Source organism: Streptomyces stoeckheimensis (assembly GCF_045822005.1).
Taxonomy (GTDB): domain Bacteria; phylum Actinomycetota; class Actinomycetes; order Streptomycetales; family Streptomycetaceae; genus Streptomyces; species Streptomyces stoeckheimensis.
Map to the genome: position 1 here is coordinate 111,196 of NZ_CP169552.1, position 55,637 is coordinate 166,832.

Annotated in this window: 55 protein-coding genes (2 of these 55 only partly in view); 37 read left to right on the forward strand and 18 right to left on the reverse strand. The window is 72.5% G+C overall.

The window, feature by feature from the left end; translation table 11 throughout:
- The 3 genes in view from ACE1OC_RS42145 to ACE1OC_RS42155 are tightly spaced (at most 47 nt apart) and all read right to left on the reverse strand, a layout consistent with a single transcriptional unit that may run on beyond the window.
- Positions 1-165, reverse strand: the start of a protein-coding gene (locus ACE1OC_RS42145; RefSeq protein ID WP_407842054.1) for a beta-ketoacyl-[acyl-carrier-protein] synthase family protein. The gene continues 966 nt to the left of window position 1, outside the view; the window shows 165 of its 1,131 coding nt (coding positions 1-165); its start codon is at positions 163-165; the stop codon falls past the left edge of the window.
- Positions 166-212: 47 nt separating this feature from the next.
- Positions 213-470 (reverse strand): acyl carrier protein, encoded by a 258-nt coding sequence (locus ACE1OC_RS42150; RefSeq protein ID WP_407841960.1) that lies wholly within the window; start codon positions 468-470, stop codon positions 213-215.
- Positions 467-739, reverse strand: coding sequence for an acyl carrier protein (locus tag ACE1OC_RS42155; RefSeq protein ID WP_407841961.1), 273 nt, complete (start codon positions 737-739; stop codon positions 467-469). Before ACE1OC_RS42155 ends, ACE1OC_RS42150 begins: the two co-directional genes overlap by 4 nt.
- An 81-nt stretch (positions 740-820) precedes the next feature.
- Between ACE1OC_RS42155 and ACE1OC_RS42160 the strand changes: the two genes are divergently transcribed.
- Complete coding sequence (locus tag ACE1OC_RS42160) at positions 821-1,468, forward strand: 4'-phosphopantetheinyl transferase family protein (protein ID WP_407841962.1); 648 nt, start codon at positions 821-823, stop codon at positions 1,466-1,468.
- Positions 1,469-1,554: 86 nt separating this feature from the next.
- Here the strand turns inward: ACE1OC_RS42160 and ACE1OC_RS42165 are convergent, their stop codons facing one another.
- The gene (locus ACE1OC_RS42165; RefSeq protein WP_407842055.1) at positions 1,555-3,018 is read right to left on the reverse strand and encodes a class I adenylate-forming enzyme family protein; all 1,464 of its coding nucleotides are present in this window, start codon (positions 3,016-3,018) and stop codon (positions 1,555-1,557) included.
- Positions 3,019-3,479: 461 nt separating this feature from the next.
- On the opposite strand from ACE1OC_RS42165, the gene pabB reads away from it, so the two are divergent.
- Both pabB and ACE1OC_RS42175 read left to right on the forward strand, forming a co-directional pair.
- Positions 3,480-5,645: an aminodeoxychorismate synthase component I gene (pabB, locus tag ACE1OC_RS42170; RefSeq protein WP_407841963.1), complete on the forward strand. Its 2,166-nt coding sequence runs from the start codon at positions 3,480-3,482 to the stop codon at positions 5,643-5,645.
- Positions 5,642-6,496, forward strand: coding sequence for an aminotransferase class IV (locus tag ACE1OC_RS42175; protein WP_407841964.1), 855 nt, complete (start codon positions 5,642-5,644; stop codon positions 6,494-6,496). Before pabB ends, ACE1OC_RS42175 begins: the two co-directional genes overlap by 4 nt.
- Positions 6,497-6,674: 178 nt before the next feature.
- Here the strand turns inward: ACE1OC_RS42175 and ACE1OC_RS42180 are convergent, their stop codons facing one another.
- On the reverse strand, positions 6,675-7,502 hold the full coding sequence (locus ACE1OC_RS42180) for an AfsR/SARP family transcriptional regulator (RefSeq protein ID WP_407841965.1): 828 nt from the start codon (positions 7,500-7,502) through the stop codon (positions 6,675-6,677).
- A 238-nt stretch (positions 7,503-7,740) separates the two neighbouring features.
- On the opposite strand from ACE1OC_RS42180, the gene ACE1OC_RS42185 reads away from it, so the two are divergent.
- The 4 genes from ACE1OC_RS42185 to ACE1OC_RS42200 all read left to right on the forward strand — a co-directional run bounded on the left by ACE1OC_RS42185 (position 7,741) and on the right by ACE1OC_RS42200 (position 12,378).
- Entirely contained in the window at positions 7,741-8,013 is a 273-nt protein-coding gene (locus tag ACE1OC_RS42185) for a hypothetical protein (protein ID WP_407841966.1), read from the forward strand.
- Positions 8,010-10,286 carry a TOMM precursor leader peptide-binding protein gene (locus ACE1OC_RS42190; protein WP_407841967.1) on the forward strand — a complete coding sequence of 759 codons (2,277 nt, stop codon included), beginning with the start codon at positions 8,010-8,012 and terminating at the stop codon, positions 10,284-10,286. Before ACE1OC_RS42185 ends, ACE1OC_RS42190 begins: the two co-directional genes overlap by 4 nt.
- Before the next feature lie 202 nt (positions 10,287-10,488).
- Positions 10,489-11,724 carry a sensor histidine kinase gene (locus ACE1OC_RS42195; RefSeq protein ID WP_407841968.1) on the forward strand — a complete coding sequence of 412 codons (1,236 nt, stop codon included), beginning with the start codon at positions 10,489-10,491 and terminating at the stop codon, positions 11,722-11,724.
- A gap of 45 nt (positions 11,725-11,769) precedes the next feature.
- Positions 11,770-12,378, forward strand: a complete 609-nt coding sequence (locus ACE1OC_RS42200; protein ID WP_250745316.1) for a response regulator transcription factor — start codon at positions 11,770-11,772, stop codon at positions 12,376-12,378.
- A 7-nt stretch (positions 12,379-12,385) separates the two neighbouring features.
- On the opposite strand, the gene ACE1OC_RS42205 is transcribed toward ACE1OC_RS42200, so the two are convergent.
- Positions 12,386-13,018, reverse strand: a complete 633-nt coding sequence (locus ACE1OC_RS42205; protein WP_407841969.1) for a hypothetical protein — start codon at positions 13,016-13,018, stop codon at positions 12,386-12,388.
- Positions 13,019-13,288: 270 nt separating this feature from the next.
- On the opposite strand from ACE1OC_RS42205, the gene ACE1OC_RS42210 reads away from it, so the two are divergent.
- The 4 genes from ACE1OC_RS42210 (at position 13,289) to ACE1OC_RS42225 (ending at position 17,518) form a co-directional block, all read left to right on the forward strand.
- Positions 13,289-14,485, forward strand: coding sequence for a YcaO-like family protein (locus tag ACE1OC_RS42210; RefSeq protein WP_407841970.1), 1,197 nt, complete (start codon positions 13,289-13,291; stop codon positions 14,483-14,485).
- Entirely contained in the window at positions 14,482-15,858 is a 1,377-nt protein-coding gene (locus tag ACE1OC_RS42215; RefSeq protein ID WP_407841971.1) for a TfuA-like protein, read from the forward strand. Before ACE1OC_RS42210 ends, ACE1OC_RS42215 begins: the two co-directional genes overlap by 4 nt.
- A 107-nt stretch (positions 15,859-15,965) precedes the next feature.
- Complete coding sequence (locus tag ACE1OC_RS42220) at positions 15,966-16,742, forward strand: response regulator transcription factor (RefSeq protein ID WP_407841972.1); 777 nt, start codon at positions 15,966-15,968, stop codon at positions 16,740-16,742.
- Complete coding sequence (locus tag ACE1OC_RS42225) at positions 16,739-17,518, forward strand: sensor histidine kinase (protein ID WP_407841973.1); 780 nt, start codon at positions 16,739-16,741, stop codon at positions 17,516-17,518. Before ACE1OC_RS42220 ends, ACE1OC_RS42225 begins: the two co-directional genes overlap by 4 nt.
- A 12-nt stretch (positions 17,519-17,530) precedes the next feature.
- On the opposite strand, the gene ACE1OC_RS42230 is transcribed toward ACE1OC_RS42225, so the two are convergent.
- From ACE1OC_RS42230 to ACE1OC_RS42250, 5 genes are all read right to left on the reverse strand, one after another.
- A complete protein-coding gene (locus tag ACE1OC_RS42230; RefSeq protein WP_407841974.1) occupies positions 17,531-17,782 on the reverse strand; it encodes an acyl-CoA carboxylase subunit epsilon in 252 nt (83 codons plus the stop codon).
- A gap of 13 nt (positions 17,783-17,795) precedes the next feature.
- Positions 17,796-19,376, reverse strand: coding sequence for an acyl-CoA carboxylase subunit beta (locus ACE1OC_RS42235; RefSeq protein ID WP_407841975.1), 1,581 nt, complete (start codon positions 19,374-19,376; stop codon positions 17,796-17,798).
- Between the two features lie 36 nt (positions 19,377-19,412).
- Positions 19,413-20,225 carry a 4'-phosphopantetheinyl transferase family protein gene (locus ACE1OC_RS42240; protein WP_407841976.1) on the reverse strand — a complete coding sequence of 271 codons (813 nt, stop codon included), beginning with the start codon at positions 20,223-20,225 and terminating at the stop codon, positions 19,413-19,415.
- Complete coding sequence (locus tag ACE1OC_RS42245) at positions 20,222-20,590, reverse strand: acyl carrier protein (protein WP_407841977.1); 369 nt, start codon at positions 20,588-20,590, stop codon at positions 20,222-20,224. Before ACE1OC_RS42245 ends, ACE1OC_RS42240 begins: the two co-directional genes overlap by 4 nt.
- Before the next feature lie 298 nt (positions 20,591-20,888).
- The gene (locus ACE1OC_RS42250) at positions 20,889-21,908 is read right to left on the reverse strand and encodes an FAD-dependent monooxygenase (RefSeq protein WP_407841978.1); all 1,020 of its coding nucleotides are present in this window, start codon (positions 21,906-21,908) and stop codon (positions 20,889-20,891) included.
- A gap of 364 nt (positions 21,909-22,272) precedes the next feature.
- Here ACE1OC_RS42250 and ACE1OC_RS42255 point away from each other — a divergent pair, with 364 nt between their 5' ends.
- Positions 22,273-22,641, forward strand: a complete 369-nt coding sequence (locus ACE1OC_RS42255; protein WP_407841979.1) for a hypothetical protein — start codon at positions 22,273-22,275, stop codon at positions 22,639-22,641.
- Complete coding sequence (locus ACE1OC_RS42260; protein WP_407841980.1) at positions 22,638-23,315, forward strand: nucleotidyl transferase AbiEii/AbiGii toxin family protein; 678 nt, start codon at positions 22,638-22,640, stop codon at positions 23,313-23,315. Before ACE1OC_RS42255 ends, ACE1OC_RS42260 begins: the two co-directional genes overlap by 4 nt.
- Here ACE1OC_RS42260 and ACE1OC_RS42265 read toward each other — a convergent pair.
- Positions 23,312-24,049 (reverse strand): GbsR/MarR family transcriptional regulator, encoded by a 738-nt coding sequence (locus ACE1OC_RS42265; protein WP_407841981.1) that lies wholly within the window; start codon positions 24,047-24,049, stop codon positions 23,312-23,314. The two genes, ACE1OC_RS42260 and ACE1OC_RS42265, sit on opposite strands and share 4 nt — an antisense overlap.
- A gap of 235 nt (positions 24,050-24,284) precedes the next feature.
- Between ACE1OC_RS42265 and ACE1OC_RS42270 the strand changes: the two genes are divergently transcribed.
- Together ACE1OC_RS42270 and ACE1OC_RS42275 are read left to right on the forward strand one after the other, a co-directional pair.
- A complete protein-coding gene (locus ACE1OC_RS42270) occupies positions 24,285-24,953 on the forward strand; it encodes a DUF4097 family beta strand repeat-containing protein (protein ID WP_407841982.1) in 669 nt (222 codons plus the stop codon).
- A 91-nt stretch (positions 24,954-25,044) separates the two neighbouring features.
- On the forward strand, positions 25,045-27,330 hold the full coding sequence (locus tag ACE1OC_RS42275) for a S9 family peptidase (RefSeq protein WP_407841983.1): 2,286 nt from the start codon (positions 25,045-25,047) through the stop codon (positions 27,328-27,330).
- A gap of 95 nt (positions 27,331-27,425) precedes the next feature.
- Here ACE1OC_RS42275 and ACE1OC_RS42280 read toward each other — a convergent pair whose 3' ends face one another.
- Together ACE1OC_RS42280 and ACE1OC_RS42285 are read right to left on the reverse strand one after the other, a co-directional pair.
- A complete protein-coding gene (locus ACE1OC_RS42280; protein ID WP_407841984.1) occupies positions 27,426-28,169 on the reverse strand; it encodes a class I SAM-dependent methyltransferase in 744 nt (247 codons plus the stop codon).
- A 199-nt stretch (positions 28,170-28,368) separates the two neighbouring features.
- Positions 28,369-28,842 (reverse strand): DUF1772 domain-containing protein, encoded by a 474-nt coding sequence (locus ACE1OC_RS42285; RefSeq protein ID WP_389690610.1) that lies wholly within the window; start codon positions 28,840-28,842, stop codon positions 28,369-28,371.
- Between the two features lie 195 nt (positions 28,843-29,037).
- Between ACE1OC_RS42285 and ACE1OC_RS42290 the strand changes: the two genes are divergently transcribed.
- From ACE1OC_RS42290 to ACE1OC_RS42385, 20 genes are all read left to right on the forward strand, one after another.
- Positions 29,038-30,267: an FAD-dependent monooxygenase gene (locus tag ACE1OC_RS42290; RefSeq protein ID WP_407841985.1), complete on the forward strand. Its 1,230-nt coding sequence runs from the start codon at positions 29,038-29,040 to the stop codon at positions 30,265-30,267.
- A 140-nt stretch (positions 30,268-30,407) separates the two neighbouring features.
- Positions 30,408-31,379, forward strand: a complete 972-nt coding sequence (gene fabD / locus ACE1OC_RS42295) for an ACP S-malonyltransferase (RefSeq protein ID WP_407841986.1) — start codon at positions 30,408-30,410, stop codon at positions 31,377-31,379.
- A gap of 102 nt (positions 31,380-31,481) precedes the next feature.
- On the forward strand, positions 31,482-31,904 hold the full coding sequence (locus tag ACE1OC_RS42300; RefSeq protein WP_250745298.1) for an acyl carrier protein: 423 nt from the start codon (positions 31,482-31,484) through the stop codon (positions 31,902-31,904).
- A 132-nt stretch (positions 31,905-32,036) separates the two neighbouring features.
- A complete protein-coding gene (locus ACE1OC_RS42305) occupies positions 32,037-32,804 on the forward strand; it encodes an SDR family NAD(P)-dependent oxidoreductase (RefSeq protein ID WP_250745297.1) in 768 nt (255 codons plus the stop codon).
- 34 nt (positions 32,805-32,838) lie between these two features.
- Positions 32,839-33,291, forward strand: a complete 453-nt coding sequence (locus ACE1OC_RS42310; RefSeq protein WP_250745296.1) for a 3-hydroxylacyl-ACP dehydratase — start codon at positions 32,839-32,841, stop codon at positions 33,289-33,291.
- Positions 33,288-34,565: a beta-ketoacyl-[acyl-carrier-protein] synthase family protein gene (locus tag ACE1OC_RS42315; protein ID WP_407841987.1), complete on the forward strand. Its 1,278-nt coding sequence runs from the start codon at positions 33,288-33,290 to the stop codon at positions 34,563-34,565. The genes ACE1OC_RS42310 and ACE1OC_RS42315 overlap by 4 nt, the downstream gene beginning before the upstream one ends.
- Positions 34,562-35,065: a 3-hydroxyacyl-ACP dehydratase FabZ family protein gene (locus tag ACE1OC_RS42320; protein ID WP_407841988.1), complete on the forward strand. Its 504-nt coding sequence runs from the start codon at positions 34,562-34,564 to the stop codon at positions 35,063-35,065. Before ACE1OC_RS42315 ends, ACE1OC_RS42320 begins: the two co-directional genes overlap by 4 nt.
- Complete coding sequence (locus ACE1OC_RS42325) at positions 35,062-36,351, forward strand: beta-ketoacyl-[acyl-carrier-protein] synthase family protein (RefSeq protein ID WP_407841989.1); 1,290 nt, start codon at positions 35,062-35,064, stop codon at positions 36,349-36,351. The genes ACE1OC_RS42320 and ACE1OC_RS42325 overlap by 4 nt, the downstream gene beginning before the upstream one ends.
- 34 nt (positions 36,352-36,385) lie before the next feature.
- Positions 36,386-38,761, forward strand: coding sequence for a beta-ketoacyl synthase N-terminal-like domain-containing protein (locus ACE1OC_RS42330; protein ID WP_407841990.1), 2,376 nt, complete (start codon positions 36,386-36,388; stop codon positions 38,759-38,761).
- A gap of 2 nt (positions 38,762-38,763) precedes the next feature.
- Positions 38,764-39,873, forward strand: coding sequence for a 3-oxoacyl-ACP synthase III family protein (locus tag ACE1OC_RS42335; protein WP_407841991.1), 1,110 nt, complete (start codon positions 38,764-38,766; stop codon positions 39,871-39,873).
- A 9-nt stretch (positions 39,874-39,882) separates the two neighbouring features.
- On the forward strand, positions 39,883-40,761 hold the full coding sequence (locus ACE1OC_RS42340) for an ester cyclase (RefSeq protein ID WP_407841992.1): 879 nt from the start codon (positions 39,883-39,885) through the stop codon (positions 40,759-40,761).
- Between the two features lie 130 nt (positions 40,762-40,891).
- A complete protein-coding gene (locus ACE1OC_RS42345; protein ID WP_407842056.1) occupies positions 40,892-41,884 on the forward strand; it encodes an aldo/keto reductase in 993 nt (330 codons plus the stop codon).
- 44 nt (positions 41,885-41,928) lie between these two features.
- A complete protein-coding gene (locus ACE1OC_RS42350; protein WP_407841993.1) occupies positions 41,929-43,113 on the forward strand; it encodes an FAD-dependent oxidoreductase in 1,185 nt (394 codons plus the stop codon).
- Positions 43,114-43,156: 43 nt separating this feature from the next.
- Positions 43,157-43,810 (forward strand): thermostable hemolysin, encoded by a 654-nt coding sequence (locus tag ACE1OC_RS42355; RefSeq protein WP_407841994.1) that lies wholly within the window; start codon positions 43,157-43,159, stop codon positions 43,808-43,810.
- The gene (locus ACE1OC_RS42360; RefSeq protein WP_407841995.1) at positions 43,800-45,455 is read left to right on the forward strand and encodes an AMP-binding protein; all 1,656 of its coding nucleotides are present in this window, start codon (positions 43,800-43,802) and stop codon (positions 45,453-45,455) included. Before ACE1OC_RS42355 ends, ACE1OC_RS42360 begins: the two co-directional genes overlap by 11 nt.
- Positions 45,452-46,399: a TauD/TfdA family dioxygenase gene (locus ACE1OC_RS42365; protein WP_407841996.1), complete on the forward strand. Its 948-nt coding sequence runs from the start codon at positions 45,452-45,454 to the stop codon at positions 46,397-46,399. Before ACE1OC_RS42360 ends, ACE1OC_RS42365 begins: the two co-directional genes overlap by 4 nt.
- 49 nt (positions 46,400-46,448) lie before the next feature.
- Entirely contained in the window at positions 46,449-47,018 is a 570-nt protein-coding gene (locus tag ACE1OC_RS42370) for a cupin domain-containing protein (protein ID WP_274553382.1), read from the forward strand.
- Between the two features lie 127 nt (positions 47,019-47,145).
- A complete protein-coding gene (locus tag ACE1OC_RS42375; RefSeq protein ID WP_250745285.1) occupies positions 47,146-47,613 on the forward strand; it encodes an ester cyclase in 468 nt (155 codons plus the stop codon).
- Positions 47,614-47,776: 163 nt separating this feature from the next.
- Positions 47,777-49,306 carry a DHA2 family efflux MFS transporter permease subunit gene (locus tag ACE1OC_RS42380; protein ID WP_407841997.1) on the forward strand — a complete coding sequence of 510 codons (1,530 nt, stop codon included), beginning with the start codon at positions 47,777-47,779 and terminating at the stop codon, positions 49,304-49,306.
- 156 nt (positions 49,307-49,462) lie between these two features.
- On the forward strand, positions 49,463-50,077 hold the full coding sequence (locus ACE1OC_RS42385; RefSeq protein ID WP_407841998.1) for a dTDP-4-dehydrorhamnose 3,5-epimerase family protein: 615 nt from the start codon (positions 49,463-49,465) through the stop codon (positions 50,075-50,077).
- A 68-nt stretch (positions 50,078-50,145) separates the two neighbouring features.
- Here ACE1OC_RS42385 and rfbB read toward each other — a convergent pair whose 3' ends face one another.
- Positions 50,146-51,141 (reverse strand): dTDP-glucose 4,6-dehydratase, encoded by a 996-nt coding sequence (rfbB, locus tag ACE1OC_RS42390; protein ID WP_407841999.1) that lies wholly within the window; start codon positions 51,139-51,141, stop codon positions 50,146-50,148.
- A complete protein-coding gene (locus ACE1OC_RS42395) occupies positions 51,138-52,205 on the reverse strand; it encodes a glucose-1-phosphate thymidylyltransferase (RefSeq protein WP_407842000.1) in 1,068 nt (355 codons plus the stop codon). The genes rfbB and ACE1OC_RS42395 overlap by 4 nt, the downstream gene beginning before the upstream one ends.
- A gap of 136 nt (positions 52,206-52,341) precedes the next feature.
- On the opposite strand from ACE1OC_RS42395, the gene ACE1OC_RS42400 reads away from it, so the two are divergent.
- On the forward strand, positions 52,342-52,986 hold the full coding sequence (locus tag ACE1OC_RS42400; protein ID WP_407842001.1) for a dihydrofolate reductase family protein: 645 nt from the start codon (positions 52,342-52,344) through the stop codon (positions 52,984-52,986).
- Positions 52,987-53,093: 107 nt separating this feature from the next.
- Entirely contained in the window at positions 53,094-53,513 is a 420-nt protein-coding gene (locus ACE1OC_RS42405) for an ester cyclase (protein ID WP_250745279.1), read from the forward strand.
- Between the two features lie 98 nt (positions 53,514-53,611).
- Here the strand turns inward: ACE1OC_RS42405 and ACE1OC_RS42410 are convergent, their stop codons facing one another.
- Complete coding sequence (locus ACE1OC_RS42410; protein WP_407842002.1) at positions 53,612-54,601, reverse strand: Gfo/Idh/MocA family protein; 990 nt, start codon at positions 54,599-54,601, stop codon at positions 53,612-53,614.
- Positions 54,598-55,637, reverse strand: the 3' portion of a protein-coding gene (locus tag ACE1OC_RS42415) for an NDP-hexose 2,3-dehydratase family protein (protein WP_407842003.1). Its footprint extends 358 nt past the window's final position; only the last 1,040 of its 1,398 coding nucleotides appear in the window; its start codon lies beyond the right edge, outside the window; it ends in the stop codon at positions 54,598-54,600. Before ACE1OC_RS42415 ends, ACE1OC_RS42410 begins: the two co-directional genes overlap by 4 nt.

A 55,637-nucleotide genomic window follows, 5' to 3' on the forward strand; every position in this document is an offset into this window, starting at 1 on the left:
CGGCAGTACGGCGGCGACACCCGTGCGGTACCGGTCCGTGGCGAACCGCCCGACCGGTCCGAACGCCGCCCGGGAGGCGGCCAGTCCCCGCCCGAGGGCCTCTTCGCCGCGGCCGAAGGCGCTGGTGACGCCGAGCCCGGTGATGACGACCGTCCGGTCCGCCAGGTCGGCCCGGTCCGTCCGGTCGGCCCGGTCCGCCCGGTCCGCCCCGGTCACGAACCGCTCCCGCCCGGCACGGGGGCGGCCAGGGCGCCGGCCAGCACCGCGACGGCGCCGTCGACCGTGTCCATGGCCTCCAGCTCCTCGTCGAGGTCGATCCGGATGCCGTACCGCTCCTCGACCACGTGCACCAGCCAGGCCAGCTGCAGGGAGTCGATCCGGTCGCCCACGTCGCCCGGGGCGCACTCGTCGTGCTGGGCCAGCAGGGCGATCACCTCCGGACGGCCGGGGGCGGGGGACCGGCCGCTCACGCCGAGCCAGCCTGGGCCGTGACCTGGGTCCGGCGCTGCTCGACCTGGGCGACGAACTCGCCGATGGTCAGGGTCTGCAGGGCCTCGACGTCCTCGTCGGAGAACTTGACCCCGTACTCCTCCTCGACCTGCATGACGAGTTCGGCGGTGGTGAGCGACTCCAGCTCCAGGCCGTCGTCGCCGATGGGGGTGGCGTCCGTGACCCCGGCCGTGTCGAGGTTCATGGTTTCGAGGGTGTTCACTACGAAGGCGCGCACAGGGGTGCTCATGAACTGGCTCCTTGTATCAGTGTTCGTATGTGTGTTCAGGACGTGTCTGGGCACCGGGGACGAGTGGGGGTGTCGGTGTCGGTGTCCCGGGTTGAGGTGTGGCTCGCGGTCCCGGTCGGTGACCAGCGCAAGCACGCGCACGCGCTGCTGCGGCGGGCCGCGGCGGCGGTGCTGGGCATCGGGCCCGAGGGCCTGGCCGTGGCCCGGGAACCGGGCGGACGGCCGTACGTGGTGTCACGGCCCGGCGCCGCGGACCGCGGGTCGAGGCCGCCGGTGCGGGTGAACGTGAGCGTGAGCCACACCCGCGGTCTGACCGCGGTCGCGGTCTGCACCGGCGGGGACGTGGGCGTGGACGTGGAGCCGGCCCGCGAGCTTCCGGCGGTGGCCCTCGCCCGGCGCTGGTTCGCCGAGGAGGACGTCCGCTGGATCGAAGGCCATGCACCCGCCCTGCGGGCCCGCGCCCTGCTGTGGGTCTGGACGCACAAGGAGGCACTGGGCAAGGCGGTCGGCACCGGGCTGGCCGGCGGAGGCCGGCTGCGGCCGGTTCCGCTGCCCGCCTCCGGCCTGCCGCCGGAGCCCGCCGGGCGTCCGGTGACCCTGCGGGAGATCTTCCCGGGCGCGGGCCTGACCAGCGCCGTCCCCGGCGGCCCGGAGGGCTACGTGCTGTGCGTGGCGGGCGGCCCGGGCACCGAGGGCGCCCCGGTGTCGGTCACCCAGGTGGACGGCTGAACTCCCGCGCAGCACAACGGTGTTCCCGCGCGGTGCTGCCGAGTCTCTGCGCGGCGCGACGGCGTTCCCGCTCCACATCACCGGGCTCACACCCGTTCCACGGCGGCGGCCGGCACCGCGGCAGACCGCTGCGCGGCGGCCCGCAGCGCGGCCGGATCGCGTACCGGCTTTCCGGTGGTCGTCCGGGGCAGGGCGGTCAGCGCGTGGATGCGGCGCGGCAGCTTGAAGCCGGCCACCCGCTCGGCGAGCAGGCCCTCCACGGCCCGCGCCGTGACCTGCTCGTCGAGGACCGCGTAGGCCTCGATGGCCCCGTCGTGGACCACCACCGCCTCGCGGACGCCGGGCAGTTCGGACAGGGTCCACTCGACCTCGGTGAGGTCGACCTTGAGCCCGCCGACCGACACCTGGGAGTCCAGCCGGCCCACGACGGCGAGCAGCCCGGTCTCCGGGTCGAGCGTCGCGGCGTCGCGGGTGCGCAGCCAGCCGTCCGCCCAGCGGTCCGGACCGGCCGGACCGAGGTACGGGCTGACGGGCCGCCGTACGAGGAGCTCCCCGTCCACCACCTTCGCCTCGATGCCCGGAGCGGTGCGCCCCGTGGCCGGCCGGGAGGCCCCGGACAGGTCGGCCGCGATGACGCCCGTCTCCGTCATCCCGTACACCTCGCCCAGCGGTACGGAGTACCGCGCGGCGAAGGCCTCGGAGACCCCGGGCCGCACCGACTCGCCGGCGGATATCGCCCCGACCAGGTGCGGCAGCGGCGGGGGAGCGGAGACCGAGGCCAGCAGCTGCGCGTGGAACGGCACGCCCGTGATCACGGTCGGCGCGGTCCGCGCGGCCACGGCGGCGAGGATGCCGTCGGCGCTCATCCGCTCCGGCAGCACGATCTCGACGCCCGCGTGCAGGCTGTGCAGCACCCCCGCCATCAACCCCATCGCGTGGATGAGGGAGTTGAGGACCACGATGCGGTCGCCCGGCCCGGGCATACCGGGGATCAGGGTGTAGCGGTGGACCTCGGCGACGAGGTCCGCGGCCGTGCGCCCGATCACCTTGGAGGGGCCGGTGGAACCGGAGCTGAGCTGGACGAGCGCGTGCCCGCTCGCGGCGGGACGCCCCTCGGGGTACGGCTCGGCCACGGCGTCGACCGTGTGGAAGCCGCGCAGCACGCCGAGGCGCACCGGCCCGGCCGGCCGGACGAGGAACTGAGGGGCCGTCCGCTGCAGCGCCCGGTCGCTCTCGTGGGCGGTCAGCCGGTGGTCGAGCAGGATCACCTGGGCCCCGGTCCGCCAGGCGGCCAGCAGGTGGGTGAGCAGCGCGAGCGACGGGGGCAGCTGGAGCGCGACCGATCCGCCGCGGCGCAGTCCGGCCTCCGCCAGCTCGGTGTGGCGGGCCACGACCTCGCGGCGCAGACCGGCGCGATCCAGCCGTTCGCCGATGTGCACCGCAGGCTCGGCGTCGTCGTGGCCGGCGTGCAGGAGCAGCTCGTCGACCCAGCTTCCGTCGTGCTGCTGCGGATCGGTCGTCCCGGGCCCGGGGCCCCCGAAATCGCTGATCACGAACAAACATCTCCCCGTTGCACTGCCCCGTTGTGCTGCTGATTCGCCCTGACTGGCTCAGCAGTTCCGCATAATAGAAACGACCCCTCAGGGACTGTCAAGCGTCATATGCAAAGCGCGACAGCATTCTTGCGGAATTGCGAATTCCTACTGCCGGGTTGCCTTGCGGGGCCGGGTTCGCGGTGCGGGAAATGTTTGACTGAACAGGGACTCCCTGTAGGGTCTGCCCGTGTTGAACGGGGAGATCATTCATTCCCAGATTTCCCTGGCGGGGAATCGGGAGCTCAGGGTCGGGTATCCATTGACCGGCTGTAGCGCCTGCGCGCGGCGCCGGTTTATCCGGGAGGCCATCGAGGCGATCTTTCCCGGGCTGCGTAGTCCGTCCGGAATTCAGTCATCAGATCTTTCTATCGGATCCGGCTGTCGAATCCGTCCCTCCATGACCTCGTGAGGTGAGCATGCGCACTCTCCTGGTGGATAATTACGACTCCTTCACCTTCAATCTGTTCCACCTCCTGGCGGAGGCCAACGGGCAGGAGCCCGTCGTCATCCGCAACGATGAGCCGGGGTGGAGAATCAGCCATCTGGAGGAGTTCGACAACGTCGTCCTGTCTCCCGGACCCGGCACCCCCGAACGCCCGGAGGACTTCGGCGTCTGCACCGAGATCGTCCGCGCGGCGGACCGCCCGGTCCTCGGCGTCTGCCTCGGCCACCAGGGCATAGCCCACCTCGGCGGCGGCACCGTCCGGCGGGCCCCCGAACCCCGGCACGGACGGGTCTCCCCCGTGGAGCACTCCGGGACGGACCTCTTCGCCGGGATCCCCTCGCCCTTCGACGTCGTGCGCTACCACTCCCTCACCGTGGCCGACCTGCCCGAGGACGTCTTCGAGGCCACCGCGTGGGCGCCGGGCGGCATCCTCATGGGCCTGCGCCACCGCGAACGCCCCCTGTGGGGCGTGCAGTTCCACCCGGAATCCATCAGCAGCGAGCACGGACTGCTGATGATGCGCAACTTCCGCGAGCTCACCACCCGCTGGCAGCAGGAGCACCCCGGCGCGCGACCCCTCGCACCGGCCGCACCCGCCGCCGCGCCCGCCCGCCCCGCCCCGAGCCGGCACCTGCGCGTCCTCACCGAGCGGCTGCCCACCGCATGGGACCCGGAGATCGTCTTCGACGAGCTGCTGCGCGGCGGGAACCACGCCTTCTGGCTCGACAGCAGCCGCAGCGACGGCGCCACGGGCCGCTTCTCGATCATGGGCGACGCCTCCGGCGACCTGGCCCGCGTGGCCACGGCCGACGTGGCGGCCGGCACGGTCACCGTCGTGTCCGAGCGGGACGGCGTCCGCAGCGCGCAGGTCGTGCAGCGCCCCTTCTTCGACTGGATCGACGAGGACTTGAAGTCCCTGGAGGTGGACCTGCCCGACCGGGCCGAGAACCCCTGCAACTTCGCCCTCGGCTGGGTCGGGTACCTCGGGTACGAACTGAAGGCGCAGTGCGGGGCCGGCCCGGTCGTCCACCGCTCGAAGCAGCCCGACGCCACGATGGTGTTCGCCGCCCGCGCCCTGGCCTTCGACCACCTGACCGGCACCACGCACCTGCTCGCCCTGGCCCCCGCGGACCCCGGATCCGACGCCGAGGCGCTCGCCCACGACGCCTCCGCCCGCGCGTGGCTGCACACCACCGCCGGACGGCTGCGCGCCCTCGCCGGACGGACCGCGGACGCCGACGTGTCCGCGCAGCCCGTGGACGCCGGCGATCTGAGCCTGCGCCACGACCGGGACGCCTACCTGGACCGCATCCGGCGCAGCCAGGAGGACATCGCCGCCGGCGAGACCTACGAGGTCTGCCTCACCAACGAGCTGCACAGCGAAGCGAAGGTGGACCCCTGGGAGGGGTACCGGTTCCTGCGCCGCACCAGCCCGGCGCCGTTCGCCTCGCTGCTCCTCTTCGAGGACCTCGCCGTCCTCAGCACCTCGCCGGAACGGTTCCTGCGCGTCACCGCCGAGGGGCTGGCCGAGTCCAAGCCGATCAAGGGCACCCGGCCGCGCGGCGCCACCGCGGAGGAGGACGAGGCGCTGCGCGTGGACCTGCGGACCAACGAGAAGGACCGCTCCGAGAACCTGATGATCGTCGACCTGGTCCGCAACGACCTCGGCCGGTGCGCGGAGGTCGGCTCGGTCCACGTGCCCAAGCTGTTCGACGTGGAGACCTTCGCCACGGTGCACCAGCTCGTCAGCACCGTACGGGCCACCATGCGCCCCGGAGTGAGCGCCGTGGAGTGCGTGCGCACCGCGTTCCCGGGCGGTTCGATGACGGGCGCCCCCAAGATCCGCACCATGCAGATCATCGACGAACTGGAGGAGGGCCCGCGCGGCGTGTACTCCGGAGCGATCGGCTACTTCTCCCTGTGCGGCGGCGCCGACCTCAGCATCGTCATCCGCACCGCCGTCGTGACGGAGGAGGGCATCCGCTACGGAGTCGGCGGCGCCATCGTCGCGCTCTCCGACCCCGCCGACGAGTACGAGGAGACCATCACCAAGACGACCCCGCTGCTCCGCCTCCTCGGCAGGGGCTTCCCCGGCCGCGACGCGGCGGCATCCGCAGAGCCCCCGGTGTCCCGTTGACCGGGCCGACCCCGCCCACCGTGCCGGGCCGCGCCGACCGCCTCTTTGCGCTCACCCGTCACGGAGCCCTGCGCGAGGTCCCCGTGACGGACGCCCCGGGCACGCTCCTCGCCGCGGACTCCTGGCTGGTCGACGACGGCCGGGTCCGCGCCCTGGACCGGCACCGCAGCCGCTTCACCGCCACCTGCACCGAGACCGCCGGCGTGCCCGTCGCACTCCTGGACACCTTCTGGACCGCGATGGCGGCCCTGCTGCCCCGGGCGGCCGGCCACTGGTTCCCGCGCGTGGAGCTGGAAACCGTGTCCCCGGACGCGTCCCCGGACACGGTCCTGCCCGGTGGCCACCGGCTGCTGTACCGGCTGCGCCCCGCGCCCGCGCGCACCACGACGGCCAGGGTCTGGGGACTGGCGGTCTGCGACCCGCGCCGGACGCCCCGTCACAAGGGGCCGGACCTGGGCGCCCTGGCCGAAGTCCGCTCCAGGGCCACGGCCGCGGACGCCGACGAGGCGCTCCTGGTCACCGCGGACGCAGTGGTGCTCGAAGCGGCCAACTCCTCGCTCCTGTGGTGGGAGGAGGACGTCCTGTGCCATCCGCCCGCCGAGCTCCCGGTGCTCCCCGGGGTCACCGCCTCGCTGCTGCTCGACCGGGCGGCGCGCACGGGAGTGACCGTACGGCCCGTCCGGCGCAGGCTCTCCGCGCTGGCCGGCCGCGAGGTCTGGGTGGTCAACGCCCTCCACGGCCTGCGCCCCGTCACCGCCTGGACGGGCGGGTCCCTCCCGGCCGGCGATCCGCTGCACGCCGCTGCGTGGCAGAACTGGCTGGACGGACAGCGGACCCCGCTCCCGGCGTGAACCCCGCCACGGCGAACCGCCGCCGCTGCCCGACCAGGGCGGCGGCGGCGGTTTCCGCCGGAGCGCGCACATGCCGGGCGCAGATGCCGGGCGCCATTCCGGGGAAAGGACCGCACCAATCGGTGCGGGCTCCGCATTGCATTTCCACTTGGAGCCGACCGGGAATTCGGTTTCGCCGTTATTCGGCGGCCGCGATCGGCTGGAGCCGGCGCGGGATCGTCGAGCCGGCCGGATCGGTCCGGGCCAGATCGCCGGAGAGCACGGCCTGGTGCAGCTGCTGGAGCGGAGCGGACGGCTCCAGCCCCAGTTCGCGTACGAGCGAGGCCCGCAGCTTCTGGTAGGCCTCCAGCGCGCGCCAGCCCCCGCCCGAGCGGTGCAGGGCGCGCATCAGCTGCCCGCAGAAGCCCTCGTGGAGGGGATGGCGGGCCGCCAGCACCCGCAGTTCGGGGATCACCTCGGCGCAGCGCCCGAGCCGGATGTCGGCCTCGATGCGCCGCTCCAGGGCGGCCGTGCGCTCCTCGTTGAGCTGGAGCACCTCGAGTTCGAGGATCGATCCCGCGCGTACGTCGACCAGCGCCGGCCCCTGCCACAGCGCGAGCGAGCGGCCGAGCAGGTCGGACGCGGCACGGTAGTCGCCGATGTCGTAGGCCGCCCGGCCCTGCCCCGCGAGCCGCTCGAACTCGTGGGCGTCGACCTGGCCCGCGGGAACCTGGAGCAGGTAGCCGCCGAACCGGGTGACGAGGACCTCCTTGGCGTCGAGCGCCGGGTCCCGCTCCAGGGCGGTGCCGATCTTCCGGCGCAGCTGGAGGATGTACGTCTGCAGCGTCGTGGTGGCGCTGCGGGGGATGTCCTCGCCCCAGATCTCCTCCATCAGCGTCGGCACGGTGACGACCCGGCCGGCGTGCAGGGCGAGCAGGGCCAGCAGTTGCCGGGGCTTCGTAGCGGTCGGAACCACCGAGACGCCGCGCTCCTGGGCAGTGAGCGACCCGAGTACTTTGATCTCCATCTGTGCGCTCTCCCTCATCGGGCCGCGGATGCCGGACGGTGTGCGACGACCCCTTTGGAGTCAGGCGAACAGCGTCGCAGCCGAGGCCTCCGGCGGCCCAGTGAGGTGCGCACGAGGTGAATCATGAAAATGTCATACGCGGCCGGTGAACGTGGCACTGCCGGTGCTGTGAGGTCCCCCTCCAGACTCTCGTCCCAACAGGACACCAGTGCAGCACCGTTCGTTTCAGGGGGAAGTCATGAACGTGGCCCAGGAACTTTTCCGTTTCGCGGAACTCGCCGCCCGTACCGCTCTGGAACCGAAGCTCGGACAGCGCTTCGACGCCGACCCGGCCGGGGTTCTGCTGGAGTTCGGACTCGAAGCCCAGGGAGTGGACTGGACGTCCGGCGCGACCCTCTCCATCGACGATCTGAGCGCCGCCGTCACCGGTCCGATGTCGATCTGCCTGCGGTGCAGCACCTGCACCGGCGGCAACCTGACCGACCAGGCCGACCTCCGGGTCGCGGCGTGACGCCCCCGCGGGAGCACCAGGCGGGCCCCTTCGTGGCCTTCAAGCGCCACGTGCGGGCCGAAGCGGTCCCGGGCGAGGCCGCGTTCGTCCTCTCCGACCAGGGCGTGACCGTCCTGCGCGGCGCCGGCATCGAGAGCCTGGTCCCGCTGCTCGACGGCAGCCACACCCTGGACGCCTTACTCAGGGCCGCCTCGGCGACCATGCCGGTCGCCGAGGTGGGCCGGGCGCTGCGGAGCCTCGCGCAGGCCAATCTGGTCGGGTACCGGCACGGCGGCGCCGAACCGGCGGGCGCCGACCCGGCCGGCGGGGACACCGCCCTGGCCCAGGCCTACTGGGACCGGGCGGGCCTCGACGGGTACGAGGCGACGGCCGAGGTCCGCACGGCGCCGGTCGCCGTGATCCCGGTCGGCGGGGTGAACGCCGCCGAGGTCCGCGCCGCCTGCGCCGCCTCCGGGCTCAACGCCGTGGAGGAGGACGCCGACGCCCCGCTGGCCCTGGTGGTGTGCGCGGACTACCTGGACCCCGGGCTGAGGTCCGTCTCCCGGCGGCTGCGCCGCCAGGGCCGGACCTGGCTGCTGGCCAGGCCGTTCGGAGCCGACCCTTGGACCGGCCCGTTCTTCTCGCCGGCCACCGACGGACCCGACGGCCCCGACGGACCCTGCTGGTCCTGCCTGGCCCACCGGCTCTCCGAGCACCGCGCCGGGGAACTCCCCGTACAGCGCGCCCTGGGCCTGGACGGGCCGGCGCCGCGACCCGCCCCGACGCTCTCCGCCGTACGGTCCCTCGGACTGCAGTGCGCCGTACTGGAACTGTCGAAGTGGCTCGCGGGACTGCGCTACCCGGAGCAGCGGTCGGTGTGCGTCCTGGACAGCCTCAACCTGAGCACCGCCCACCACACCGTGCTGCGCCGCCCGCAGTGCCTCGACTGCGGGGACCCCTCGCTGGTCGCCCGCCGGACGGCGCGGCCCCTCGCCCTGGCCTCCCGGCCGAAGGCGGAGGGCACCGGCAGCAACGACCGGGCCGTCTGCGCCGAGGGCATCCTCATCGAGAACCGCCATCTGATCAGCCCGGTCACCGGCATCGTGACGAACGTCCGCCCGGTCCCGGGACTGCCCGACGGACTGCACGCCTACGACTCCGGTCACAACCTAGCCCTGCGCGGGCACTCGCTGGCCGGGGTCCACCAGGTCCTGCGGGCCCGCAGCGGAGGCAAGGGGGCGACCGCCACCGAGGCCCGGGCGAGCGCGCTGTGCGAGGCGGCGGAACGGTACAGCGCCGCCCGCCAGGGAGACGAGCTGGTCATCCGCGAGTCGATGGCCGGGCTGGGCGCCGCGGCCGTCCACCCCAACACGTACCAGCTGTTCGACGAGCGGCAGTACGCCGACCGGGCGCGCTGGAACGCCCTGCAGCCGCCCTTCCACCGGGTGAGCCGCCCCTTCGACCCCGCCGCCGAGACCGAGTGGACCCCCGTGTGGTCGCTCACCGCCGGCGCCCACCGGATGCTGCCCACCTCCACCCTGTACTTCGACACGGGCACGGGCGCCTCCCGGGACGGCCTGTGGGCCGACTCCAACGGCAACGCCGCGGGCGGCAGTCTCGAGGACGCGGTGGTCCAGGGCGTGCTCGAACTCGTCGAGCGGGACGCCGTGGCGCTGTGGTGGTACAACCGGCTGAGCCTGCCAGGCCTCGACCTCGACTCCTTCGACGAACCCTGGCTGGCGGCCACCAGATCGGCGCTCGACCGGGCCGGCCACCAGGTCTGGACCCTCGACCTCACCTCCGACCTCGGAATCCCGGTCGTGGCGGCCGTCTCCCGGCGCACCGGCGGCCCCGGGGAGGAGTTCGTCTACGGGTTCGGAGCCCACCTCGACCCGCGGCTCGCGCTGCGCAGGGCGGTCACCGAGATGGTGCAGATGCTGCCGGCCCCCGGCGGTTCCGGTACGGCCCTGCCCGGACAGCCGCAGCTCTTCGCGGACCCGGGGCAGACCGGGCGGACCCCCGCGTCCTGGCGGTACGCCGGACGCAACGCGGACCTCCTCGACGACGTCACGCACCTGCGTACCCTGCTGGAGTCGCACGGGATGGAGCTGCTGGTCCTCGACCAGACCCGGCCTGACGTGGGCATACCCGTGGTCAAGACGCTCGTGCCCGGACTGCGGCCGTTTTACGCCAGGTTCGCCCCGGGACGCCTTTTCGACGTACCGGTGCGTCTCGGCCAGCGGAATACTCCCACCGCATTCCGTGAACTCAACGGGGTTCCGCTGCCCTTGTAGTTGTACGTGTGGATGCCCTTCCGGATGCCCTTCCGGATCCCCTTGTAGATCAGCTCTCTGCTACCTCTCCGATCTCCGGCGGGCTCGGCATATAGTGCGGACTCGGACCCTCTCGTTTTCCCTACCGAGGAGTGAGCATATGACGGGCCGTTTCCGGACTGCGGACAACGACCTAGCTCAGGGAACCGAGCAAGCGGAAAGCTTGAATCCGGACAAGCGCGGCCGCGTCACCGACGTCCTGGCCCCGCGCCTCGCGCAGGGCATCGTGGTCACCGTCCTGTCCGGGTACGCAGTCGTCACCCTGCTCAACGTCGAATACGCACTGCGCGACCAGCGGCGCGAACTCTTCGTCTGCGCGACGGCGGTCATGCTCCTCTACGGCCTCCAGCTGGTCCTCACCTCGCCCAAGGCCCGGCGCTGGTCCACCGGCCGCAAGTGCGCGGCCCTGGGCGTGCAGTTGTTCCTGACCTTCTTACCCCTGGTCTGGCTGAACGTGCTGTGGGGCAGCGTGGCGGGACCCCTGAGCGCCTCGGTCCTGCTGCTCGCACCGCCCAGGATCGCCTGGCCCTCCTTCGCGGCCATCTCGGGCGTCGTGCTGTGGTGGGCGGTGGGCCAGGGCGGCAACGTGCTGGACCTCGCGTACTCGACCATCTCCACCGCGCTGACCGGACTGGTGGTGTACGGCCTCACCCGGCTGACCGACCTGGTCAACGAAGTGCACCAGACCCGTGCGGAGATGGCGCGGATGGCCGTCATCCAGGAACGCCTGAGGTTCGCCCGGGACCTGCACGACCTCCTGGGCTACAGCCTCTCGGCCATCTCGCTGAAGTGCGAGCTGATCCAGCGGGTCGTCGTCAACAACCCGGAGCGGGCACGCGAAGAGGTCGTCTCCGTCCTCGGGGTGTCCCGCCAGGCCCTCGTCGACGTACGGGCGGTCGCCCGCGGATACCGCGACATGTCGCTGGCGGCGGAGGCCGTCTCGGTGGCCGACGTGATGGCCTCGGCGGGAGTGGAGGCGAAGGTCGACATCGACTGCGGGCGGCTCCACCCGCTGGTGGACACCGTGCTGGCGACCGCCCTTCGCGAGGGCGTCACCAACATGCTCAGGCACAGCAAGGTGCAGTCCTGCACCATCAGGGCGGCGGTCGACGGGGAGACGGTGGAGCTGGTGATGGAGAACGACGGGGTGGTGGCCGTCGGGCTCGCGGACCCCGCGGACCGGGGCAGCGGGCTGGGCAACCTGGACACGAGGCTCACCGCGATCGGCGGGACGCTGACCGCGGGCATCGCACCGCAGGGCCGGTTCCGGGTGACGGCGAGGGCGCCGATGAGACCGGTCGCCCCCGACCCCCCGGACAGCGTCGGCCCACAAGGATGCGGGTACGACGGGAGCGCAGGAAGAGCGTCCGTCGCGGCACTGGAACGTCGAGCCGGCTGAAGCGGCGCGAGCCGACCGGCACGAGGGGTATACGGGGGAACAACCATGCTGTCGCTGCTTCTTGCCGAGGACGTCCACATGGTCCGCGGCGCACTCATCGCATTACTCGAACTGGAACCCGACTTCCAGGTGGTGGCCTCCGTGGACCGCGGTGACCTCATCGTGGCCTCCGCGCTCGAATCGCGCCCCGACGTCGCGATCATCGACATCGACCTGCCCGGGATGGACGGGCTGACCGCGGCCGCCGAACTGCGCGAACGCCTGCCCGCCTGCCGCACGCTGATCCTCACCAGCCTCGGCAGGCCCGGCACCCTGCGCCGGGCGATGGCCGCCCGCGTCTCGGGGTTCCTGCTCAAGGACTCCCCGCCGGCCCGGCTCGCCCAGGCCGTACGGGCCGTGGCCAACGGACAGCGGGTGATCGATCCCGATCTCGCCCTCAGCGCCTGGGAGGCCCTGGACAATCCGATATCCCCGCGCGAGACGCAGGTGCTCCGGCTGGCAGCCCGGGGCGCCGACGCCGGTGAGATCGCCGAGCAGCTCTTCCTGAGCGAGGGCACGGTACGGAACTACCTGACGGCCATCGTGGACAAGCTCAACGCCCGCAACCGGATCGACGCCATCCGCATCGCGGAGGAGGCGGGCTGGATCCCGTAACCACGGCTCAGGCCACGCGCAGGACCCGGGTCGGTTCCTCGCCGACCTCCGCGGCGGCGGACAGCCCCGCCAGCCGGCTGCGGTAGCCGTCGCCGGCGCGCACCCGGGCACAGGCCTCGGCGTCCAGCCACCACAGCACGCCCAGGTAGACCCGGGGATCGGCGGCCGAGCGGAGCAGATCGCTGCCGCCGAAACCGCTGTCCGACACGCACTGCGCGACCAGGGCGCCGAAGTCGAGCTCGAACTGCTTCGGCGGGCCGTCGAGCACGGCCCGGACCAGCACGACGTGGGCGGCGTCCGAGAGCTCGCCCCCGACCGTCATCCGCCCGACGGTGACCATCAGTTCGCTGGTGGAGGTGGTTCCCGGACCGAGCCCGGGGTGCCGTACCGGCGACGGCCCGTCCTCGTGACCGGCCTCGTGCGAGGCCTGGAGCAGCCGGTCCAGGGTGCTCCACTGGTCGAGGTGGACGTAGCTGCCGGGCCGGTCCGGGCAGGCGGCCGTCACGAGCGCCTCGAATCCCTTGGCGGACTCCCGGTGGCGCGCGTAGTCGACGAGTGCCCGCTCGAACGAGGAGGGATCCCCGGTCGTGGTCATCCGCTCGACGACCGTCACCTGCCGGCCGCGCTCTCGCTGGGACATCGGCGGCTCCCCTCCTGCTCCGTGCACGGCATAACCGGTGCATTGTCGGCACACGCCGCTAGAGCGGCGATGGAACCGGCTTCCGCACGGGCCCCCGCCGACCCCCGTCGCCCCCTCGTGCGCCCCGGTGGGAAGGGTTTTCACCGGCCGTGCCGAACTTCTGCCGTTCCCTTGTCCGTCGCCTGGCCGTCGCTCGCGCACGCTGGTGGACAAAGAGCCGGGAACACGGCGACCCGACGGCCTCCGGGACGGGGCAGGGGAGGACGACGCGTGAAGAAGGTGCACTTCGCCGGGACACACCGGGTCCGCCACCCCGAGGAGACCTGGGCCCGCCTCGACGAGCTCCGCGATTCCTTCGGGATCACCCGGATCGCCGATGTCACCGGCCTCGACACCCTCGGCATCCCGGTCGTCGCCGCGATCCGGCCCGCCGCCCGGACCCGACCGCTCGCCTACGGCCGCGGAGCCACCCCCCTGCTCGCCCGGATCTCCGCCGTCATGGAGTCTGTGGAGCTCTGGCACGCCGAGTACGCCTGCCCGCCCGCCGAAGTGCTGCGCACACCCGCGCGCGAACTCGCCCTGCCCTACGACGTACGGGCCCTGCCCCTGCCGCCCGGCAGCCTGCTGAGCGAACACACCCCGCTGGACTGGGTCATCGCCGCCGACCTGGTCACCGGCGCTCCCGTACCCGCCCCCCGGGCCTGTGTCACCGCGGGCGAGGAGACCGGCACCGAGTGGCGGCCCCCGCTGCTGCGCACCACGGCCGGCGGACTGGCCGGCGGCAACAGCTACGAGGAGACCGTGGTCCACGCGCTCTACAAGCTGATCGAGCAGGACTGCGCCGTCGCCCCGGCCGTCGCCCCGGCCCCGGCCTCCCTCGCCCCGGCCGGCCCCGACGCCACCGGTCCCGTCGACCCGGCCGGGGTGGACGACCCGCTCTGCGCCGAGGTGCTCGCCCGCCTCGCCGCCGCCGGAGTCCGGGTCACCCTCACCCGCCGCGCCAACCGCTGGGCGCTGCCCTGCTTCTCGGTGGGCCTGTGGTCGAAGTCCTTCCCCGTGCCCGTCACCGCCGTCGGTGTGCACAGCGCCCCCAGCATCGCCCTCGGCCGCGCGCTGACCGGCGCCGCCCGCGACCGGCTGCGCGCCCTGGTGGGCGACGGCCCGGCCACGGCCGCCCGGGCCCGCGCGACGCCGCCGCGCGCCGCCCGCACCGCCGGGACGCCCGCGGGGCGGGTCCTCGACTGGCGGGAAGCCGCCGCCCACGCCGCCGAGTTCGCCGAGTTCGCCGAGGACACCGACGAGATGCGCTGGCTCGCCGGCCTGGTCACCGCGGTGACCGGCCACCGGCCCGTGGCCGTGGACCTCAGCACCGAAACCGACGTCCGCGTCGTCAAGGTCGTCGCCGCGGGCCTCACCGGCCCCGCCGCCGGCGCCGGCCCCGTACGGCTGCCCGGGGAGCGCCGATGACCACCCACGTGTTCGTCGGAGCCGCCCTCGGCGCCGACGAGGTCCGCACCGCGTACCCCGGGTCGGTCCTCCACCCTCCGGCCCGCCACGGCGACCTGCTCGCCCTCGCCGCCGGGCCCGGGGACACCGTCGTCCTCCTCGACGGCGTCCAGTGCCACGGCACCCCGGTGTCCCACGAGGAGATCCTCGACCTCCTCGCCGACGGCACCCGGGTCGTCGGCGCCGCCGGGTTCGGCGCCCTGCGCGCCGCGGAGTTGTGGCCGTACGGCATGCGCGGCATCGGCCTCGTCTTCGGCATGTTCGTCCAGGGCACCCTGGACGGCGACGCCGAGGTCGCCGCACACCGGCCCACGCACACCCACGGGCACCCCACCGTCGCGCTGGTCACCCTGCGCTGGACGGTCGCCAACGCCGTCACCGACCGGATCCTCGACCCCGCCACCGGCGACACCCTCCTCGACCTCGCCGCCTCGATGCACTCCGCCGAGCGCTGCTGGCCCGCGCTGCTCAGGCTGGCCGGCGAGCACGCGAAGGCGACCGGCGAGGCCGCGGCAGCCCTGCGCGCGTACGCCCGGCGGACCCGCTCCACCACCGATCTGCAGCGCGTGGACTCCCTGCTTGCCCTGTCCTGGCTGGCCCAGGAAGCACCCGCCTCCGCCGCGCCGCCCGCACCGGATCCCCTGCCCGTACCCGCCTGGTTCCTCACGCCCACGAGCCGTCGCGCGCAATGGCGCGGCACGTTCCGGCCCACACCGGGAGCCTCGCGCCACCCGGCCGTCCGGGAGCTCGACGTGCTCCGCTTCCAGCAGCTCTACGCACCCGACTTCCCCGCCCGCTACCGGGGCTTCACCCTGCACCGGATCGCCGGGCACCTGCTGCCGACGGGGGAATCGGAGCTGGAGACCTGCGCGCTGGAGTCCGCCGCACGGGCGGGCATCACCGCGGACCTGCTCCCCGCCCAGGCGTGGGAGCACTGGCTGACCCCCGGCGAGCGGCGCTCCGGAACCCCTTGGCACCGGCTGCTCACCCTGCTCGTCCGCTCCTTCCGCAGCGCACCGGGAGACGCCCCCTTCCACGGGGTGCCCGAGGAGCTGCGCCGTGCGGACGCGGTGTGGGCGGCGAGCACGAACGCCGTCGCCGCCATCGACCGGCTGGGCGAGTCCGCCGCGGCGAGCGGACCGGGGGGCACCGCCCGGCGGATCCCGGTGAGCGAAGTCCGCGGGCACCTGCGGGAGATCTGGGGTTCCGGCAGCCCGGCGGCCCTGGAAGCGGCGGCCCGCGACCGGGGCTTCGCCTCCCTGGCCGAGGCGGAGGAGACCGCCCGCCGGTTCATGCCCCTGCGCGCGGCGTCAGCCCAGGTGGAGGCCCGCTAGCGCCCCGCTCTCGGCCCGCTCTCGCGCCCCGTCCGAGGCCTTCCGGCGGCGGTACTGTCCCGAAGTGGGGTCCACTCGCGGGCAGCGGACCGGACCGGGAGGCACCGATGAGGAACGTACTGATCGTCGAGGACGACGACGGAGTCGCCGAGGCCCTGGAACAGGCGCTGACCGTGCACGGCTACGCCACGTGCCGCACCGGCACCGGCGCCGCGGCCCTGGAGCACCTGGACGACGCCTCCCTGGTCCTGCTCGACCTCGGCCTGCCCGATCTCGAGGGTCACGAGGTCTGCCGGCGGATCCGGGAGCGCTCCTGCGTCCCCGTCATCGCGCTGAGCGGCCGCGCCGGCGAACTGGACCGCGTGATGGCCCTGCACATGGGCGCCGACGACTTCGTGGCCAAGCCCTTCGGCCGCTACGAGCTGATGGCGCGCATCCAGGCCGTCATCCGGCGCTCCGGCGACTGCCCCCGGCACCACGACGCGGCCGCCGCGAACGAACCGGAGCCCGGGCCCGATCCCGTAGGCGCACACGAACAGGCACACGAACCAGCGCACGAACAGGCACACCCGGCCGCCGGCATCCTGCGGGCGGGCCCGCTCAGCCTGGACCGGCGCGCCCGCAAGGTGTACCTGGACGGCACGGAAGTACGCATCACCCGCAAGGAGTTCGAGCTGCTGACCATGCTGCTGGAGGAACCCGGCACGGTCATGGAACGCCAGGACATCATGGCGCGGGTCTGGGACGAGAACTGGTTCGGTTCCACCCGCACGCTGGACGTCCACGTGGGCTCCCTGCGCGGCAAGCTCGGCAGCAACGACTGGATCGAGGCGGCCCGGGGCGTCGGCTACCGGCTGACCGTCCCGCAGCCGCGGGCGTCATGAACGCGGTGAACGCGCCTCCGGGGTGGGAGCCGGAGCCGCCCACGGTCGTGGTGGCCGCCGCCCACCAGATGCGCGGCCCGCTGTCCTCCGTACGCCTGCGCCTCGAACTCCTCCAGGACCGCTACCTCGACGCGGCCGATCCCGCCCCGGGCCGGGAGGTGGCGGCCATCCTGCGCGAAGTGGCGCGGCTCTCCGAGGTCCTGGAACAGGTACTGGCCTGGGGCGCGGTGGAGCACGCCGTGGCCCGGGCCGAGACCGCGGACGCCCTCGCCGTCGCCGGGCTGCGCGTGGAGGCATGGTCCGCCGCGGCGCGGGCCGGCGGCACGCACCTGGAGATCATCGGAGAGCGGGCCTCCCTCGTCCAGCAGCCCGGCACGCTGGAGCAGACCCTCGACGTCCTGCTGGACAACGCGCTCAAGGTCTCCCCGCCGGGCGGGACCGTACGGGTGTCGGTGGGCCGCGACGCCCCCGGCGAGGTGGCCGTGGACGTCTGCGACGAGGGCCCGGGGATGACGCGCGAGGAGATCGCCCACGCCTGCGAACCCTTCTGGCGCGGCCGTGCGGGCCGCGGCGGCCGGGGCAGCGGCCTCGGACTGACGATCGCCGCCGCCCTGCTCGGCGCCTCGGGAGGCCGCCTCGAACTCGGTCTGCGCACGGGCCTTTCCGGCCTGCGCGCGAGGGCCGTCCTGCCCGCGGACACCCCCGCGCCCACCGGCCCGCCGCAGGCTCCGGCCCCCGCCGCGCGGGCCTCGCCGCTGGTCCGCACGACCTCGTAGGCCGCGGGGCCGTCAGGCGTTCGGCTCGTGCGTGCGGGCCTGCCACGTACGGGGTCCGTCGAAGCCGCCGCCCCGTTCGGGGCGGCGCCAGCGGGCCGCCGTCCGCCGCAACGGGCCGTGGTCCGCCACGGGACCCGGTTCCGCGGCCCTGGCCAGCAGGACGGCGGTGAGCGCGGCGACTTCCTCCGGGCTCGCGCTGCCCTTCTCCACCCGCACCAGGAACGGTGCGTGCTTCTCGTGTACCGCGTCGCGTACCTCGGTCATCTCCGGGTCCTCCTCACTGGGGCGGGTTGCCGTGCTTGCGGCGGGGCAGCGCGGCGTCCTTCGTGCGCAGCATCGACAGGCAGCGGATCAGTGCCGAGCGGGTCTCGCGCGGGTCGATCACGTCGTCGACGAGACCGCGCTCGGCCGCGTAATAGGGGTGCACCAGCTCGGTCTTGTACTCGTCGATCTTCTGCCGGCGCATCGCCTCGGGATCGTCGGCGGCGGCGATCTCCCGCCGGAAGACCACGTTGGCGGCGCCCTCGGCTCCCATCACGGCGATCTCGTTGGTCGGCCAGGCCAGCGCGATGTCCACCCCGATCGAGCGGGAGTCCATCACGATGTACGCACCGCCGTACGCCTTGCGCAGGACCACGGAGATCCGCGGCACGGTCGCGTTGCAGTACGCGTACAGCAGCTTCGCGCCGCGCCGGATGATGCCCTGGTGCTCCTGGTCGACGCCCGGCAGGAAGCCGGGGACGTCGACGAGGGTGACCAGCGGGATGTTGAAGGCGTCGCAGAACTGAACGAACCGGGCGCCCTTCTCGCTGGCCTTGATGTCGAGGACCCCGGCCATCGCCGCGGGCTGGTTCGCGACGATCCCCACCACCTGGCCGCCGAGCCGGGCCAGCGCCACGACCAGGTTCGGCGCCCAACCGGCGTGGACCTCCATGTAGTCGCCGTCGTCGGTGATCTCCGCGATCACCTCGCGGATGTCGTACGAGCGGTTCCCGTCGGCCGGGACCGTGTCGAGCAGCGCGTCGCAGTGCCGGTCCTCGCTGTCCTCGCTGTGCACGTCCGGCGGCAGCTCGCGGTTGTTGGAGGGGAGCAGGGAGAGCAGGTAGCGCACCTCGGCGAGGCAGGTCTCCTCGTCGTCGTACACGAAGTGGGCCACGCCCGAGACCCCGGCGTGGACGTCGGCGCCGCCCAGGCCGTTCTGCGTGACCTCCTCCCCGGTGACCGCCTGCACCACGTCCGGACCCGTGATGAACATCTGCGAGATGTCGCGGACGGCGAAGACGAAGTCGGTGAGCGCCGGCGAGTACGCGGCGCCGCCGGCGCACGGCCCGAGCATCACGCTGATCTGCGGGATGACGCCGGAGGCCTTGGTGTTGCGCTGGAAGATGCCGCCGTACCCGGCCAGCGCCGAGACGCCCTCCTGGATGCGGGCGCCCGCCCCGTCGTTCAGCGAGACCAGCGGGGCCCCCGCCGCGATGGCCATGTCCATGACCTTGTGGATCTTCTGGGCATGGGCCTCGCCGAGCGCCCCTCCGAAGATCCGGAAGTCGTGGGCGTACACGAACACGGTGCGGCCGTCGACCTCGCCCCAGCCGGTGACCACGCCGTCGGTGTAGGGGCGCTTGTCCTCCAGGCCGAAGCCGGTCGCCCGGTGCCTCCTCAGCCCCTCGACCTCCGAGAAGCTCCCCTTGTCGAGGAGGAGGTCGATCCGCTCGCGCGCGGTCAGCTTGCCCTTGGCGTGCTGGCGCTCGGTGGCCGCGGGGTTGGTGCCCTCGCGGGTCTCTTCCTTGATGCGGGCCAGTTCGCCGAGCCGGTCCGGCGGCGCGCCGGCCCCGCCGGCCTGTTGTGTCGTCACCACGGCGCTACTTCCTCCCCGTTGTCTGGTCCATGTCGGTCACCGGTCGGCAGACGGTTCGATGTCGGAGCACATCGACGGCTCCGAGGCGATCAGCTCCAAGGCGTCGGCGGTGGTCAGCATCTCCATCGTCACGAAGCGGGCGGTGATCTCGTGCGGTCCGCCGGTGAGCAGGGCCGACGCCGCCACGTGGGCGGGGCAGCTCGGCAGGTTCTGGACGACCCAGCCCTCGGGGCGGTCGGCCACGTCCGGTCCTTCGTCGGTGCCCAGGTAGTCGGCGGACAGCTCGCGCCCGAGTCCGGTGCCCAGGCCCTTGAAGTAGGCCTCCTTGCGCGTCCAGAGCCGGCCGAAGGCCAGCTGCCGGTCCGTGTCCTCCTCGATCTCGGCGAGTTCCTTCTGCTCCATCGGGTGCAGATCGGGCAGGCACAGGTTGGTCGTCTCCAGCGACGGCACCCGCTGCACGTCGATGCCCACGGTCGAGGTCGCGACCCCGATGAGGACCACCCCGTGACTGTGCGACAGGGAGAACTGCAGCGGCAGCGGCGAGTCGAGGAGCACCGGCCGGCCGTGCGGACGGTCGCAGCAGGGGCAGGCGTCCCGGCCGAACTTCAGCTCGCCCGGCGCGATGCCGGTGTACGCGGAGAGCAGCCGCCGCAACGCGATGTGGGCCGACAGGTACGTCAGCCGGTCGTTGGGCCGGATGAACGCGGCGGCCCGCTTGTGCTCCTTGGCGTCGAGCTCGTCCGTGACGAGGGCGCCCTCGTTCTCCTCCGTCAGGTCCGGATGGCACACCCACAGGTGCATGTCCTGGTCCGGTGCGGTGATCCGGGCCGTCCCGGAGGTCTTGCTCATCGGCCCGCGCCGGCCGTCGCGGCGAACTGGACCTGGGATTCCCGGCGGTCCGGCATCAGCGCGCACAGCAGGGCGGCGACCTCGGCCACGCTGTCGTCGCGCAGCAGGTCCGCCGCCTTCACCGTGACGCCGAGCGCCGTCTCCAGCTTCCGCTTGAGCTGGATGGCCATGATCGAATCAACGCCCTGGCTGCGCAGCGGCCGGCGGACGTTGATCCGGTAGGCGGGCGGGATGTCGAGGGTCTCCGTGAGCTCCTGGCAGATGTACTGCTCGATCATCCGTATGCGCGCCCCGGTGTCCGCGGCGCGCAGGGCGGGCAGATCGGGCAACCGTTCGAGCCAGGTGGTTGTGTTCTGTATTGCCATGGTTTGTACCGCCTTCTGTGAAGGGTGGACGGTGCTTTTGGGCGGGAAAGGGGACCGCTCGGCTCTGGTGGTGGGGGTCGCCCGCTCGCGCCGGCGCCGGCCGGATCATCTGTCCGTGTGCCGCGCCGGGGTGCCGGAGCGCCGGTCCAGCGGCGCGGGACGGCTGTGGCGTCACCCTTCCCAGAGCGTCCCGACGTGTTCCGGAGGGCGGGTCGCGCCCCGCTTGACGGCCCTTGGGCAGAGCTCTGGCCTCGTTCCGCCGGGCTCAGTCTTCGATTCCGGTTAGGGACTGCGGTCCCTAACCGGCGACGCCGAACCACCGCAGCAGGGCCCGCGGCAGGCCGGCCCCCGACCTGTCCGGTGCGGTCCACACGATGTGGCCGTCCGGCCGTACGAGGAGTGCGTCGGTGCCGTGCAGGGGGCCCGGCGGGGCGCCCGGCTCGGGGCGGGCGGTGACGAAGGCGACCCGGTCCGCCCAGGGGCGGGCCGCGCAGCGCAGGGCCGGGTTGCCGACGAGGTCCAGCAGGAGCCCGCGGCCCGGGCGCAGCATGGCCGTCGTCGTCATGACGGGTCCCCAGGGCGTGACCAGCCGGGCGTGCGGGATCCGTGCTCCGAGCAGGGCGCGCGGAGGATCCGTACCGGACCCTGTGCCGGGCAGCGGGTGCGGCTGGGCCCTGATGGTGGCCAGCACCCGGCGGCCGGCCTCGCGCCGCTCGGTGTCGTAGCTGTCGAGCAGGCCGGGCGGCGCCCAGCCCCGTACGGCCGCCGCCAGTTTCCAGCCGAGGTTGACCGCGTCCTGCAGGCCGAGGTCGAGCGCCCGCCCGCCGGCCGGCACCCGCCGCTGGGCGGCGTCGCCCGCGAACAGCACCCGGCCGGGGAACCGTGCCCCCGTCAGGCGCCGTACGGTGCTGCGCCCGCCGTCGCATCCGACGAGGTAGCGGCCGCGCAGGCGTACGGCGCCCTCGGGTCCGACCGCCTCCGCCTCCACGTGCTCCTCGGTGACGGTGAGCCCGCGCAGTTCGAAGCGGCGCCGCACGTCGGCGCCCGAGGAGGCCGCCCACCGGCCGAAGTGCCCCCGCATCTCGCGGGGCGGGGTTCCCGGGGGGTCGAGCAGGCCCCGGCCGTCGAGGATCTCCATGGTGCGGGTGTGCAGGGCGGAGGCCCGCGGCCGCGGCGCCGGGGTCTCCCCGCGATCCAGTACGGTCACCGCGGCGCCGCCGAGGCGCAGTTCACCGGCGAGCATCAGCCCGACGGGCCCCGCGCCCACGACGACGACATCGGTGTCCAGCCGGTCTTCGAGCGAGCCGTGCTGGGACATGCGCACTCTCCTTGGTCTCGATCTCGGCGGACAGCTGACCGGATCGTGCTTCACAGCTTCTTCGGGCCGGGGCGCGCGTTCAACACACCGCGTTTTCAGAGCCTGGCCAGAGTTCTGCAGCCGTCGTCCGCCCGTGTAAGCAACGACGCACGTGAAGTTCAGGAGAGAGACAGAAGGGCCCCGACGGCCTGAGGCGGACCGTGCGGCCGCGGCACGGCCCTCGCCCGGCGCCGAGGCCTGTACACGGATGCCCGCACCGGTCGTAGCCCGCGTAGGCCCCGTGCAGGACGCCGCATGCGGCCGGTGGGGACCGTCTGCGCGTCTGCGGTACCGGTGACGGGCGGGACGCGGGATAATCGGGTTCATGGTCATGCTCTCCCCCGGCAGTGCGGCGCCCTCGGCGGCCGAGGTGCTCCACGCCCGGTACGCCGGCCGGCTGCCCGCCTCGCTGGAGAAGCTCGCCGGACCCCGCCACGGCGTGGTCGAGCTGCCGCTGCACGTGGCCTGGTCCGGACTGCGGTCCTACGACCTGGACCGCCCGCGCCTGCGCATGGGCCTCTACCGCACCGTCCTCGCCGAGGGGCAGCACGAGGACCTCGTCACCCTCCTGGACCGCGACCTCCTCCTCGCGCAGTGGCCCGTCCTGCGCACCCTGGTCAGCAGGCACCTGCGCGAGGTCTGGGAAGACGCCTTCCCCGAGCTGCTCCCGGCGACGGGATCCGCCGCCGCGTGAAGCTGAGCGACCTGCACCGCCGGCTCCTCGCGGCCGTGATCGACATCGGCGCTCCGTACCCGCTCGTGATCACCGGCGGGTACGCCGTCCAGGCCCACGGCCTCGTCGAGCGCCTCAGCCAGGATCTCGACGTCGCGACCGAGAACCCCGCTCCGATGGCGGAGATCGCCGCCGGGCTGGAGACGGGTCTGGCGGCCCGGGGCTGGCAGGTGCGCGTGATCGCCGTGGACCCGCTGGCGGCCCGGCTGATGGTGGTCGACCCGGACACCGGGGAGGAGTGCGAGGTCGACGTCCTCAAGGAGCACTTCTGGAACCCGCCGGCCCAGACCGAGTACGGGCCGGTCCTGCCCTTCGACTCCGTCATCGGTACGAAGGTCCGCGCCCTGGCCGACCGCGGCGCGGTCCGCGACTTCATCGACGTCCACGCCGCCTCCCGCCACCGCACCACCACCGAACTCGAACGCCTCGGCGAGCGCCACGGCCGTGACGAGTTCCGCCTCCAGGACCTGCGCGACCGCCTCGCCGGTGCGGACTGGGCGGACGACGACGAGTTCGCTGCGTACGGCCTCACCGAGGACGAGACCGCCGAGCTGCGCTCCTGGGCCCGCCGCTGGACCGACGACCTCGACCAGCGCCTGCACGACGGCGACCACGACCACGACGTCCCCCTTTAGCCGGAGCCCTCCGGGGACTGCGGCGCGGGCTTCGTGTGCAGGACCTCGCGGGCCTGCTCCGCGGCGCGGGTTATGCCCTCGCTCACGAAGTCGACGAAGCGGGCGATGTTTTCGAGGCGGGTGGCGGCCGGCGTGCCCGGGCCGAGGACGCCGACGCCCTGCCGGGCCGTCTCCACGAGCAGGGTGTGGGCGCGGGCGCTGGCGATCATCCCCTGGTACCAGACGTCGTCGTCGACGACGTAGCGCTCGCGGCGGCCCTCGTCCGGCTCCCGGCGGACGAGGGACTGGCCTTCGAGGAAGGTGATGGCCTTGGAGACGGACGCCGGGCTGACCTGGAGGCGCCGGACGAGTTCGGACGCGGTGAGACTGCCCGCGTCGGTCGTGTAGAGCGCGGCCAGTACCCGCGCCGTCATCTTGGACAGGCCCGACTGCATGAAGATCCCGGCGAACGTCTCCTCGTACGCGCGCACGGCCTCGGCATCGCGCCCGTCGGCCTGCGGGGACGCCTGCGGCCCCCGGGGCGCGGCCTGCCTGCTCCGGTGGGCACGGCGTTCGGTGGCGCGGTGGGCCAGGTCGGAGCGGTAGGAGGCGGGACCGCCGTTGCGCATCACCTCGCGGGTGACCGTCGAGGTCGGCCGGTCCAGACGCCGCGCGATCTCCGCGTAGGCGAGCCCGTCGGCCAGCCCCAGCGCGATCTGCTGGCGTTCCTGCTGCGTGAGTCTGCCTCCCGGCACCGTGATCTCCCTCTGTAGGTCCGCGATGCTCCCAGCATAGCGTTCACTCCCAGTTCATTGCAACGTTCGACACGCTCGCGTTGCATTGAATTCAAAGCCATTGCAACGATAATGGCGCGTTGAGCTGCACAGATATAGAAACTACGCAACGAGTATGTTGCCAGATATTGGAATGCAACGTAGCTTTTCCGTTGTCAGAAACAAACGGCACCACCGCAGACCACAGGAGAAAGCCATGCAGAAGTTCGCCACCACCGCCCCGATCGCCGCCGTCCTCGACATCCCCGCCGGCCGTATCCGCCTCATCGCCGCCGACCGGGCCGACACCACCGTCGAGGTCCTGCCCGCGGACGCCTCGAAGGGCCGCGACGTGAAGACGGCGGAGCAGACGACGGTCGCCTACGCCGACGGCGTCCTGCGCATCGAGGTCCCCGAGGCGCAGAACCGGATCCTCGGCGCCGCCGGATCCATCGAGGTCACCGTCCAGCTCCCCGTCGGCTCCCGCATCGAGGCCAAGGCCGCCGCCGCCGAGTTCCGGGGCGTCGGACGGCTGGGCGACGTCGCCTTCGAGGGCGCGCAGGCCACGGTCAAGCTCGACGAGGCCGCGAGCGCCCGCCTCACCGTCCAGGCCGGCGACATCGCGGTCGGCCGACTGGGCGGTCCCGCGGAGATCAGCACCCTGAAGGGCGACATCAGCATCGCCGAGGCCGTGCGCGGCACGGTCGTGCTGCGCACCGAGTCCGGCGACGTCTCGGTCGGCGCCGCCGCCGGAGCCGCCGCCTCCCTGGATGCCGGCACCTCCTACGGCCGGATCCACAACGCCCTGCGCAACACCGGGGGCGCCGACCTGCTGGAGATCCACGCGACCACCTCCTACGGCGACATCACCGCCCGCAGCCTCTGAGCCGCACGACTCCCGCCGCCGCACCGCAACCGCCGCACCACCCGCCCGAACCGGCACAGCCACCCGCACGCACCGTCGAAGGAGCAGAGCAATGAGCACCACCGAGCAGTACCGGGCCGCGGAGCGGCTCCTGCACCGCCCCGCCCGCCCCGGCGAGCTCGTCACCGGCGACAAGGTCAGGCCGCAGTGGATCGACGCCGACGCCGACGCCGACGCCGGCGCCCGGTTCTGGTACGCGGTGCCCACGGGCGCCGGCCGGCGGTTCGTCCTGGTCGACCCGGCGGCGGGCACCCGGGAGCCGGCCTTCGACCACCCCCGGCTCGCCGCCGCCCTGGCCGTGGCCTCGGGACACCCGGTCGACCCCGAGGCCCTGCCGTTCACGGGGATGGAACCGGCGGGCAGCGCCGTGGAGTTCGACGCCTTCGGCGAGCACTGGCGCTGCGACCTGGACGGCTACACCTGCGAGCGCGCCGAGTCCACCCCGCCGGGCAGCCCGCTGGAGGTCCCCTCGCCCGACGGGAAGTTCGCCGTGTTCCGGCAGGGGCACGACCTGTGGGCGCGCTCGCTGTCCGACGGCCGTACCTGGGCCCTGACCACCGACGGCGCACCCGGCCACGCCTACGGCGCCGGCCCGGACTGCACGGCCAACGCCACCCTGCTCGGAAAGATCGGCCTCCCGCACCTGCCGCCCGCCGTGGCCTGGTCGCCCGACTCGACGAAGGTGCTGGCCCACCGCACCGACGAGCGCGAGGTCCGCCTCGCCCACCTCGTGCAGGCCGCCCCCGCCGACGGTGGCCCGCCCCTCACCCGCACCCAGCGCTACGCCCACCCCGGCGACGCGCACGTGCCGCGCGCCGAGCTGGTCGTACTGGACCTCGCCGAGGGCGCCGTGGTCCGCGCGCAGGCCGAGCCGCTGCTCATGCCGCAGCTGTCCCCGATCACGGCCCGGTGGGCGTGGTGGGCCCCGGACGGCTCGGCGGTCCACTACCTGGACCGCCCCCGCGACCTGCGCACCCTCACCCTGCACCGGCTCGACCCGGCCACCGGCGAGGTCACCACGGTGCTCGGCGAGAGCGGGCCCACCCGGGTGGAGCCCAACCCGTGGGCGTTCGAGCCGCCCATCGTCCGGGTCCTGGCCGACGAAGTGCTCTGGTACTCGCAGCGCGACGGCCGCGGCCACCTGTACCGCTACGACCTGCACACCGGAGCCCTGCTCGGACAGGTCACCTCCGGTCCGTGGGAGGTCCGGCAGATCCTGCACGTCGACGAGGCCGGGCGGACGGTCTACTTCACCGCCTCGGGCCTGGTGGAGGAGGATCCGTACCGGCGCACGGTGTGCAGCGCGTCCCTGGACGGGACGGCCTTCACCCGGATCACCCCGGACGACCAGGACCACACCGTCACCACGTCCCCCGCCCACGACTACTTCATCGACTCCGCGTCCACCGTCGACACCCCGCCCGTCACCCGGGTCCGCGACTGGACCGGCCGGGTCCTGGCCGAGCTGGAGCGCGCCGACACCGGCAAGCTCACCGAGACCGGCTGGACCGCGCCGGAGCGGTTCTGCGTCAAGGCGGCCGACGGCGAGACCGACCTCTACGGAGTCCTCTACCGGCCGCGGGACTTCGACCCCGCCCGGCGCTACCCCGTCATCGACAGCCTCTACCCCGGACCGCAGGTCAACCGCGTCGCCCCGGGCTTCGACCCCGGCGGCCTGGGCATGGACGCCGAACCCCTCGCGGCGCTCGGATTCGTGGTGATGGCCGTGGACGGACGGGGCACCCCCGGCCGCGGAAAGGCCTTCCACGAGGGCCGGCTGTCCGACGCCGGCTGCCTGGACGACCACGTCGCGGCGCTGCGCCAACTGGCCGCCACCCGGCCGTGGATGGACCTGGACCGGGTGGGCGCGTTCGGCCACTCCGGCGGCGGATTCGCCGCGGCCCGCGCGATGCTGGACCACCCCGGGGTGTTCACGGCGGGAGTGGCCCTGTCCGGCTCGCACGACGCCCGCACCTTCAACCTCGGCTTCGTGGAGTCCTACGACGGCGCGGACAACCCCGAGGCCTGGGCCCGCACCTCCAGCCTGGACCTCGCGGACCGCCTCGCGGGCAAACTGCTCCTCGTCCACGGAGAGATGGACGACCAGGTCCACCCGGCCCACACCCTCCGGCTCGCCGACCGCCTCATCGCCGCCGACAAGGACTTCGAGCTGCTCGTCGTCCCCGGCGCCGACCACACCTTCATCGACCACCTGGCCTACGTCCGCAAGCGCTGCTGGGACTTCCTGGTCCGCGAGCTCCAGCACACCCGGCCCCCGGCCCACCGCCCGGCCCCGATCCCCCTGGGCCCCGAGCTCCTGGCGGACCTGTTCGCCTGACCCGGGGGACCGGGGGACCGGAGACCGGGTGAACCACCGACGGCCCGGCCCCGGGAAGCTCCCGGGGCCGGGCCGTCACCGCATCGGACGCGTCGTCAGGCGCGGCAGCGCAGCATCTCCAGCGGGGGGTTCTCGGCGAGGTTCGCCCAGTGCTCCGCACCGAACTCCCGCAGGCCGGCCTCCGACACCGTGATCGGGGTCCAGGTGAGCCCGCTGAACCCGGCCGCCTTCAGGGAGTTCTCGTAGACCTCGCGGCGCGGGAAGTTCGCGATGAACGAGACCGGCGGGTCGAGCAGCGCCGTGGTCCGCACCTTGAACCCGGTCTCGACCTCCTCACCGGTGAGCTCGGTGCGGAAGCCGTACTTCTCCGGTGTCGGACCGTCGAAGCGGTAGTCGGGCGACTGGTTGATCAGGAAGAGCTCGGCGCCCGGCTTCAGGCTCCGGTGGATGTTGCGGCACATCCGCTCCGTGGTGGCGATGTCCGAGGCGTAGTTGAGGAGCTGGACGGCCAGCCCGACGTCGAAGGGCTCCTCGAAGGACCGCAGCTCGGCCGCGTCCCCCACCTCGTAGCGCACGCCCAGGGGATCGCGCTCCTCGATGGCCTGGGCCACGGAGACCAGCTCGGGGGAGATGTCGATCCCGAGCACCTCGGACGCGCCGCGCCGCTTGAGCTCCCGGCTGTAGAAGCCGGTGCCGGACGCCACGTCGAGCACCGACTTGCCCGTCACGTCCCCGACCAGGGCCAGGAATCCGGGCACGATCGCCCACTGCTCCAGCGGAAGGGCCTTGAACCCCTCGTACGCCTCACCGATCTTGTCGTACTGCTCCTGTGCACTCATGGTGCCGTCCTCCCCGTTGGTTTTCACCGTGCAAGAGGGCCTGCTCCCACCCGTGAACGCGGCGGATCAAGCCCTCTGACCGGCAGTCTCTCCCAAACCGACAGGTCATCAGCCCTGGCGAAAACCACAAAAACCGGCCATCCCTCCCGGCCTCCCGCACAGCCGCCGCGCGGCGCCGGGAGACCGGAGGGGGGGTGGTTCAGGAGGCCGCGAGCGCGACGCACATCCCGCCGAGCGCCACCGCCTGGAGCAGGACCCGGACGTTGATGACGCTGTCCCAGGTCCGCTGCAGCCCACGGGCGTCCGGCGCGACGCGGCAGTCCAGCGCCGCTCCGGTGAGCTCCTTGTTCACGGGCGCGCTCACCTTGTTGTAGATGGCCAGCCACACCACCAGTGCCAGGGCGGCCACGCCCGAGGCCACGGACGGAGTGGTCTTGCCCTCGAACCCGGCCACGGCGGCGGTGCCGACCGTGGCCACCAGGCCGAAGACGCCCGGTACGGGCATCCTGCGGTCGCCGAAGCGGTGGATCTGGCCCATGGCGCTGGTCAGGGCCGCGTCGTCGACATGGGCCATGGCCGGCCGCTGGACGAGTGCCGAGAACACGTCGGTGCCGTAGACCACCGCGTTGGCCATGGTGGCCACCACGGCCAGCGTGAGCAGGAGCGCTTCCATCACAACCACCTCTGTCGTTCTGCCGGTTGCCGCGGGGCCGTCGCGCCACGGGGATATAGCGATGCTAGATGTCCTGCTGACACTATCAACATCGACGCTCGCAATGCTAGCGTTGACAACTACCGGAGTCCGTCAGGGATCTCGTACCCGATGGGAGCGGCCTGGCCGCCCGGACAGCCACGAGGAGAGCTAGAGATGGCCATAGGACGTCCCCGTCGCGTACTCATAGCCGGCGGAGGGATCGGCGGCCTCGCCGCAGCCCTCGCACTCCAGCGCAAGGGCTTCGAGGTCGTCGTCTTCGAGCGGGCCGAGGAACTGCGCGACGGAGGTGCCGGACTGCACGTCTGGACCAACGGCATGCTCGCGCTGGACTACTTGGGCCTGGCCGAGAAGGTCCTGGAGATCGCCCCGGCCCAGCAGACGGCGCACTTCAGCACCTGGCGCGGCGAGGTGCTCGGCGCCTGGCCGGTGGGCGACTTCGTCACCCGCTACGGACAGCCCACCATCGCCGTCGAACGCTCCGTACTGCACGGCATCCTGCGCGACGCGCTGGAGGGCCCCGTGGTGCGCACCGGCGCCCACGTCATCGGCTTCGACCAGGACGCCGAGGGCGTCACCGTCCGCTTCGCCGACGGCGGCAGCGACCGCGGCGACCTGCTGATCGGGGCCGACGGCATCCACGGAGCCGTGCGCGACGCCATGTTCGGCCCCGCCAAGAACCGTTTCAGCGGCTACATCGCCTGGCGCGGCCGGGCCCCGATGGAGCACGCCGACATCCCGTCGGGCACCTTCAACGCGATGTTCGGGCCGGGCACCCGGTTCACCTACTACGACGTCGCACCCGGCCTGGTGCACTGGATGAGCGTGGCCAACGGAGCGCCCGGCGGGCGCGACGAGCCCGGCGTACGGGACATGCTGCTGCGCCGCCACGCAGGCTGGGGCGGCCCGGTCGCGGACATCCTGCGCGCCACCCCCGAAGAGTGGATCCTGCGCGGCGACGTCGAGGGCCGCAAGCCCGAACGCCACTGGGGCAAGGGCCGCGTCACCCTGCTCGGCGACGCCGCCCACCCCATCACCTTCAACATCGGCCAGGGCGCCTGCCAGGCCCTGGAAGACGCCCTGGTCCTGGCCGAGCACCTGGAGAAGGCGGGGAGCGACCCGGTCTCGGCGCTGCGCGGCTACGAGGCCGAGCGCCGCGAGCGCACGGCGCCCCTGCAGCGCATCGCCTGGCGCATCGGGCAGATGGGCTCGGTGGAGAATCCGCTGCTGATCAAGGCGCGGGAGGCCTTCATGCGCAAGAACTGGAACACCAAGGCCTTCGGCGCGGCGGAGAAGGGCCAGGTCGCCTACGGCACGCGCTGGGCCAAGGCCCCCGGACGGGCGGCCGCGCAGCCGGCGGCGGCCCCCGGCGCCGCCACCGAGTGAATCGAGGCGCATTCGAGGAATGCGCCAGAACGTGATGCCAGATTTCACGGGGTCGAGGACCGGTCGCCCATGGACCGACGGACCGACGGACCGACGGCTCGACGACCTGTCACCCACAACTCAGTGAGGTAGGAACGGGGATGATCGACAATCTCTTCACGATGTTTCCCGGTCAGGGCTCGCAGCGCGCGGGCATGGCCGGACACCTCCTCCGCGAACACCCCCGCACGGTCGGACGCGTGCTGGCCCGGGCGGAGGAGGCCACGGGACTCCCCCTGACGGAACTGTGCACCACGGCCCCCGATGCGGACCTCGCACCGACCGAGATCGCCCAGCCCGCCATCGTCGCCACCAGCCTCGCCGTCTACGAGGTACTGCGCCAGCAGACGGGCTTCCGCCCCGGCGCGGTCGCCGGGCACAGCCTGGGCGAGTACACGGCCCTGATCGCCGCCGGCGTCCTCGAAGCGGGCGACGCGCTGCGTCTCGTACGCCGCCGCGGCGAGCTGATGGCCGGTGTCTCGCGCCGGGTGTCCGGGGCCATGACCGCGCTCATGGGGCTGGCTCCCGAGCGGATCGAGCAGCTCTGCGCGGCTGCCGCACCGCTCGGCGTCGTGGAGGTCGCCAACTACAACGAGGCGGGCCAGACGGTCGTCTCCGGCCAGAGCGAGGCGGTCGCCGAGGTGAGCCGGCTCGCCCTGGAGGCGGGCGCCGAGCGGGCCGTGCCGCTCAAGGTCTCCGCACCCTTCCACTGTTCGCTGATGAGCGCGGTCGAGGACGAGTTCACCGCCGAACTGGAGCGCACCACGTTCTCGGCGCCCCGGCTGCTGGTCATCAGCTCGGTGACCGGCGCCGCGGTGCGGGACGGGGCGCACGCCCGCGACCTGCTCCGTCGTCAGCTCGCCGGCCCGGTGCGCTGGGTCGACGTACTGGCAGCCGCCTCGGTACACGGCGTGGGCGGCTACCTGGAGGTCGGCCCCGGCCGCGTCCTCAGCGGCTTCGCCAACCGCTGCGTGCCCGGCGCCCTGGTGCGCAGCACCAACGACGAGCGCCGCATCAACACCCTGCTGCGCGACCTGAGCCCGGAGCCCGTCGCCGGCGCGGTCGCCGCGTAGCCGCGCAGCCGCGCAGCCGCGTACGCCCGCCGTCCCTCCGGCCGCTCCTCCTCACCTCTTCTTCCGTCCCTTCGCAAGAATCCACTTGAAAGGCAGCAAACGGTGCCCGAAACCCTGACCACCCTGTCGACCGACTACCTCCCCGCGGTCCAGGCCGCCATAGCCGACGCCCTCGGCATCGACGAGGCCGAGGCGGTTCCCGACGCGACCCTCCTCGGGGCGCTGGGTGCCGAGTCCATCGACCTGCTCGACATCCTCTTCCGGCTGGAGCGCGCCACCAAGGTGAAGATCACCGTGGCCGACATCGCCAACCTGCTCCAGGGCGGCATCCCGGACGAGGAGTTCGGCGACGAGAACGAGGTCGTCAACGACACCGGCCTGACCCACCTGGAGAAGGTCCTGCCGCAGTTCGACCGCAACCAGCTCGCGGAGCCGCTGACCGCCGAAGGGGTCCTCGGCCTGTTCACCGTCCAGAACCTCACCGATCTGCTGACCGAGCGCGCCCACGCGGCCGCCGCAGCCTGACATGCCGTCCCGCATCCGCCCGGCTCCGGACCGCGGGGCCGGGCGCGTGCGGGGTGGCGCCGGGGCCCGTATGGCGCCCGTCGGCCGCAGCAGCCAGGACGCCCACCTCGTAGCAGAAACGGGAAGAGACAGATGAAGCTGAAGGACCGCACCGCCCTGGTCACCGGTGCCTCGCGGGGCATCGGCCGGGCCATCGCCCTGGCCCTGGCCGAACAGGGGGCGGCCGTCGCAGTCAACTACCGCTCACGCCGGGAAGACGCCCTGGCGGTCGTCAAGGAGATCGAAGCGGCGGGCGGCCGGGCCGTGGCGATCGGAGCCGACGTCTCCGACCCCGAGCAGGCCGCGGAACTGGTCGCCGAGGCCATCCGTCAGCTGGGCTCCCTGAACGTGCTGGTCAACAACGCGGGCACCAGCGACGACGGCCTGATCTACCAAGGCGCGCCGGACGCCTGGCTGAACGTCATGAAGGTCAACTTCGGCGGGGCGTACCACTGCACGCACGCCGTCATGGAGCACTTCATGGCCCAGGGCGACGCCACCGTCGTCAACATCTCCTCCGCCATGGGCGAGCGCGGCTGGATCGGACAGTCCAACTACTCCGCCTCCAAGGGCGCCCTGAACTCCTTCACCCGCTCCGCCGCGATCGAACTCGCGCGGTTCGGCGTACGGGTCAACGCGGTCCTCGCCGGCTTCACCCCGACCGAACTGGTGGGCGAGGTGCTCCAGCGAGACGGGGGCAAGAGCATCAAGCGCCAGATCCCCCTGCGCCGCTTCGCCACCGTCGAGCAGGTCGCCGCGGCCGCCGTGTTCCTGGCCGGCCCGGACTCCGGCTACACCACCGGCGAACTGCTCACCGTCGACGGCGGATTCTCCGCCCAGCTCGGCATCGGCCGCCCGTAACGGACCGGAGGGAACGGAAGAAGAAGAGACGACCATGCGATTCCATCTGATCGACCGGATCGAGACCTGGACCCCCCGCGAGCGGATCACCGCCCGCAAGGTCACCACCGTCGACGAGGACTACTGGCAGGCCACGGCTAACGGCCCGGCACTGCCCTTCGGCCTCGCGCTGGAGGCACTGTGCCAGTCGGCCACCTGGCTGATCATGCTCAGCACCGACCACACCCTGCGCGCGGCGCTGCTCGCCGTCGGCGAGGCCACCGCCCACCGTCCGGTGGTGCCCGGTGAGGTGCTCCGCATGGAGGCCAGGATCGAATCGATGAACGACGACGCCGCGATCCTGGACGGCACCGTCACGGTGGACGGCGAGACCGTCCTGGAAGCGAGCGGCATCATGTGCGCGCTCATCGACGCCGAGCGTCTCGACGACCCGGCGAACACGGCGCGCATGGCGCGACAGCTGCAGGGCGGAGGACCGGTCGGATGAAGCGCGTAGCCATCACCGGAGTCGGGGCGGTCACCCCTCTCGGGAACGATGCGGACAGCACCTGGGAAGGCCTGGCCACCGGACGCAGCGGAGTCGGTCCGCTGACCACCTTCGACGCCTCCGGCTTCCCGGTGCGCATCGCCGCACAGGTCAAGGACTTCGACGCGGCGGCCGCCATCCCGGCGAAGGTCGGGCGCAAGCACCTCTCGCGCGTCGGCCAGTTCGGCGTCGCGGCAGCCTGGGAGGCGGTGCGCTCCGCCGGGATCGACGAGCTCTCCGAGGACGTGTACGCCGCCGACGAGCGCGGTGTCGCCATGGGAGCCAGTGTCGGGCGCCCCGAGCTCCAGGCCCTGCTCGACATCGGGCACCTGCGGGCCACCACCGGACGGGCGGACGCCTTCATCTGCCAGCCCCCCGCCCTCACCCTGACCGACGACCAGAACGTCCCCCTGGCCGCCATGGCCCGGATGGTCGGCGGCACCGGTCCGATGCTGGGCATCAGCACCGCCTGCGCCGGATCCGGGCACGCCATCGGGGAGGCGTACCGCGCCATCCAGGAGGGCGACGCGAAGCTGATGATCGCCGGCGGCTACGACTCGCTGACGACCTGGCTCGACCTGCTCGGCTTCAGCCTGCTCGGGGCCCTGACGGACCAGTACAACGACGATCCCGAGCACGCCTCGCGCCCCTTCGACGCGGACCGCAGCGGTTTCGTGGTCGGCGAGGGCGCCGTCGCCGTCATCCTGGAGGACATGGACGCGGCCCGCGAACGCGGCGCCACCATCCTCGCCGAGGTCCTCGGCTACAGCTCCACCCTCAACGCCTATCGCATCACCGACTCCCCGCCGGACGGCTCCGGAGCGATCCAGGCCATGGAGGGGGCCATCGCCGAATCCGGCCTCGGTACCGGCGGCATCGACTACGTCGTGGCGCACGGCACGAGCACGCACGGCAACGACCAGTCGGAGACCACCGCCATCAAGAAGGTGTTCGGCGCCGAGGCGCAGCGGCTGGTGGTCAGCGCTCCCAAGTCCATGGCCGGACACCTGACCTCGGCCAGCCTCGGACTCGGCGTCCTCGCGGCCGTCAACGCGATGCAGCACTCCCTGGTGCCGCCCACCCTCAACCTCGACCGGCCCGACCGCGGGCTCGACCTGGACTACGTACCGAACACCGCGCGCTCCATGCCGGTATCGGCGGTCCTCATCAACGCCTTCGCGTTCGGCGGCAGCAACACCAGCATCGTCGTAGGCGCCCCGCAGGAGGAGGCGTGAGCACCGCGACGCAGGCGACCGCTGCTGCCGGGGCGCACACCGCCGTCGGGGCGAGCACCCCGACCGACCCGGGCGTCCCCGCCCACGCGAGCACCCCGGCCGCCGAAGTCCCCCACGGCTTCGACCGGCTCGTGGAGCTCGTCCCGGGCGAACGGGCGGTCGCCGTCCGCAACGTCCCCGCCACCCTGCCCGTCTTCGACCACCACTTCCCCCGTCACCCCATCCTGCCGGGCGTGCTGCTCCTGGAGAGCATGGCCGACCTGGCGAAGGCCACCGCGGGCGGCGACCCGGCCGGCTGGCGGCTCGCCTCCGTACGGGGCGTCCGCTGGAAGCACTTCGTGGCCCCCGGCGACCAGGTCGAGATCACCGTCGAGGTGACGGGGCGCACGCAGCAGACGACCGATGTACGGACCACCGCCCGGGTCGAGGGCCGTGTGGTCGCCGCCGCTCGCCTCCTCACCCTGGTGAGCGCCGAGAAGCCCAGGGAGGGCACAGCATGAGCGACGACAGGCGGCGCGTGATGGTGACCGGCATCGGTCTGATGACCGCGATCGGCCAGGGCGCCGCACCCACCTGGGAGAACCTCCTCGAGGGCCGCAGCGGGATCGGCCCGCTGCGCGCCTACGACCCCGCGCCGCTGCGCACCGGCATCGGCGCCGAGATCCCCGACTTCGACCCCACGCAGTGGGCCAACCGGCGCACCCTGCGCATGCTGTGCCGCGGGGACCAACTGGCCCTGGCGGGCGCCACCCTGGCGCTGCGCGACGCCGGTCTGGACGGCGAGGGCGACCTCGGCCAGCGCGCCGGGCTGTTCCTCGGCAGCAACAAGGAAATGCCCCGCATGGACGAACTGATCGCCCAGCTCCAGGCCGTCCGCGCCGAGGACGGCACCCCCGACCTCCACAAGCTGGGCCGGACGGCCTCCTCGGTGATCGCCCCGCTGTTCTTCGTCGAGGGGCTGCAGCCCGCGGCCGGCTTCCACATCTCCGAGAAGTACGGCATCCGCGGCGCCAACGCCTACTTCGCCGGCACCGCCGACGCCGGGGCCATGGCGATCGGCCGCGGGATGCGCACCGTACGCCGCGGCGAGGCCGACATCGTGCTCGCGGGCGGGTACGACGACGCCACCGGCTGGTGGGCCATGTCCAAGATGGACGGCCTCGGCGTCCTGTCCACCCGCACCGACCTCGGCCAGGAGGCCTTCCGGCCCTTCGACCGGGACCGCAGCGGCTCCGTGTTCGGCGAGGGCGCCGCCCTCCTCGTCCTGGAGGAGCGCGAACACGCCCTGGCGCGCGGCGCCCACTGCTACGCCGAGGTCACCGGCTACGGCGCGGGCAACGACTGCGTGCGCCCGCCCAGCCCGCAGGCCAGGGCCCGCGGCCTGTCCCGGGCGATCGTCCGCGCGCTCGACGACGCGGGCGGCGTCTTCCACGACGGCGGCTACATCGCCGCACACGGCTGCGCCACCGTCCAGGGCGACGCCAGCGAGACCCTCGCCCTGCACGACGCGCTCGGTACGGCCGCCAAGGCGGCGCAGATCAGCAGCATCAAACCGCAGACCGGCCACCTGGTCGGCGGAGCCGGGGCACTGAACGCGGCCGTCACCGCGCTCGCCCTGAACTCCGGAGTCGTCCCCGCCACCCAGAACCTGCGCAACCAGGCCGACGAGTGCGACCTGGACTACGTACCGCTCACCCCGCGCGAAACGCGGCCCGACAGCGCACTGGCCCTCGCCCGCGGCCTGGAAGGCCAGGCGGTGGCCATCGCCATGGGGCGGACCTCATGACGGACATACGCATACCCCCGGACGGAGAGCGGACATGACCGACGACGTGTACGAGCACGACACCGCGCCGGACGGCACCGGCGGCCGGACCCGGACCGTGGTGGTCTGCGGCGTCGGCGCCGTGACCGCCCAGGGAGCCACCGCCACGGCGCTGTGGGAGGGCGTACGGGCCGGATACTCGGCCATCGGACCGGTGCGCGGCATGCCGATGGAGGGCTACGGCACCGACATCGGCGGCGAGGTCCAGAGCGAGCTCGCCCCCGGCTACGACTACCTGGCCGCCTTCGGCGGACGGGAGCGCGAGCCCGCCGTCGACTTCGCGCTGGCGGCGGCGCAGGAGGCGCTGGCACAGGCGGACCTCGACGCGGTGCCCGCCGACCGCTGGGGCGTCTCCTTCGGCTCCTGCAACGGCGGGCTGCGCAGTGCGGAGAAGCTCGCCCGCAGAGCCCGGGCCGGCGGCGCCCCCGAGGACGACGGCCGGCACTACCTGCTGGTGCCCCCGCATGCCATCGCCGAGGCGCTCAGCAGCGCCTTCGGCCTCAAGGGGCCCTCGCTGTCGGTGAACACGGCGTGCGCGTCGGGCGCCAACGCCATCGCCCACGCCGTCGAGTCGATCCGCTCGGGGCACTCCGACGCCATGCTCGTCGGGGGCAGCGACGCCTTCACCGAGACGGCGTGGGCCGGGTTCAGCAGCCTCCAGTCGCTGTCGAGCAAGCCGGCCGCTCCGTACTCCAAGGACCGCGACGGCCTCTCGCTGGGCGAGGGCGCGGGCATGCTCGTCCTGGCCGAGGAGTCCGTGGCCCGCGCCGCGGGCGCCCCGATCCTCGCCGAGGTCCTGGGGTACGGGCTCTCCGCGGACGGCTACCACGCCACCGCCCCGCACCCCAAGGGCGAGGGCGCGGCCCGCGCGATCCGTGGTGCGCTGCGGTCCTCCGGCCTCACCCCGGAGGACGTCGGCTACATCAACGGCCACGGCACCGGCACGGCCAAGAACGACTCCGCCGAGAGCAACGCGGTCCGCGCCGCGCTCGGCGAGGCCGCCGAGAGAACCCCGCTCAGCAGCTCCAAGTCGATGATCGGCCACCTGCTGGGCGCCGCCGGGGCGGTCGAGGCCATCGTCACCGTCCAGGCGCTGGTCGAGCAGATCGCCCCGCCCACGGCCAACTTCACCGGTGTGGACCCCAAGTGCGGCCTGGACGCCGTGCCCGACGCCGGGCGCCCGCTGGCCATGGACGCCGCGCTCTCGAACAACTTCGCCTTCGCCGGGGCCAACGCCTGCGTCGCCTTCGGCCGGCCGGATGCCCGGCGCTTCACCGCCGAGGTCCCGCCCGCCGGAGAGAAGGTGGTGGTCACGGGGTTCGCCGCGATCACCGCGGCCGGTACGGGCGCCGACGCGCTGTGGCGGGCCTGGCGCGAGGGCAGCCCGCTGGGCGCGCAGGAGGACGGACTGCGCGTCGCGCGCGCGGACTTCGACCCGGCGGCGCACTTCTCACCCGCCGAGCGGCGCCGCGTGGACCGGCTCGGCCAGCTCGCCGTGGCCTCCTGCCGCGTGGCCCTGGAGCATGCCGGCCTCACCGCCGACGAGCGGGTCGGCGTCGTCCTGGGCACCGGGCTGGGCCCGATGCGCAGCATCGAGGACTTCCTGCAGCCCGTCCTCGACATCTGCCCCTCCTACGGCAGCCCGGCGGTGTTCCCCAACACCGTCTTCAACGCCGCCGCCGGCCAGGTCGCCATGAACGTCGGCGCCAAGGGGCCCACCTCGACGGTGACGACCGGTCACGCGGCCGGGGCCTCGGCCCTCACCGTCGCCTACGACCTGCTGCTCCAGGGCCGCGCGGACGCGGTGCTGTGCCCGGCGGTGGAGGACCTCTCCCCGGGCGTACTGGAGGCCTACCGCGGGCTGCCCCTGTTCGGGGACGAGGGCTACACCCTCTCCGAAGGGGGCATCGCCCTGGTCCTGGAGCGCGAGTCGAGCGCCCTGGCCCGCGGGGCCCGGGTGCTGGCCGAGTTCGCGGGGCACACCACCACCTGCGACGCCCAGGGCATCGGCCGCTGGGACGCCGAGGGCGAGGGCGTGGAGCGGGCCATGCGCGGGGCCCTGGCCCACGCGGGCGTCCGGCCGGGCGAGCTGACCGGGATCTGGGCCAACGCGGCCGGCCTGGAACGCGCCGACGGCCCCGAGCGGCTGGCCGCCGGCCGACTCGAAGGGGCGGGCTCCGTCCCCGTCCACACCCCCAAGCGGACGCTCGGCGAACCGGCGGGCGCGGGCGCACAGCTGGCGGCCGTGCTCGCCCTCACCGGCTGGGACAACGGCCTGGACAGCGGGCCGGTCCTCATCAACAGCTCCTCGCTCGGGGGGACCCACATCAGCCTCGTCCTGCGTCCCGCTCGTCCCGCTACGGAGAACTGACCATGTCACCCAGCACCGACCGCCACGTATCGATCCTCGCCACCGGCGCCCACCTGCCGGGCGATCCCCTCGACAACGACGCCCTGGCCCGGGTCTGCGGGCCGCTGCCCGACGACGTCCTGGAGGGCATCCAGGTCAAGCGCCGCCACTGGATGGTCGACCCGGTCACCGGCGAACACCGTACGAGCACCTCCGCCATGGCCACCGCCGCCGCCCGCCAGGCCCTGGAACGGGCCGGCGTGGAGGCGGCCGAGGTCGACCTGATCGTGCTCTCCACCGCCAGCCCGGACTACCTCCTGCCGGTCGCGGCCACCTACGTCCAGGAGCAGCTCGGCCTGGAGAACTGCGCGGTCATCGAGGTCCGCGCGGGCTGCGTGGGCGCCGTCCAGGCCTTCGACATCGCCCGGCGGCTGCTGGCCGACGGCACCTACCGCACCGCGCTCGTCATCGGCGCGGAGTCGGTCTCGCCGCTGCTCGCACCGGTCTTCCTCGGCCGCGATCCGCACAAGGTGCGGATGCGCGACCGGCTCACCGTCTACACCTTCGGCGACGGCGCCGGGGCCGTGGTGCTGCGCGGCGGCGAGGAGGGCTCGGCCCACGAGGGCAGCCGCCAGGTGTTCGCCACGCGGTCCATGGGCGGCGCCCGCAAGCCCGGCATGCTGATCGTCGGCGGCGGCACCGACGCCCCGCTGCACGAACAGCAGCAGCGCACGCGCCTGATGGACATCAAGCTCGACATCCCCGGCACCGCCCAGTTCGGCCCCAAGGTCTTCGTGGAGGGCATCCACGACATGCTGCGCCGCTCGGGGCTCGCCCTCTCGGACATCGACGCGTGCGTGCTCCCGGAGGGCAACGCCGAGTACTTCGCGAGCGAGTACGGCACGGCCGGACTGTCCGAGGAGGACCAGGCCACCCTGAGCAAGATCATCGTGGAGAACCTCACCGACGTGGGAGCCACCGGCTCCGCCGCGGTCCCCCTCGCGCTGGACGCCGGCTGGACCGAGGGCCGCATCCGGCCCGGGGACACCGTGCTGCTGCTCGCGATCGAGGCCAGCCGCTACCTGTACGCGGGACTCACCCTCACCTGGGAAGCACCCTTCCCCACCAGTTAAGGACGGAACGTGTCGATACAAGAGACGGTGCGCAGCGCGGTGAGCGTGGAGGAGCGCAACAAGAAGACCATCCGTGCGGTCTTCGACACCTTCGTGAACCGGGGCGACTTCTCCATCGTGGAGGAGATCTACAGCCCCGACATGATCGACCACCAGCCGCTGCCGGGTGCGCCCGAGGGGCTGGAGGGCGTCAAGTACACCATTGCCGGACTGCGCGAGGGCTTCCCCGACCTGCACGTGACCATCGAGGACATGAGCGCCCACGGCGATCACGTCGTCATCCACAACACCTGGCGCGGCACGCACCGGGGCGAGTTCCTCGGCATGCCGCCCACCGGGCGCTACATCGAGTTCCAGGGCGTGGTGGTCTGGCGGCTGCTGGACGACGGCCTGATCGCCGAGCGCTGGGGCATCGGCGTCGAGTCCAACATGCTCTCCGTGCTCGGCATGCGCCGCCTGGCGCCCTCCGCGCGCGGCGCCGCCCGCGCGGCCGCGCGCCGGAGCGTCGAGCCCGCCACCGTGCTCCTGCCCCTCCCCGAGGGCGGCGCCGCGCGCTGGAAGGACGTACAGGCGGAGCTCTCCGGGCCGCGCCTGAGGGAGTACGAGGCCTCCCGGCGCAGGGCCGGCATCCTCCAGGAGTCCTTCGCCCTCCAGCGGCTCGGCGACCGGGACGTGCTGGTGCACCGGCTGGAGGCGCGCGACCCGGCGGGGGCCGCGAAGCGGCTGGGGCAGTCCCGCGACGCCTTCGACGTGTGGCTGCGCGGGGCCGCGGCCGAGGCGCTCGGCGCCGATCCCTGGGAGTCGTTCGCCGCGGAGCACGCCGGGAACACGGCGGAGCGGGAGCACACCTGGTCCTCCGTCACGAGCGAACTGAGCTCCGCGGCCTGACCTCGGCAACACTGCAACACGACTGGTGTGCCGCCCTCCCGGCCCAGCCTCGAGGGCGGCTCCGGCAGTTCTCTAGTCTAGCTACGCTAGAATTCCTAGCGTCGATAACTACCGCGGAAGGCGCGTGATGATGCGGCAACGAAAGCTCGGCAGCCAGGGGCTGGCGGTCTCCGAGCAGGGTCTCGGATGCATGGGCATGACCTTCGCCTACGGCCCGGCCGACGACCAGGAGGCCCTGCGAACGGCCCACCGGGCCTTCGAACTCGGCGTGAACCTGCTCGACACCTCGGACTTCTACGGTCCGCACACCAACGAGGAGTTCGTCGCCAAGGTCATCGCGGGGCGGCGCGACGAGGTCGTCGTCGCCTCCAAGGTCGGCAACGAGGTCACCCCGGACGGGACGATCACCGGCAAGCAGAACGGCCGCCCGGAGTACATCCGCGCCTCCGTCGAGGGCAGCCTGCGCCGGCTCGGCACCGACCGGATCGACCTCTACTACCTGCACCGGGTCGACCCCGACGTACCGGTCGAGGAGACCTTCGGCGCCCTGGCCGAGTTGGTGGCCGCAGGCAAGGTGCGCCACCTCGGCATCTCCGAGGCGGCGGCCCCGACCATCCGCCGCGCCCACGCCGTCCATCCGCTCACCGCCGTGCAGACCGAGTACTCCCTGTCCACCCGCGACGTCGAGGTCAACGACGTCCTGGCAACGGTCCGCGAGCTCGGCATCGGCTTCGTCGGCTACAGCCCGCTCGGCCGGGGCCTGCTGACCGGCGCCATCCGCAACCTCGACAACCTCGCCGCGCACGACTTCCGCCGGGTGGCCCCCCGCTTCCAGGAGGGCAACCTCGACGCCAACCTGCACGTCGTCGAGCAGCTGGAGGCCCTGGCCGCGGCCAAGGGGATCACCACCGGACAGCTCGCGCTGGCCTGGGTGCTGGCCCAGGGCGACGACATCGTCGCCATCCCCGGCACCAAGCGGGTGAAGTACCTGGAGGAGAACGTCGCCGCCAGTGCCGTCGCGCTGAGCGCCGACGACCTCGCGGCCCTCGACCGGATCGCCCCCCACGGCAGCACGGTGGGCGACCGCTACCCCGCCGGCGCCATGGCCACCCTCGACGGCTGAGCCAGGACCCGTCCATCCCAACGTGAGTGAGTGAGTGAATGACCATGGCGAACATCACGATCATCGGCGGAGGCCTGGCCGGCCTGGCCGCGGCGATCTCGGCCGCGGAGAAGGGAGCCCGCGTCACCGTCCACGAGGCCCACTCGCACCTGGGCGGGCGCGCCCGGTCGGCCTCGGCGCCCTACGTCACCAACGACGGCCCCCACACCATCATGGACAACGGGCCCGTCTGGCACTGGCTGCTCCAGCGCGGCCTGGCCGGCCGCTACGTACGGCTGTCGTTCCACGAGTGGACCCGGATGCGCTTCCGGCACCAGGGCAAACTGCGGATGACCCTGCCGAGCGGCTACATGAAGATGTGCTGGCTCCACCGGGACATCGAGGTCCCCATCGACCGCTCCTTCCAGGACTGGGCGAGCGAGCGCTTCGAGCAGCAGACCGTCAACGAGGCCCTCGGCTTCCTCGGCCCCATCCTCTTCGACGGCGACCCGGGCCGGCTCTCCGCGGCCTTCGTCTGGGAGCGGCTGCTGCGCGTGGGCACCCCCCGGTTCCCGCTGCCCAGCCGCTACTTCATCGGCGGCTGGGGCACCGTCGTCGAACGCATGGAGCGGGTGGCCAAGCAGCACGGCGTCGTCATCGAGACCGGGTCGCGGCTCACCGAACTGCCCACCGACGGACCGGTGATCGTCGCCACCTCGCTGGCCTCGGCCCGCAGCCTGCTCGGCGACAGCTCGCTGGACTGGCCCAGCGGCACCTCCGCCCTGCTCGACATGGCCGTGACACGGTCGAAGAAGGACGGGAACGTCTCCTTCGACATGGACGAGGGCGGCTTCACCTCCCAGTACTCCGACCACGACCCCTCGCTCGCCCCGAAGGGCGAGGCCCTCTTCCAGGGAGCCATGCCGCTGCGTCCCGGCGAGTCCAAGAACGAGGCGCTGGCCCGGCTGGAAAAGCTCTTCGACCTCACGACCCCTGGCTGGCAGGACCGCATCCTGTGGCGCCGCGACGGAGTCTCCCGCGGCCGCACCGGAGCCCTCGACCTGCCGGGCCTGAGCTGGCGCGACCGCCCCGCCGTCGACCGCGGGGACGGGGTCTACCTGATCGGCGACGCCGTCGCCGCCCCCGGCATCCTCGCCGAGACCTCGATCAACAGCGCCGTGCACGCCGCGGAACTCGCCGTCGCCGCCAAGCCGGTGACGCGGCGCACCGCCGTCGGCAGCCTGCGCTGAGAACCCTTCCTCTCCTCCCACTCCACCCTCCAAGGGGCGGCACATGAGAATCACGCTTTCCGAGCGCGGCACTCCCGACTGGCTGGTCGCCGCAGACCTGGCCCAGAAGGTGTTCGCCAAGCAGTACCAGGCCAGCATCGCTCCGGACCCGGACAGCTTCCTCGCCTTCTTCGAGGACAACGACGACGGAACAGAGGAAGCCCTCGCCTGCGCGGGCATCACCTACGCCGAGGGGTCCGACATCCTGCTGGAGAGCTACCTCGACGCCCCCGTCGAGGAGGTCATCAGCGCCGACGTCGACGCGCCGGTCAAGCGCTCCCAGGTGATGCAGGTCGGCAACATCTCCTCGGTCCGGGCGACCGCGGGCGCCGAGATCATCAAGTCCATCCCGCTGGTCATGGCCTGCCTCGGCCGCCCCTACGCGGTGATGACGATGACCCACCGGCTCGCCGCCCTGATGCAGCGCCTCGGCGTGGTCTTCCACCCCCTCGCCGACGCCTCGCCCGACCGGCTCTCCACCGAGGAGGCGGCCACCTGGGGCTCGTACTACGAGACCCGGCCGATGGTCGGGTACGCCATAGCCGCCGAGCAGAGCACGCTGCTGCTCGCCGCCATCGGCCGCTACTGCTTCGAGAAGATCGACATGCGGTTCGTCAGCAACCGCCCGGAGGCGAAGGTGCTGACCCGTGCCGCATGACACACCCCGGGTGTCCCTCGCCGGGAGACTGCTGGAACAGGCGGACAGCGACGCCGTGATGGTGCGCGTGCTCGCCGCCGTCGGCCCGGACGGCGCCCCCGCCGGCACCGCGGCCGCCTGGAGCTACCGCGAGATCATCGGCGCCGCCCTCGTCTGGGCCGGACGGCTGGAACGCTGGGCCGGGGAGCACGGCCGCCCCGCCCGGGTGGGACTGCTCGCCGAGAACTCCCCCGAGTGGGTCGTGGCCGACCTCGCCCTCCTGTTCGGCGGAGCCGTGGAGATCCCGGTCCCCACCGCCTTCACCGCCGAGCAGGCGGCCTCCCTCCTGGAGAGCGCCGACATCTGCCTCGTCGACGACAGCGGCGCCCGCGCCCTGGAGCGCTGGACGCGGAGCACCGCGGCCGCCGTCCTGCCGGCCGGCTGCCCCGTGACCCCCATCGGCCCGCCGGAACTGCCGGCCGGGGCGCCCGCCGCGCGGCCCCTCCCCGAAGTCCCCGCGCAGGACGCGGTCGTCAAGGTCATCCACACCTCCGGCACCACCTCGGCCCCCAAGGGGGTACGGATCCGCCGGCACGGCCTGGACGAACTGCTGACCTCGCTGCGGGCACGCATCCGCCCGGCCGACTTCGAGCGCTACCTCTCGGTCGTGCCCCTGAGCCTGCTCATCGAACAGGTCGCCGGGCTCTACATGCCCTTCCTCACGGGCGGTTCGGTGTCCTTCCTGCCGCCCGGCACCGCGCTGGTCGGCACCGCCGCCGACGCCGGGCCCCGGATGCTCACCCTGCTGCGCCAGGCCCGCCCCACCGCCCTGGTCGTACCGCCCACGGTCGCCGCCCTGTTCCTCGCGCTGTGCGACGAGCAGCCCCGGGAGAGCGTGCGGGAGCGCCACCAGCGGATCTTCGGCCACGACGGCCCGGTCTTCATCGCCTGCGGCGGAGCCCCCGTGCCCGCGGAGGTCCTGCGGCGCCTGGACGCGTACGGACTCACCGTCCACGAGGGCTACGGGCTCAGCGAGAACTCCTCGGTGGTCTCCTGGAACGTCCCCGGCGAGGTCCGGTTCGGCACCGTGGGACGCCCGCTGGACCACGTGAAGGCCGAACTGGCCGAGGACGGCGAACTGCTGATCCACAGCACCTCCCTGTTCGCCGGGTACACCCGGGAAGACCCCTCCAGCGTCGTCGTGGACGAACAGGGGCGGCTGCACACCGGCGACCTCGCCGAGATCGACGAGGACGGCTACCTGCGGATCACCGGCCGCAAGAAGAGCATGGTGATCACCGCGAGCGGGCGCAACGTCTCTCCGGAGTGGGTCGAGTCCCGCTACCGCGAACTCGGCTTCATCCGCGAGGCCGCGGTCGTCGCCGACGGGCTCGAACAGGTCCACGGCCTCTTCGTCGTCGACGCCGGCCTGGACCACGCCACCGCACGGCGCCGGATCGACGCCTTCGGCCGCGAACGGCTCTCCGGCATCGAACGCGCCGCCGTCATCCACCTCATGCCCGAGGACGACCCCGGGTACGCCACCTGCTTCACCGTCACCGGACGCCCCCGGCGCGACGTCGTACGGGCCCACGTCCTGCGCATCCACAGCGAGTCCCACCACAGCGAGCCCCACCACACCGATAAGAACCTGGAGAAGGCATGACCTCCGCCGTCATCACGACCGCCGCCACGACGACCGCCGCCGCTGTCAGAACCACCCCCTACGGCACCGGCACCGGACTGCTCGTGGAGCCCGTCGAGGGCGGAAACCTCGCGGACATCGACCCGAAGGTCCTGCGCGGCCTGCTGGCGGAGGCGGGCTTCCTGCTGCTCCGGGGCTTCACCGGCTCCGACATGGCCGGCTTCACCGCGCTGGTGCAGTCCACGTCCACCTCGACCACCATCGACCCCGCCCGCGACTTCTACTCCGAGGTCGCGCAGAAGGTCGACGCCGGCTTCGACGAGGTCGGCCTGCACACCGAGAACGGCAACAGCCCCTTCCGCTCCCACCTCGCCTGGTTCTTCTGCGAGAAGGCCGCTTCCTCCGGCTCCCAGACCACCGTCTGCGACGGCTACCGCGTCTGGGACGCCTTCAGCCCGGCGGCGCGCGAGGCCTTCGCCGCGCAGGACATCGTCTACAGCCGCTACGTCGCCGAGGCGCAGTGGCGCGCCATGGCCCACCACCTGCTGGGCGGCACCACGCCCGCCGAGGAGATCGACGTCGCGGAGCTCATCGCGCTCGGCGACCGGACCCCCGGCACCAAGATCGTGGCCCAGGAGGACGGCGGAGTCCGCTACTCCTTCCGCACCCCGGCCGCCGGCCGCACGGTCTTCGCCGAGCGGCCCTCCTTCGCCAACAGCATCCTCGGGCCCTCCTTCAACTACGAGAAGCCGAAGATCACCTTCGCCGACGGCACCGAGCTCTCCGCGGAACTGCTCGCCGAGGTCGAGGCGGTGACGGCCCGCCTCACGGAGAACCTCGACTGGCAGGACGGCGACGCCGCCCTCATCGACAACACCCGGGTCATGCACGGACGCCGGGCCATCACCGACCCGAACCGCACGATCTTCAACGCCCTCAGCTACATCGAGGCCCCCGCCGCCTGACCGTCCCGACCGTCCGGACCGTCCGGACCGATGATGGGAGAAACATCCGATGGCACGCTCCGGAGACACCCTGCACATGGGGGCCGACCGGCTCACCTTCCTGGCCACGGCGGCCGACACGGACGGCGCCTACCTGGAAGTGGAGGTCGACTACGCGAGCGCCGCCCACATGCCGCCCGCGCACTACCACCCCAAGCAGACCGAGCTCTTCCGCGTCCAGAGCGGGCAGATCAACGTCCGGCTCGACGGCACCCTGCACACCTACAGCGCGGGAGCCGAGTTCCACATCCCGCCGGGCGTGGCCCACTCGATGTGGAACGACGGTCCGGAGCGGACCCGGATGACCTGGCGCGTCACCCCGGCCTACCGGACCGAGCAGCTCTTCGAAACCCTGTGGGGACTGGCCGGCGAAGGCAGGCTGCGCCCCGACGGCACCCCCTTCCTGCAGATGCCGTTGCTCGCGCTGGGCTTCCGCGACGAGTACCGGGCCGTCACCGGACGCCCCCACGCCGTCGACATGGCCCTGTCCACCCTGCTCGCGCCGGTCGGCCTGGCCTGCGGCTACCGCCCCACCTACCGCCCGCCCCAGCGCGCAGACCAGAGCAGGGCCGCCGCCTGAGCGACCCGTACGGTCGCCCGTACGTCCACCCGCACGAACCGGCATTCGAGCCGGAATCGAGGGTGCGCCGAGGCGTGCCTCCTAGCGTCAGCCGCATCAGAAGACGGTCAATGCGTGGAGGAATGTCATGGCCATGGAGCACGAGTTCATCCTGCCCGGTGCGGATCTGCCCCAGCCCGATGCCGACCTGCGCAAGAAGCGCGAAGCGGTCATCCTGGAGCACACGGTCGCCGAGATCGCCTGGGACATCGACGGTGTGCTCGCCACCTTCCCGCGCGGCGGCATCTACCGCATCCAGGCCTTCGAGGAGGGCCCGCTGATCGGTGCGGAAGCCATCAAGAAGGGCTACTTCGCCGAGCTCCAGGCCGCTTTCCCCAACCTGGAGCACGAGCTGCACCACGTGCACCACACCCCCACCGCGGTCATCCTCGAGGCGCAGGCGCGCGGCAAGCAGGAGGCGGACTGGCGGGGGATACCCAACCTCGGCAAGTCCATCGACGCCCCCGTCGCCGTCTTCTTCCACTTCGACGGCGACGTGCTGGTCGACGAGACCCTCTACTTCGACATCGCCACGTTCCAGCGTCAGCTCGGCTGACCCGGTACGCCCTTCGCGCTGATGCGGGGCCCCGTACCGATGCCGGTGCGGGGCCCCGCAGCGTTGCGGCGCCCGACCGGAACTCAAGTTGAACTTGAGGTTCCGTCCGTAGCGTCAGGAGCGCCGGCTCGGCATGTGTCACCCTCCAGAAAGGAAGCTCTCAATGAGCGCCGTCAACCCCCCAGCCCCGGGCGGTGGGAACAAGAAGGTGGTCTTATGGGCCATCCTCACCACCAGTGTCGCCTCCTTCATGGCGGGGCTCGATCAGCTGGTGATCATCACTGCGCTGCCGACCATCAAGGACAAACTGGGCGGCAGCCTCTCGGATCTGGAATGGACGGTCAACGCCTACACGCTGTCCTTCGCGGTGCTGATGATGTTCGGCGCCGCACTGGGTGACCGCTTCGGCCGGCGCAAGGTCTTCGTCCTGGGCCTGCTGCTCTTCACGGCCGCCTCGGCCGCCGGTGCGCTCGCCCCGGGCATCTCGGAACTGATCGCGGCGCGCGCCGTCCAGGGCGCCGGTGCGGCGATGATCATGCCGCTGTCGGTGACCCTGCTGACCGCCGCGGTACCCGCGGAGAAGCGCGGTACGGCGCTCGGCATCTGGGGCGCCGTCAACGGCCTCTCGGTCGCCGCCGGTCCGCTCGTGGGCGGCGCCATCGTCGAGCACCTCTCCTGGCAGTGGATCTTCTGGCTCAACGTGCCGATCGGTCTGATCCTCGCGCCGGTCTCGCTGCGCATGCTGGCGGAGAGCAAGGTCTCCGGCTCCCGCCTCGACGTCGTCGGCACCATCCTGGGCGGCATCGGCCTGTTCGGCATCGTCCTCGGCATCGTCAAGGGCAACATCGACGGCTGGACCTCGCCGCTGGTGCTCGGCTCCATGATCGGCGGAGCCGTCGTCATGGTCCTCTTCGTCCTCTGGGAGAACCACACCGAGCACCCGATGGTGCCGATGCGGCTGTTCCGGATCAAGGCGTTCACCGCGATCAACCTCGCCGGCACCCTGATGTCGGTCGGCATGTTCGGCGCGATCTTCCTGATGACCCAGTTCTTCCAGAGCATCCAGGGCTACAGCGCCATGGAGACAGGCGTCCGGCTGCTCGCCTGGACCGCCATGCCGATGGTCGTGGCCCCGCTCGGCGGCATGGTCTCCGACCGCATCGGCGGCAAGCCGGTGGTCACCCTCGGCCTCGCGATGATGACGGCCGGCATGGTCTGGTGGGCCTTCATCCTGGAACCGGGCACCTCCTACGTCGCCCAGCTGCCCTCCCTGATGATCTGCGGCGCGGGCATGGCCCTGTTCTACGCCCCGCTGATGAACCTGACGATGGCTTCGGTCAAGGAGCACGAGCAGGGCATCGCCTCGGGCGTCACCGCCGCCACCCGCGAGGTCGGCGCCGCGCTCGGTGTGGCCCTGCTGGCCTCGATCTTCAGCGCCAACGGCGGGTACGCCTCGGCGGACGACTTCGTCGACGGCCTCGTCCCCGCCATGTGGGTCGGCGCCGCCGCCGTGGCCGCCGCGACCCTGTCCATGCTGATCGCCCCGGGCCGCCGGGCGAGCGGCCCGCCCGTGGCGCAGTCCGCGTCCACGTCCTCCTCCACGTCCGCGTCCTCCCCCACGTCCCCGTCCCCGTCCGCCGGGACGCCGGCCCCGGTCGCCGCCGAGGAGGCCGCACCGGCCGCGGTGCGCTGACACCGCAGCCCCGTACGCCTGTCGACGGCCTCCGCGCCCGCGCGCGGAGGCCGTCGCCATGTCCGCTCCAGCCCGCTCCGAGCGCTGCCGGAGCCGGCCGCCACAGACTCTGACCCGGCCCGCAGTTCACCCCTTACGACAACGAACCGAGGAAACATGCCCATTGAGGAGATGAAGATCCAGGACGCCTTCCGGATCACGCCGTCGCCGCTGTCGGACAACCGCGGCAGGTTCTTCGAGGCCTGGCGCATCGGCGAACTGACCGAGCTGACCGGCCAGCCGTTCACCGTGCGGCAGGTCAACTTCTCGGTCTCGCGGCGCAATACGCTCCGCGGCATCCACGGCACGATGCTGCCGCCCGGCCAGGCCAAGCTGGTGACCTGCGTCCGGGGCGCCGCCCTCGACGTGGTCGTGGACCTGAGGGTCGGCTCGCCCACCTTCGGGATGTTCGACACCACCCTCCAGGAGGCCGACTCGGGCATCGGCGTCTACCTCGCGGACGGCCTCGGCCACGCCTTCCTCGCCCTGACCGAGGACACCTGCATGAACTACCTCTGCTCCGAGGAGTACGTGCCCGGCACCATGGTGGACATCCAGGCGCTCGACCCGGAGATCGGCATACCGTGGAACGGCTCGGAGCCGTACATCAGGTCAGAGAAGGACGCCGCCGCGCCGAGCCTCTCGCAGGCCGTCGCCCTCGGACTGCTCCCGACGTACCAAGAGGCCGTCGCCTCCTACGGGGACTCCTACGCGAACCGCCCCGCCCGCTGATCCGGGCGCACGAGAACGCGGCGGGCGCCGTACATGCCCGCCGCGTCTTCGTGTGCCCGCCGGCCCGCTCAGGTCAGGGCGGCCCGCTGCTGCAGGGGTTCCCACCAGGCGCGGTTGTTCCGGTACCAGGCGAAGGTCTCCGCGAGCCCCTCGGCGAAGTCCTTGCGCGGCCGGTAGCCCAGCTCGGCCGAGATCTTGGAGCAGTCCACCGAGTAGCGCAGGTCGTGCCCCAGCCGGTCGGCCACGTGCTCGACGCTGTCCCAGCCCGCACCGGCCAGGTCCAGGAGCAGCGTGGTCAGTTCCTTGTTGCTGAGCTCCGTGCCGCCGCCGATGTTGTACACCTCGCCGGGCCGGCCGCCGGTGCGCACCAGCTCCAGCCCCTGGACGTGGTCGTCGATGTGCAGCCAGTCCCGGACGTTGAGCCCCTCCCCGTACAGCGGGACGCGCAGCCCGTCGAGCAGCCGGGTGGCGAACAGCGGGATGACCTTCTCGGGGAAGTGGTGGTGCCCGTAGTTGTTCGAGCAGCGCGTGACCCGCACGTCCAGGCCGTGCGTGCGGTGGTAGGACAGGGCGATGAGGTCGGAGGAGGCCTTGGAGGCCGCGTACGGGGAGTTGGGCCGCAGCGGATCGGTCTCCGGCCAGGACCCCTCGGACACCGAGCCGTACACCTCGTCCGTGGAGACGTGCAGGAAGCGGGCGCTGCCGCCCGGGCGGCGCAGCGCCGCGTCCAGCAGGGTCTGGGTGCCCAGCACGTTCGTGGTGATGAACTCGCCGGCGCCGAGGATGGAGCGGTCCACGTGGGACTCGGCGGCGAAGTGCACGACCTGGTCGTGCCCGGCCACCAGCTCCCGCACCAGCTCCGCGTCGCAGATGTCGCCCTGTACGAAGCGGAAGCCGGGGTGCCCGCGGACCGGGTCGAGGTTGGCGGGGTTGCCCGCGTAGGTGAGCTTGTCCAGCACCGTGATCGCTACGCCGCCCGGCCCCTGGGGGCCCAGCAGCGTACGGACGTAGTGGGAGCCGATGAACCCGGCTCCGCCGGTCACCAGGATGCGTGTCGTGGTCATGAGGATATCTGCACCTTGCTGTGGTCTCCGAGGACGAGCCGGTGGGCGGCGGGCACCGGCGGGGCGGGCGTCACCTCCGCGTGGCGTCCGATGATCGAGGCCTCCACCCGGCTGACGCCGCGCACCGAAGCCCCGTCCAGGACGATGGAGAACTCGATCTCGCTGTCGACGATCCGGCAGTCCCGCGAGATGGACGTGAACGGGCCGATGTAGGAGCCCGAAACCACCGCGCCCTGCCCGATCACGACGGGACCCACGATCCGCGATCCGCTCACCGTGGCGCCCTCGTCGATCTGGACCCGGCCGATGATCTCGCTCTCCTCGTCGACCTCGCCGCGGGTGTGCGGTTCGGCGAGTTCGAGGACGGAGCGGTTGACCTCCAGCATGTCGGCGACGTTCCCGGTGTCCTTCCAGTAGCCGGAGATCGTCGTGGAGCGGACGTCCTCGCGCGCGTCGATCAGCCACTGCAGCGCGTGGGTGATCTCCAGCTCGCCGCGCCAGGACGGCTCGATGGCGCGAACGGCCCGGTGCACGGCGCTGGTGAACAGGTAGACCCCGACGAGCGCGAGATTGCTCTTGGGGAACTCCGGCTTCTCCTCCAGGCCCACCACCCGGCCGTCGGGGCCCAGCTCGGCCACCCCGAAGGCCCGCGGGTCCGAGACCTCGGTGAGCAGGATCTGCGCCGCCGGCCGCTCCGCCTGGAAGGCCTCGACCAGGCCGCGGATGCCGCCGACGATGAAGTTGTCCCCGAGGTACATGACGAAGTCGTCGTCGGCGAGGAACTCGCGGGCGATCACCACGGCATGGGCCAGGCCCAGCGGCGCGGACTGGGGGATGTAGGTGACCCGGAGACCGAACTTCGAACCGTCACCGACGGCTTCCCTGATCTCCTCGGCGGTGTCCCCGACGACGATCCCGACCTCGGTGATGCCGGCGTCGGCTATCGCCTCCAGACCGTAGAAGAGCACCGGCTTGTTGGCCACGGGAACGAGCTGCTTGGCTGATGTGTGGGTGAGGGGGCGCAGGCGGGTTCCGGCCCCGCCGGAGAGCACGAGAGCTTTCATGGCACCGAAGGCTAGGAGCGGGCACTTGAGCCGGGGTGGGGGACCGGCCGGGCAGACGTCACCCGGAAGCGGCGATGAGTTTTCCCGGACCGGAAGGTCTCTCTCAGTAAGGTCGTCGCCAACACAGGAGGAACACGTGGCTCAGCTGCTGAGGGTCCAGAACTTCAACGTCTCGAGCGACGGGATCGGTGCCGGCGAGGACCAGACCCTCGAGAGGCCGTTCGGGCACGTCGATCCCGGGAGGCTGTTCGCCTGGGCCGGTGCCACGGCGAGCTGGCCCATGCGCACCGATCCCGGCGGGAGCCGGGGCCTGGACGACTACTTCACGCGGGACTACGCCCGCAACATCGGCGCCGAGATCATGGGCCGCAACAAGTTCGGGCCCCAGCGCGGGCCCTGGCAGGACCACGAGTGGCAGGGCTGGTGGGGCGACGAGCCCCCGTTCCACACCCCGGTGTTCGTCCTGACCCACCACGAGCGTCCTTCGTTCACGCTGTCCGACACCACCTTCCACTTCGTCGACGGCGACCCCGCCACGGTCCTGCGGCAGGCCCGGGAGGCGGCGCAGGGCAAGGACGTCAGGCTCGGCGGCGGGGCCGGCACCATCCGGCAGTTCCTCGACGCCGACCTCGTCGACACCCTGCACGTGGTGGTCTCACCGCTGAAGCTCGGGTCCGGAGTCCGTCTCTGGGAGTCCCCCGACGAGCTGCTCGACCGGTTCCACCTGGACGTCGTTCCCAGCCCGAGCGGGGTGACGCACCACCTCTTCTGGCGGAAGTGACCGCTCGGGGGTGTCCAGGGCCAGGCGTCCTCCAGAACGGCTCGACCGGGGTTGAGGATCCTCGGTTCACCGCCCACCGACGCGAGAGCCCAGAGAGGCACCCCGATATGTCTGACAACCACCGCGAACTCATCCAGCGCTTCGTGGACATGATCAACAGTCACGACGTGAGCACGATGGCCGAGCACACCGCTCCCGGACACATCGACCACAACCCGATCGTCGCGGACGGCATCGAGGCCAACACGGCCTTCTTCCAGCAGATCTTCGACGCCTTCCCGGACGTCAAGATCCTCGTGCACGACCTGATCGTGGAAGGCGACCGGATCGTCGGCCGCTTCGAGTACTCGGGCACCCACCAGGGCGTCTTCTTCGGCATACCGGCCACCGGCCGCACCCTCACCTTCCAGACGATCGACATCTGGCGCGTCGAGGACGGCCTGCTGGCCGAGCACTGGGACCAGCTCGACGTGGCGGGCATGTTCCACCAGCTCGGCGCCGACTTCTACGCGGGCCAGGGCGAGTAGCGCCCCGCGGACGGACGACGGACGACGGCCGATGGGCCGGTGCACGCGGTGGACCCCACCGCACGCACCGGCCCATCGGCCGTTCCGTCGTTCCGCCGTCAGAACGAGGCGGCGGCGCGCTCCACCTCGTCCACGAGCCGGGCGTGGGCCAGGATCGCCTCCGTGTGCGGGGTGAAGTCCTCCCCGCACAGCACGGCCCGGGCGAACACGCCGGCGATGTTCGTGAAGTGCCGGTCCGCCTCGAGCGGGATCTCCGTGACGGTGCCGCCCCGCTCCACCCGGAGCAGGGGCGTGAGTTCGTCCGGAGTGCTGAAGGCGCGCTCCAGACGCAGCCGTCCCTCGCTGCCCCACAGCCCGTAGCCGCTGCGGTAGCCGTGCTCGACCCCGTACGCGAGCTGGGCCGCCACCCCCGACGGCGCGACGAGCAGCGCGCTGCCCGAGGGCTGCGGACCGTACGGGCTGTCCGGGCGCACCTGCGCACCCGCCACCCGCAGTCCGTCGCCGAGGAAGAGCCGGGCGGCGCGGATCGGGTACGCGGCGACCTCCGGCAAGGTGCTCGCGCGCCGCGGGAGCCCCTGCGGCCCCGCGTCGGGGCGCAGCGGTATGCCGAACTCCGAGCCGAAGAGCTGGACCTCGCCGATCAGGCCCTCCGCCACCAGCCGCCGTACCTCCGCGTGCTGGGAGTGGTGGAGGAACATGAAGTTCTCCATCAGCAGCAGACCGCTCTCCCGGGCGAAGGACACGGCCTTCTCCGCGTCGGCCAGCCGGGTCGCGAACGGCTTCTCGCACAGCACGTGCTTGCCGGCGGCCAGCGCCCGCAGGGTCCACTCCACGTGCAGCTCGGGCGGCAGCGGCACGTACACCGCGTCCACGTCGTCCCGCTCCAGCAGCCGCTCGTACCCGGCCACGGCGGAGCCGCCGAACCGCTCGGTGAACTGCCGCGCCCGCTCGATCCTGCGGCTGGCCACGGCCGTCACCTCGACGAGCGGCTGCCTCAGCATCGAGGGCAGCATCCGGCGCTCGGCGATGTCCGCGCACCCCAGCACACCGATCCGCAGCCGCCCGGCCTTGGGCTCCGTCCCGCTCACAGGCCGTACTCCCCGTCCAGTGCCCGCGTCGCACGCAGACTGGTCAGCAGCGTCCTGGCCTCGATGTTGAGGTAGTTGCTGTGCCGCAGCAGGCCGGCGAGCTGACCCGGGGTCACCCAGAGGAAGTCCTCGGGAACGTCGAGGGGGAACTCGTCCCCCACTTCCACGAGTACGTAGCGGTTGCCCGCGTGGTGGAAGCGGCCGCCCTCCTCGGACTGGACCGTGTCGTACAGCAGCCGGCCCTGACCCCGCAGGACCAGTTCCAGGTAGCGCGGCCGCTGCTCCGGGGGCAGGGTCAGCGCCCGGGCCGGCTGGCACTGCACGGTCGGGCCCAGCTCCGCCACGTCCAGGACGCCCGCCTCGGACCTGGCCTGCGCGAGCAGGTGCGTCACCCCGCCGATCCGGCGGACCAGGAAGGCCGCGAGCCCCTGCTCGGCGGGGGCGATCAGCGGCTGGGTCCAGCTCTTCACCTCGCGGTTCGCGGCCTGCACGGAGGCGGCGATGACGCTGAAGTGGTGCCCCGTCTCGTGCTCGATCGCGTACTCCGTGCGCTGCCACCGCTGTACGTCCGACAGCGGCATGGTGGTCTGCACCAGCTCCCGGAGCGCCTTGATCTCGGTGAGCCGGTTCAGCAGGGTCTCCGTGCTGTGCAGCGGAGTGCCCTCGCTGGCGAAGGAGGGGATCAGCGACAGCACCGTGCGGGCGTCCATGTTGACCACGTTGGACTCGTTCAGCAGCTGGTGGATCTGGCCGAGCGTCAGCCACACGAAGTCCTCGTGCTCCGGCACGTCGCCGATGGCCTCCACGACCATGTTCCGGTTGCGCTTGCGCAGGAACCAGGAACCCTGCTCGGACTGGAGCGAGTCGTAGAGCACCCGCGAGCCCACCCGCGGCGGCCGGAAGTACTCGATGTAGTTGACGGCCGCGCCCTTGTGCACACCGGTGTAGTTGCTCCGGGTGGCCTGCACGGTGGGGGACAGCTGCACCGTCTCGATGTTCCCGGGCTCCATCTTGGCCTGCATCAGGCAGTGCAGGA

What these genes read in the sequence shown, in the direction of transcription:
- ACE1OC_RS42185 (WP_407841966.1), top strand. Translation starts at nt 7,741, where the DNA reads ATGAACGTGGCCCAGGAACTTTTCCGTTTCGCGGAACTCGCCGCCCGT.
- ACE1OC_RS42155 (WP_407841961.1), bottom strand. Translation starts at nt 739, where the DNA reads ATGAGCACCCCTGTGCGCGCCTTCGTAGTGAACACCCTCGAAACCATG.
- ACE1OC_RS42335 (WP_407841991.1), top strand. Translation starts at nt 38,764, where the DNA reads ATGTCACCCAGCACCGACCGCCACGTATCGATCCTCGCCACCGGCGCC.
- ACE1OC_RS42395 (WP_407842000.1), bottom strand. Translation starts at nt 52,205, where the DNA reads ATGAAAGCTCTCGTGCTCTCCGGCGGGGCCGGAACCCGCCTGCGCCCC.
- pabB (WP_407841963.1), top strand. Translation starts at nt 3,480, where the DNA reads ATGCGCACTCTCCTGGTGGATAATTACGACTCCTTCACCTTCAATCTG.
- ACE1OC_RS42280 (WP_407841984.1), bottom strand. Translation starts at nt 28,169, where the DNA reads ATGAGTGCACAGGAGCAGTACGACAAGATCGGTGAGGCGTACGAGGGG.
- ACE1OC_RS42365 (WP_407841996.1), top strand. Translation starts at nt 45,452, where the DNA reads ATGACCTCCGCCGTCATCACGACCGCCGCCACGACGACCGCCGCCGCT.
- ACE1OC_RS42310 (WP_250745296.1), top strand. Translation starts at nt 32,839, where the DNA reads ATGCGATTCCATCTGATCGACCGGATCGAGACCTGGACCCCCCGCGAG.
- ACE1OC_RS42205 (WP_407841969.1), bottom strand. Translation starts at nt 13,018, where the DNA reads ATGTCCCAGCGAGAGCGCGGCCGGCAGGTGACGGTCGTCGAGCGGATG.
- rfbB (WP_407841999.1), bottom strand. Translation starts at nt 51,141, where the DNA reads ATGACCACGACACGCATCCTGGTGACCGGCGGAGCCGGGTTCATCGGC.
- ACE1OC_RS42370 (WP_274553382.1), top strand. Translation starts at nt 46,449, where the DNA reads ATGGCACGCTCCGGAGACACCCTGCACATGGGGGCCGACCGGCTCACC.
- ACE1OC_RS42225 (WP_407841973.1), top strand. Translation starts at nt 16,739, where the DNA reads ATGAACGCGGTGAACGCGCCTCCGGGGTGGGAGCCGGAGCCGCCCACG.
- ACE1OC_RS42315 (WP_407841987.1), top strand. Translation starts at nt 33,288, where the DNA reads ATGAAGCGCGTAGCCATCACCGGAGTCGGGGCGGTCACCCCTCTCGGG.
- fabD (WP_407841986.1), top strand. Translation starts at nt 30,408, where the DNA reads ATGATCGACAATCTCTTCACGATGTTTCCCGGTCAGGGCTCGCAGCGC.
- ACE1OC_RS42355 (WP_407841994.1), top strand. Translation starts at nt 43,157, where the DNA reads ATGAGAATCACGCTTTCCGAGCGCGGCACTCCCGACTGGCTGGTCGCC.
- ACE1OC_RS42255 (WP_407841979.1), top strand. Translation starts at nt 22,273, where the DNA reads ATGGTCATGCTCTCCCCCGGCAGTGCGGCGCCCTCGGCGGCCGAGGTG.
- ACE1OC_RS42215 (WP_407841971.1), top strand. Translation starts at nt 14,482, where the DNA reads ATGACCACCCACGTGTTCGTCGGAGCCGCCCTCGGCGCCGACGAGGTC.
- ACE1OC_RS42405 (WP_250745279.1), top strand. Translation starts at nt 53,094, where the DNA reads ATGTCTGACAACCACCGCGAACTCATCCAGCGCTTCGTGGACATGATC.
- ACE1OC_RS42305 (WP_250745297.1), top strand. Translation starts at nt 32,037, where the DNA reads ATGAAGCTGAAGGACCGCACCGCCCTGGTCACCGGTGCCTCGCGGGGC.
- ACE1OC_RS42330 (WP_407841990.1), top strand. Translation starts at nt 36,386, where the DNA reads ATGACCGACGACGTGTACGAGCACGACACCGCGCCGGACGGCACCGGC.
- ACE1OC_RS42375 (WP_250745285.1), top strand. Translation starts at nt 47,146, where the DNA reads ATGGCCATGGAGCACGAGTTCATCCTGCCCGGTGCGGATCTGCCCCAG.
- ACE1OC_RS42270 (WP_407841982.1), top strand. Translation starts at nt 24,285, where the DNA reads ATGCAGAAGTTCGCCACCACCGCCCCGATCGCCGCCGTCCTCGACATC.
- ACE1OC_RS42350 (WP_407841993.1), top strand. Translation starts at nt 41,929, where the DNA reads ATGGCGAACATCACGATCATCGGCGGAGGCCTGGCCGGCCTGGCCGCG.
- ACE1OC_RS42275 (WP_407841983.1), top strand. Translation starts at nt 25,045, where the DNA reads ATGAGCACCACCGAGCAGTACCGGGCCGCGGAGCGGCTCCTGCACCGC.
- ACE1OC_RS42380 (WP_407841997.1), top strand. Translation starts at nt 47,777, where the DNA reads ATGAGCGCCGTCAACCCCCCAGCCCCGGGCGGTGGGAACAAGAAGGTG.
- ACE1OC_RS42200 (WP_250745316.1), top strand. Translation starts at nt 11,770, where the DNA reads ATGCTGTCGCTGCTTCTTGCCGAGGACGTCCACATGGTCCGCGGCGCA.
- ACE1OC_RS42325 (WP_407841989.1), top strand. Translation starts at nt 35,062, where the DNA reads ATGAGCGACGACAGGCGGCGCGTGATGGTGACCGGCATCGGTCTGATG.
- ACE1OC_RS42240 (WP_407841976.1), bottom strand. Translation starts at nt 20,225, where the DNA reads ATGAGCAAGACCTCCGGGACGGCCCGGATCACCGCACCGGACCAGGAC.
- ACE1OC_RS42290 (WP_407841985.1), top strand. Translation starts at nt 29,038, where the DNA reads ATGGCCATAGGACGTCCCCGTCGCGTACTCATAGCCGGCGGAGGGATC.
- ACE1OC_RS42345 (WP_407842056.1), top strand. Translation starts at nt 40,892, where the DNA reads ATGCGGCAACGAAAGCTCGGCAGCCAGGGGCTGGCGGTCTCCGAGCAG.
- ACE1OC_RS42230 (WP_407841974.1), bottom strand. Translation starts at nt 17,782, where the DNA reads ATGACCGAGGTACGCGACGCGGTACACGAGAAGCACGCACCGTTCCTG.
- ACE1OC_RS42250 (WP_407841978.1), bottom strand. Translation starts at nt 21,908, where the DNA reads ATGTCCCAGCACGGCTCGCTCGAAGACCGGCTGGACACCGATGTCGTC.
- ACE1OC_RS42180 (WP_407841965.1), bottom strand. Translation starts at nt 7,502, where the DNA reads ATGGAGATCAAAGTACTCGGGTCGCTCACTGCCCAGGAGCGCGGCGTC.
- ACE1OC_RS42285 (WP_389690610.1), bottom strand. Translation starts at nt 28,842, where the DNA reads ATGGAAGCGCTCCTGCTCACGCTGGCCGTGGTGGCCACCATGGCCAAC.
- ACE1OC_RS42220 (WP_407841972.1), top strand. Translation starts at nt 15,966, where the DNA reads ATGAGGAACGTACTGATCGTCGAGGACGACGACGGAGTCGCCGAGGCC.
- ACE1OC_RS42245 (WP_407841977.1), bottom strand. Translation starts at nt 20,590, where the DNA reads ATGGCAATACAGAACACAACCACCTGGCTCGAACGGTTGCCCGATCTG.
- ACE1OC_RS42385 (WP_407841998.1), top strand. Translation starts at nt 49,463, where the DNA reads ATGCCCATTGAGGAGATGAAGATCCAGGACGCCTTCCGGATCACGCCG.